The organism is Parasphingorhabdus sp., assembly GCF_039982415.1.
Classification (GTDB): Bacteria; Pseudomonadota; Alphaproteobacteria; order Sphingomonadales; family Sphingomonadaceae; genus Parasphingorhabdus.
The window spans coordinates 574,678-632,348 of record NZ_JBDWYL010000006.1; the positions used below are offsets into that span (position 1 = coordinate 574,678).

Below are 57,671 nucleotides of genomic sequence, written 5' to 3' on the forward strand. Positions count from 1 at the left end.
AGACTGAGTTCTCCTTGACAGCCCTTAGGTCGAAAATCGCGGCTACGTTAGGGATATGTGCGTGGTATCCGACAATCATGGGTAAACCGCGGAACCAACTACATAGCTATAGTTACTTGCCAGCATTTGGGGGATTGACCCCATTTCCAACCAGACCGGTCTGAGGCAATTCAGTTGCCAATTGCAGAGGAGTCGAACCGATGACAAATACAAAAAATACTGGGCGTGGGTTCTGGTTTCATTTCAGGCAGTTTCTCCTGCTCGCCATTCTGCTGGGACAAACGGCTCCTGCCATGGCCCAGGATGATCGCCCACGTGCGGACCTCGCCCAGATTGATGCACTACAGCCCGATCAACCACTCCCAATTGACGGCATTTGGCGACTCCGCGAACTGAACAAGCAGGTCGCCATAGAGGCCGGCCATGTATTCGCACTGGAAGGATGGACGCATTTGCTTGTTTGGGTGGTGGAACCAGGTATGGTCACGTCAACCAAATTGCGTCAAACCGACCGGCAAAAGCTGATTGCCTATGACGCGTTGTTGAAGCGCGAAATGGAATGGACCGTTCGGGAAGATGGCACAATTTTCGCCTCCGGTGGCGAAGGCCTGCTCGCACCGAAATTCTCCCTTGAACCCGTCGAACTCTCTTATCCAGAGGCGTTCGAAGCAGTGCGGCTGGGGCACGAGTTGCTGCTCACGCCCGATGGTTTCGCGCTGGCCGATAGACCCGATCCGCTTGAGATTGACCTCGAGATCACTGGGCCGGTTACCAGCGCAGACAGCATGTGCCTAGACCTGCATGGTCCCGACGTCGGCAAGCAAGGCGGCAGGATTCAAGTCTGGAAATGCCTTGGCAGCCAGAACCAGCGGTTTATCTTTTTGCCCGATGACGGGCTTCTGGTCGCGGCTAGTGGCATGTGTCTGGAGGCCGTCGGGCCGGACAAAGGCGCCCCTGTTCGCTCCTTTGGCTGCGATGGCAAAGAGGCGCAGATATGGGAAGCGCGAGAGACATCAGAAGGGGGCACCGCCTTTGTCCACAAAGCCACTGGACGTTGCCTTGACGCCCATGGCCCTGAATCAAAACGCGACGGCGGGAAAATTCAGATCTGGGACTGTTTCTATGGCAATAATCAGCGGTGGAGCCTGTGATGCTCAGCCGTTTTAGAACCCTTATTGCAGCCGCCACTATATGCGGGGCTATCGTGGCTGCAACACCAGTCAGTGCCGGATCGAAACACAGGCCAATAGAATTGGTGAAGTGCAAGGATGCAATGGGCACGATTGCCGTTATTGAAGGAGATTCTCGCAGTTGGGTCGACAAAAAACTGGGTAGTCCCACCGCGATAGTCGAGGCCCTAGTCAATCAATCAGGCTGCTTTACGCTCTATGACCCTAATAGCGCGCAAGCAGCAAATTATTTGCTGACTGTCGTTGCCGGGGACAAGTTTGAAGTCGCGAAAGCGACCAATTTGAACAGCGCTGGATTCGCCAATGCGGCTGCACTTGCGCAGAATAGCGGTTATCGAAGCGGGCTGGGAACCGCTGGCGATATTGCGGGGGTGGTTCCTCTCGCCGGAGCCGTCGTAAACGGTCTGGCGGGGATGGTCGGGATTGGTAAGAAGAATACCGTAGTCACGGGCCTGACATTGATTGAAACCGCGCAAAATAGCGCTATCGCTGCCGGAACCGGACTGGTTCAAAAGACCAAACTCAAATTTCACGACGATGACGATGATGCCATGGCACGGATGCCGGAAGGCTATTGGATGCTTGGTGTTGAAACAGCATCCGCAGAACTGCGATATACCAAGAAGGAAGCCGGGCGGGAAATGATTCAGAGCTTTGTCATCGCCTATAATAATATGGTGAGGCAGGCACAGGCTCTAGGGGCAGGTCAAAAGCCGGAGGAACCAGTGGAAGAGGTTTCAACAATTGAAGAAGGGCCAGCCCCCGTATTGGCGGCAGCAGATTCCTTCCTTTATCTGGAACCGTCGCGCGAGGCGGAAACTATCCGAGCAATCCGCCCTGGTGTTGCGCTAACACCAATAGGAGAATTGAACGGCATTTTTCTGCCTGTCAAAGACGCTTATGGGGTATTGGGTTGGGTCAGTGTCGAAGATCTGCAATAGGTCTTTTGTGCACTTGGATTCAGATTTTGACTTAAGAAACGCTGGGGTCCACCAGCCCCTCCCGCAGCGCATAGGCAATCAGTTCCGCTGCCGACCGGGCATTGGCTTTGTGCATCACATTCGTGCGATGCCGGTCGACGGTCTTCACGCTGATCCCAAGAGTTTCGCCAATTTCGCGGTTGGTTTGACCGGAAACAACCAGATTCAGGATTTGGCGTTCGCGGGCAGTCAACGGTTCGACATCAGCGACAGCCTCAAGCATCTGGGTAAAGCGCGAGCAAATAATGCGTGCGCCTTCCATGATCTTGGGGATAGCTTCTGCCACTTCATCCATCTCATCGGATTTGCAAAACACGCCATCCGCTCCAGCCTCAACAAGTTCCGCTATTTTTCCGCTAGCCTGAACAGCTGTAAGAACTATTACTTTGGTATCAGGCGACCATCGCCGGGCTTCAATCAAAACTTCCGTCCCACCAGCATGAGGCATGGTCACGTCCAGCATCAGAAGATCGGGTTGATACTTGCGCACGGCGCCAATCGCGCGAATTCCATCCGATACCGTATCACAAATTGTAAAAGTGTAACCGTCGAGCGAGTCCGGCCGACTCAGAAGCTGGGACAGCGCATCTCGAATTATTGCGTGATCATCTGCGATTATGGCCGTGCGATTGCGATCAAAGCTCATTCTGTCCAAGCCAGCATATCCCATACCCCCTTCTGCCGATCGGAAAGTTGTGTAAACGTAACATGATGTCAAGTCAGCATATTATATGGCGAGTGTTCGCATTATGGATCATTTTGTGCGCAGTTGATGCTGCCCAAACTCCTGTTTTAGCACAATCTGCCGGCACGGACCCTGTGATCGTGTATGAAGGACAGTCCACTGAACAGGTGGAAGGCAAGGCGCTATATTTTTCTACGACTGGCAAACAAGCCGTTGATGTCAAAGAGGCGCTTGCAGCTTATAAAAATGCCAAATTCTCGACCTCGTTTCGTCCGCAAAGGTCGGAAGTCAAAGAAATTCGCGATCTTTGGATTGCGCTCCCGATCAAGGCAGCTTCCGCCAACCAGGGGTCTATTCGTCGTAGCATTGGTCTGGGCGGAATTTTCTATGTTGTCCCTGAGATTTATATTGCGCGGCAAGCCAGTGACACAGAGAAAATTCTTGGGGGTTTGGCAAGCGCGCGCGGTGAGCTGTTGCCGCGTAAGCTGACTTACCTCCATTCGGCAAGTTTTGAGCTGGATCCTGGTCAATCGGAACTGGTATTGATCAATCTCGCCGGAGTAGATCGTCCGTCAATTGGCTTGTTTCGTGAAGGAGAACTGGGCCGAAACCAGATAATCGGAACGCTTCTGAAAGCCGGTATAATCATCACTTTTCTGGCGGTTGGCATTTGCCTTATCATTCTTGGGATATTGGCCAGAAGATGGGTGACCATATTGATTGCCGTAGGGTTTTCTCTGGTCGCGATTCAAAGTGATGTTTCATTGTTCACAACCATATTGGCCAGTGATTTTGACCAGGCCCGTTTAGTATGGCGCAGCTGTATCACATTTGTGTCATGTTCACTGACAGCTATCATTCTGATGGCTTTCTGGGAAAAAATCGCGGCGGTATCTAACCGAATTGGCCAGACTTTATTAGTTTTGCTGCCGTTCGCAGGTATAGGCTTGCTCTTTTGGCACAAACTGGACTCAGAACTGGTAGCGATATTCTATTCTCTTGTTCTCGGATTAATCGCGGTCATCGCATTCCGGCTAGAGACTACAAAGAGGCTGAGATGGATCGCGGTTGCGGCTATAATGCTCTGCTCGGTAGCGATAATATTGGTCGAACCTGCTCTGGTCGGCACGGTTGTCCCCGAGCTATTTTCAAATTTTGTCAGAGACATGATGCGGTTGGTTGTCGCGGCGACTTTGCTGGTGATTGTGATTGTCGATATCCAGCGCAATCTTAAAGAGCGAGACCGGTTAACCAATGAGCGGATTGACGCCTTGAAAGCGCAGTCCGCGTCTGATCGCCGGCTCCTCGTGACAGAGCGTCGCTACGCCCGCGCACGTGACAAGGCCCAGATGCGCAAACAGCAACTTGCCTCTGCCAGCCATGATATCCGTCAACCCCTGATGGGACTGCGTGCAGCAATCCGCGAAGAAGCAGATAAGCTGTCTCAGGGTTTGCAAGGGCGGCTTGGAGAAGCAATCGACTATCTGGAGGAGTTGACGCACGAATATAGCGACCGCGATCGGCCAGCAATGGCGTTGCACGAGATCGAGGAAGACGCCTATTCGCTCGAACTAATCGTAGAGACGGTCGATGATATGTTCAGCGGGGAAGCAGCCAAGCTGGGCATCTCGCTTGAAACACATCGCGCTCCATGTCGCACCCAGCTGCCAGCGCTAGCTTTGATCCGGGCGACAAGCAATCTGGTCGCAAATGCCCTGCGACATGCCGATGCAAAACATGTCACGTTGGCGGTGTTGCATGAGGATCATTGTATCATCGAAGTATCGGACGACGGCTGTGGTATGGACGCAGAACAATTGGAAAAGGCGCAGCAGCGCGGCGCAAAAAACGAGGACTCGCAGGGAGATGGACTGGGGTTGGCTATTGTGCACGAACTGGCGACACGCCACGGATTTGAGATTTCAATTACATCAAAAATAGGTCACGGAACGACGGCTCGGATCATCTTGACGGGCGCCTGATCTTCCCTTCCTGACAATTGGGGTATTCACCTCATTCTAGACTTATCGTGTCTCGGCTACACAAAATGACAACGGACCCCATTTGGCGGGCCGTTACCAAGGATTGAGGAGCAGGACTATGAGAATTTCAAAGATATTTTGGGGACTAGGCGCTTCCGCCGTGGCAATGTCGATGGCGTCCACGTCTGTACTTGCGCAGGCTTCTCCAAGTACGGAGCAGTCGGCCAGCATGGCAACCGATGACGAGTTGAGCGAGGAAGAAAAAGCACAAATTGGCGTGATTATTGGTGGCGGAGCCTTGGCGGCAGCCGGAACCAAGTTGCATTCAGATCCCAAGCCAAAAATGCGCAAGATTTCCAAGGCGGAGATGGAGAGATTCGGCAAGACGCTGCAACCCAATGCTGCCCAATCACGGCCAACTAGCCTTAAACAGTTGAAGCAGCGCGGTGAAGCGGCGCGCGCCACCCGCGCAAACAGAATCGCAGGATCAGCCGACGATATGGCAAAACTGGAGCGCCGCGGAAACGCCGCAAAGGGTGCACGTCAGGTAAAGGCTGCGCCCCGTGCTCGCCCGGTCAATATCACAAATTCCAATCTTGGGCGCATGATAGAGAAGGGCGAAAATGCCCAACGTGCTCGCGTCAATCGCGTTGCTGGCTCAGCTGATGATCTCACCGAATTGAATCGTCGCGGCAATGCTGCGAAAAATGCAAGGCTGAATAGAACCGCACCGACTCGCAAGGGTAGCGGCATGAAGGTCACCTTCCGAGATCAGGTTCGGGCAAAACCAGCGCAGTCGAAATTCTCGACCAGAGGGGCGGACAGCTTCGGACGAAAGCTCACAAATCCCAAAGGTGCAAATGCAGATATTGCGCGTCTGGTCTCCAAAGGTGATGCAGCGCAAGCAGCTCGCGGTAGAATGGTCAATGAAGGACAGGTGGTTCGCAATATTGCCAATAAAGGCGGCGACATCTCGAAACTGAACAAAGCAGGCCGTTCGGCGCAGGTTGCTCGCGGTGCTGGTGGTTTGAAAGCTGCATCTAAGGCGACTGATGCTGCCAAGATGGCGAAAACCGCAAAACTGGCCAAGACTGCCAAAGTTGGAGCGACGGCAGCGAAAATCGGCAAAGGCGGACGTGCTGCGTTGGCTGGCACCGGCGTTGGAGCAGTGGTTATCGCAGCGGAAATTGCCGGCAAAGAAAGTGTGAAAGCTCTTACCGGCGCCGAGGTGCAGGATCCAATCAGCACCGGCTTTCAATATGGAGCCGCAATTTTTGACAAGGACGTCTCCTTGCGCGACGTGGCTGCACAGCGGCGGGCGCATCACCGCGAGAATTTCCGCAAAATTGGCCAGACTTTCACGACCAAAGGCAAGCTGAAAGAAAATCTGAGTGCATACGGTCAGGAAAAGGGTACGCAAATCAGAAAAACGGCGGTGAAGGTCGATCGATTTGATCGCAATGTCCGCGCGGGTATCAAGGATAAAACCGGCCTGACATTGGAACGTCAAAGTGATGTCAGGAAGCGCTATGGAGCCGCCGCAACGAGTGATAAACCGGTAAAGGCTGTTGCAAAAGTCGCAACAGATCGCGCCAAGCACCATATCAATAACGCCAAAGCTGTAAGCAAAAAAACCAAATGCGGTCTAGGCAATCTGTTCCGGTCAAAAAAGAACGACAAGAAGTGCTGAATTCCAGGCGCTCTTCCGGAACAGGTCTATGAAGAACCGCTTTCTCAAAAAATGCGCCGGCCTGATCCTCTTCTTTGCAATAGCGATCTGGATCTCGCCGGTGCAAGCCCAGATATCAGCGTTTTTGCCAATGAAGGAGAGGGTCGCTGCAGGCGAGCCGAGTGCGGTTGACGGCACCTACTGGATTTCCAGCATCAACAAGCGCATCACCATTGCCAATGGCCGTGCTTATGCAGTTGACCCCTGGGTCCATGCGCTGGTTTTACAGGTAAAGCCCAATATGGTGGTTATGCGGAATTTTCGACAGGCAGCGCCTGATCGCTTCATTGCTGATGATTTGCCACTAATGGGTCAGGCGACATTTGTTCGTCAGGCTGACGGCGTGCTCGACGTCAAAGTGGCTGGCGCGCTTGGTCCGGTGCGCTACAAGTTAATTCCGGTTGATTATATTGACAACCCAGTGATCGATGACCTCCCGGCGGATGATATCCCAATAGCCCCCGAGCCGGACCGTGAGTATCATCTTTATGTAAATGTCATATCTTGCGACGGGGCTGCACTGTTGAGGAAACGATATCGCGGATTTTTTTCTCTCAGCGTGACCGATGCTGAAGGAAATGAAATTCGTTCCGGTAGTCGCAGCTTCGATGTCCGCTGCACCAGAAAGGGCCCACGAAGGCAAACCCTTAACCACGATGCAAATGGAAAAGGATCGCTTAGTATCGTCGTTCCGCCAGGGCAGGATGGATTTTCCGACTTTGTGATCAACACAACGCTCAACGATCTGCTTGGGCCATTGGATCTCAAGAATGACAAAAGCAGCCTGTTGCTCAAAGCAAAAAATTTGCGGCGCAATCTCAACCCCGGCGAATCGATAGACAATGTAGAGCGTATCGCCAGCGGCAAGGCCCGTCTGCTTTACCGCGTGCAGCTAAGACGTGTGAGATGAGCAGATTTAGCAACGGTAAGGTCGTTGGTATTGATCTGATCTAAAGCCGCCAAATGATCGACGAATTTTATGTCCGCTGTCGGGATAACGCGGCCGCCATCGGAATGTCCGAAATTGGGGCGCGAAGACGATACAAAACCGAAAGAGCCCGACGCCTTCACGGATTGGGCGCAAAAAGCCTTGGATGTGGCGCTGCGATCAAGGCATCCAAAGAAGACACGCAAGAAAAAGGCATAATTTGGACCGGCGCCGTTTCGGTATGGTTTGTATGTTAGGTTTTGGTTTGTCTTTGAAGGGGAATATTATGTTGCAACTGAAAAGCCCCGCCACATTGCTGCAGCAGGGCTTCTAAACAGGTTGATTGGCCCGCTATTAAGCGTAGCTAACTTTGACATTCGCTTTGCGCTGACGCCGCATCGCACTCCCAATGGCACCAAAACCAAAGATCATGAACGCCCATGTAGCTGGCTCGGGAACGGCACCCAGATTTGCACTGCGCGCGATCACTTCGTCAAATCGAACCGATCCGTTAAAGCCAAAGTTGGAGTTGGCCGTTAAACGAACAAATTGTGCGTTTACAGCTCCAAATGTTGCAACCAGCGCATTTTGATCGTTGACCAAAAACTCATAGCTACCCAGAAATGTGGCGCCTGAAAAATCGGCTTGGTTCGAAGCAAATAAATCAAATTCACGCAAGCTGGCGCTACCTAATTGGTTGTAAACAGCCAGCGCGTCAAAGGTTTGTGCTCCAGCAAAACCGAAGTCAAAATTAATCGGCAAAGGGGTTGCGGCACTGGAAATACCATTCGTGCCCTGAAAACCCTGTGTTGATGCAACAAAGCTGTCAAAATCAGTCACGCCATTGACGTAATTGGCGGACAGGCCAGATTGATCAATTAGTCGGTCAAATGGTCCGAAAAAGTCATTGGTAGCTGTCGATGTTACCGTATCGAATTGCAGCGTTACGCCTGCATGTGCGGGGGCGGCAAATGCTATGCCCGCTAGCAAGGCTGATTTCAGCATAATTTTTTTCATATTGGTCCTCTAAGTTACCCACATAAAATGGGATGGTCAGAAATTGTGCTTCCCTAACAAATTGTTAACATGATCTCAAAAAAGAGGCGATCGTTTTTATGGTGTTCCTACATATGTGCCAAATCAGGACGAAACCCCTAGCCACTTTTGCGCCCAAGTTGAGCGCTGAAAAAGGGTGCAAAGACAGGGTAAGGAGTTTTTATTGGTCTCGCCATGCGGTTGATCGAAACGGGATGAGCGTTGGTTGAAATTGGATTGAACTGCGCTCTAGCTCTTTCCAAAAAATGGCAAATGACCGACTTGAATTCTGACTTCAACCAAGATGATGTGAAGGATTGCGGTCTGTTGGAGACAGAAGCCGCCTTTCAGAAGACATTGTCAAAAGATAAGCGTAATCTTGCGGCGCTATTGGGAATGGGGGAACTCAAAGCGGCAAAAGGGGACGATCGCGCAGCCAATGCTTTTTACAAGGCGGCCTTCAACATGGTCAGTGCCGGTGCAGCCATTCCCGGTGAGCTCAATCCAAAATTTCTCGAAGCACAGCGATTTCTGGGCGGCGCACGGGCGCGGTTCGAAAATTATCTGCTGAGCCGGTTAGAGAATATTGGAGTGGGCGGTCCAGATACACCGCGATCGGTGCTCCATGCGCTTGACTTGCTGATGGGGCGGCGGGAGATTTTCCACCAAAAACCATCCATGTTCTACTATCCGGGCATGCCGCAGCGAGAATTTTACGAACGCGGTGAATTTGCGTGGCTCGACCAAGTAGAGGCAGCAATCCCAGCTATGCAGACAGAGCTGCAGGGCGTGATTGCGGAAACGGACGAATTTTCTCCCTATGTTGAATCGCATCCCAATCGTCCGCAGCCCAATAACCCGCTGCTTAACGATCGCAGCTGGGGCGCTTATTATTTCTGGAAGAGTGGGGTGGCGGTCACGAGTCATCTCGACAAATGTCCCAAGACAGTCGCGGCATTAGAAACCGCGCCCATTCCTCAGATTAAGGAGCGCTCTCCCATGGCGCTTTATTCGGTATTGGAACCCGGCACCCATATCACCCCGCATTATGGCTTGCTCAACACGCGGCTGATTTGCCACATCCCGCTTATTTTGCCGCCGGATTGTGCTTTGCGGGTTGGCGGTGAAACGCGCGCTTGGAAAAATGGTGAAGCCTTGATTTTCGATGATAGTTTCGAACATGAAGCCTGGAACCGTAGCGAAGAGCGACGGGTGATCCTGCTGTTTGAAATCTGGCGGCCTGAAATATCAGAAGACGAACGCACAGCGCTGACCACGCTATTTGAATCGATAAATGATTATCAAAAGCCGGTTGCGATATAGGCTGCAATTCAGAAATGGCAGGCCAGAAATCCGAACGATAGACCGAACGCCAGGCATCGCTTTGCTACCGCCAAATTTGACAAAAGCAATATATGCAATAAATTGCGCAATATATTACATATTGCATGGAGTCGCTGGTGGATCAACGGAAACGCCCCTATTATGAACGGTTGGCTATTGATGAGGCTTTTGTCGGCGCGCGCGCCGCAAGGTTGACCAATATCATTGGTGAGCAGGGCGATGAATTTTTTGAAGCAGCGGGATTGACGGTTCCTTCCCGCGCCAGTTCTACAATATTATTCATCAACAAAAATGGCCCGTCTTCTCTGGTCGAAATAGCGCGCGCGCTGGATGAACAGCATCAGTTAACGGCACAGCGCACGCAATTGCTGGAAAAGATAAGCATCGTTATACGAAAGCCCGATCCAAATGATCGGCGCCGCAAAACATTCCACCTAACCAAGCACGGTGCCGCGGAAGTTGCTTTGATTGAACGGCGATGTCGTCAAGCCATCCGTATATTTGATGCGCTAAACCAAGAGCTGGGTTTCAATCTCAGTGCAGCGCTAGACGCTGCTCATAACTGTTTGGTGAAAAAATCGATGATGGAGCGATTGCAAGAAATAGAAGCCCTTGAAGCGGGAGTAATCGATAATCATCATGGATAGACCAGAGCCAGAAGCAATGCCAATCGGGCCGATGCGCCATATCGGCGCAGCCCTGCTGCAGATAGTGAGCTATGCTGGCAGTGTCTTGATCGGCATCGCCGCTTTTTTCGCAAGTGCTTTTTTGTTCGATTCTCCTGCAATATTGGCGATAATCGGTTTGATGGTTGGCGCAATGATTGTGGCCATAGGCTCTCTTTTGGTGGGCAAATTGTGGCGTCTACGGCGGCTGAAAATATATGTCGCTGGACAGATAATATTGCTGCTCATGGTGAACGGCCTGTTGGCCTATTATATATTTCAGCCACTGGTTCCGGAGGTTGAGCAATTTGTGCCCCAAAAAGACGAGGGAACCGAATATTGGGAATTATCAACAGGATCTAACATAGCAGTCCGGCGCTATGAATCTGCGGTAGCCACATCCAAGCCGCCAATAATCATTCTCCATGGTGGACCGGGTGCCTATAGTGTTTCGTTTAAACCCATGATCAATGTCTATTCAAAACTCGCCGATGACGGTTATGATGTTTATCTTTACGATCAAATCGGCAGCGGACTGTCTGCCCGTTTACAGGATATCTCGCAATATTCCTTAGATCGGCATATTGCTGATCTTCGTTCTGTTCAGCGCAAAATTGGCGCAGATCAGGTGATTCTAATTGGATCATCCTGGGGCGCAACACTCGCATCAAACTATCTTGCTCGATATCCTACACAGGTTGCGCGGGTAATATTTTCCGGCCCGGGACCAATTTATCTCCCGGACTGGCCCCGGCAATCCGATGGGAAATTGGATGACAAAATGAATGCGCAACAGAAGCAGCGGCTTGATGCGAACCTTGAAAAACCCAGACTCTTTGCGGCAATATTTTTGGCAGAGATTAACCCGGTAGCGGCCTTGAAATTTGCGCCAGATCGCGAAATGGGTAGTTTTTTTGATCAGATTGCAAATCGGCATTATCTGCCGCTAGCCTTTTGTGACCCCATTAAAAATATTACCCGTTCAGATGGTTATGGATTTTGGTCGAGCCGAATGACCGGCAAGACATTACTGAACAGAACCGACGACCCAAAAGCAAATTTAAAAAAGAATTCTGTCCCGGTCCTTATTTTAAGAGGCACTTGCGATTATAAAACTGAAGCGGTGGCCCAGCAATATGCTTCGGTTTTTCCCAATGCCCTATTCATCACAGTGCAGGGTGCCGGGCATATGATCTATGGAGAAAAGCCTAGTGAATATTTGAAATTGGTCCGTGCTTTCCTGGAATAGCGACGGTAATTTTGTACATCGTTCAGTGCCTTTGTTTGAACCAATCAAAAAAGATCCACAAGGCCGACAAAAGGGACAAGATGAAAAAGAGATACTGGGCATAGGTCCACCAGATCAAACCGTCTAAATCACCTGAGACATACAGAGCCTGGGCGTGCAGAGCGAGACCAATATAGCTGGCGGTCAAAGCCAAAACCAGCGCGGCAAAAATCGCAAAACCTATTTTTCTGCCGGATTGCCAAAGCTTTTGCGCCATTCTTATCGCTGCGAGCGCCAATATTGCGACGAGAATTAGCGATATCCAAATCTCAGGGTGGCCGAAAAACCATAAGAGATGTTGGAGGAAAAGAGGGTCGGCCCCGGTCTCTACCGCAAAAAAACCCACATTCCATGGCCTGTCCATATCCATGCCTGGGCAATATCAAGATCATATTGGCCTGTATAGAAAGAAGCAGACGTCTCGAGGATTAAGCCGCGGACAAAGCCACCCAAATCGCTATAAAGAAAGCGGTTCCGCCTAACATCACAAAGCTATGCCAGATTGAATAGCGAAAAGCTTGGGCTTTTCGGGCATAGAAAACCGTTCCCAGTGAATAAAAAATTCCGCCCGCCAACATCGCATAAAGCGATAATCGGGGCAATATTTCCAAAAGATCTGGCACCGCCAATATGCCCATCCAACCTAGACCCAGATAGGAAATCAACGACCATCGTGAATCCAGATTTTTGCCGAAAATCTTATAGAGCATCGCCGGAATCGCAAGCGCCCATACTAGGGCAAGCATGTGGCGGCTAAATGGCGTGTCGGCAAGAATGAAAAGCGGGGAGAAGGTTCCTGCAATCGTCAAATAAATGGCAGCATGATCAATTCGGCGCAGCATGAGCCGTTGGCCGTGCAGCGGAGATAAATGATAGGCCATCGAAATCACATGGGAAAATAACACGCAAAGAACATAGGTTCCTGTGGCTGTGAGCACTGCAAGACCATGGCCGAGCACCGCTTGAGTCATCACAATCCACCCGCCAACCAAGATCGCAAATAATCCAATAGCATGTACAATGAAATCGGCGCGGCGTTCTTGCTTATCGGGTGTGGGGTACATGGACCTACAATCGCTGAAGAGGAGATTGCGTGACAGCATATTTATGCTCCGCAGTCACCCCTTAACCGTCAAGACTCACTAAAGCGGACAATATCAGGATCGCCATTTGGTTTGAAAATTGGTGCGGTCGAGAAGACTCGAACTTCCACGGGAGATTAATCCCACAGCGACCTCAACGCTGCGCGTCTACCAATTCCGCCACGACCGCACTGTCATCCGAACAAGGCCATTAGCCCTTGGTAGGCGCGTGCCTGTAGCAAAGGGAAAAGGGGCTCGCAACAGATATTGTTGCCGCTGCCGTTCAATCTTCTTACAATTAACCTCTCGCCGAAAATTGTCTCTTTCTCATACAATTGGGAGGGTTGGCGCATAGATTGGCTGCATTTGGTCATAAAATTTGCACGTTAACCTTCTATTTACCTTGTCAGGGCGCTATTTTCCAGCCTTTCTCTGGTCATGCGCTTCCTTTCTCTTTCCTTGGTCACTTTGGCCCTTTCTTTGATTATCGGCACGCCAGCCGCTGCTCAGTCGCCGCAGTCCTCCGCGATGCGCTTACAAGTGACCGTGTCCGCTGAAATTGTGAGCGGTGAAGCGGTGCGTTTCGGCCCGGTCATGGGAAAAAATATCGAGAATCGCAAAACCAACGCTACCCGGGCGATCATGTTGACGCGCGGAACGCTTACGACCGCTGCTGATGCGCCGCTCTTGCTGGCTGAATTTCAATAAATTTCTGAAGAGCGCAGTTATTCGCGGGCGGTGTCCGCCCAACCCACTTCGAGTTGGCTGGCCGCGCGCGGGACATCAAGCTTGGCTTCATTAAAGTTGATTTTTGCGCCCGGTGCCAATTTTTCCGTGGGCGGCTTCATCTTCCAGCTATAGACAATCCGGCCGCTGGCATCCCGAAGAATGACCAACATCGCGGGCACGGACTGTTCGCTGTCGCTGGGGTTGATGATCGTTCCGCTGGCGGCAAAATATTCTGTACCATCCTGCAGCGTTCGGCGATCCTGTTTCTCGCTCAACTCGATGAGCAAGGGTGTGTCATCCACACTGGCCATTTGATAATTTTGGAACCAATTGGGGGTGCCAAAGGCATAAAGGGCGCCGCCTGTCACAATGATTAAGCTGGCAAAAGCGATAGCGGCAATGGTCCATAATTTTGCGGGGTTGCGGCGCGGTTTAAACGGCGGTTCGTGGGCAAAGCTGCTCGTCTCGGATATAAATGGCGGTGTAACCTGAGCGGCTGGCGGTGCGGTTGGTGCGGCGCTATCCGTGGGAGAAGCAGGAGATGCAGTGGGTGATGGTGATACCTGTGCCGGCTCCTGTGCGGCCGGTTGATCCGGTTTTTGGGCGAGGGGAGAGGCGGCGGCTGCCATTTGGGCCGGCGGCAATGGCTTCTCTATCGGTTCTGGCGGCGCGGGTTCCTGAAACCAGTTATGACGGCATGATGCACAGCGAACCGATCGACCCGTAGGGCCAATTGCACTGTCGGGCACGAGATAGCGTGTTTTGCAAGCCGGGCAATTCAATATCATGGCGTCCTTCTAAACACGGCAATCCATGAAACTGCAAGCCTGTGCTGCATGCTTTTGAGACAAGAGCCTTTTTTTCCACGTTTTGATGGCGCACTTATGGAACGTGCAGCACGCAGCAGTTGATTTCGGAAGCCTTAACGTCCTATTGAAGAACGCGTTTATGCCCCATCCCGATCTGATCATGTGATTTGAAAACCCCAATGAATGAAATTGTCCAATTTGAGAATGTCGGCTTGCGTTACGGGGCAGGGGTCGAGACGTTGTCCGATCTCACATTCACCCTATATCCGGGGAGTTTTTATTTTCTCACCGGAGCATCAGGGGCTGGTAAAACCTCATTGCTGAAATTGCTCTATCTCGCGCAGCGGCCAAGCCGCGGCTTGATCCGATTATTCGGGGAAGACGCGGTGACCATGTCCCGCGAACGGTTGCCAGGGTTTCGGCGGCGCATTGGCGTGGTATTTCAAGATTTTCGGTTGGTTCCGCACCTGTCTGCCTTTGACAATATCGCACTGCCGCTCAGAGTCGCTGGCGTGAAAGAAAAAGATCTTGCTACCCCGGTGGCGGAAATGCTGGATTGGGTGGGTTTGGGAGACCGTGCCGAGGCCCGGCCAGCAACTTTATCGGGCGGGGAACAGCAACGTGTGGCCATTGCCCGCGCGGTTATCGGCCGTCCGGAAATATTGGTCGCAGATGAGCCAACCGGCAATGTCGATCCGGATATGGCGGTGCGTCTTTTGCAATTATTTGAAGCGCTGAATACATTGGGCACCACAATTGTTGTGGCGACCCACGATATTCATTTGCTTAGCAAAGTGCCTGGCGCACAAATGATGAAGCTTGAAAAAGGAGGATTGTCCGATCCCACTGGATCGCTGCGCAACCCGCCTTTGCCGCGAGATCGGGCTTAGGCAGAGGCTGAATGCTGAATCTGTTTGTCATACCTGGTCATGATCGCCGCCTGATCCCGGAGGGACGCTTATCCGGCCCCATGCCGTGGGTTATTGCGATCATGATTTTTCTCACGGTGCTGGCATCGGCAGCGGGCTTGGCTTTTGCCGAAGCGGGGCAAAATGTATCACAGCAATTGTCGAGCCGCGCGACGGTTCAAGTGGTTGAGGCCAATCCCGATCGCAAGGCGCAGCAGACCCAAGATGCCGCTGCGCGGCTGCGCGGTATGGATTTGGTAGACGATGTCCGGGTTTTGCCCGCACAGGAAATCGAGGACTTAATCGCCCCATGGCTGGGCCAGAATAGCGGCGCGAACGCTGGGTCCACGGGCAGCGAATTGCTAGACGATATTCCTTTGCCGGCGCTGATTGATCTGAAATTAAACCGCCCGGTCGGGGGCCGCGAGTTACAGGAATTGCGCGCTGCTGTCGCCCCTCTGGCGAACAGTGCTCGGGTAGAGCCGAGTAGCGGACTGATTGCGCCGGTCATTGCGCTGGTCCGGTCTTTGCAGTGGATTGCCTTTGGTTTGGTTCTGCTGCTGGCGATGGCCACAGCCGCTGCAGTGATTATATCCGCCCGGGCCGCGTTGAACACGCACAAGGAAACCATCGGGGTCATACATTTGCTCGGCGGCACCGACCGTCAAATTAGCCGTTTGTTCCAAAGGCGCATTGCTCTGGACGCTCTGCTTGGGGGAATTCTAGGCCTGATTTGTGGGGCGGCAATCGTTTTTTTGCTGGGCATGCAAATATCGGCGCTGGGTTCAGGATTGGTGCAGTCGCTCGGTTTGTCCTGGTATAGCTGGTTGATTATCGGGATCATTCCGATATTGGGAATGATCCTGGCGATGGTAACGGCGCGCATGACGGTCATGGGCGCGCTGAAGAAAATATTGTAGCGATAGTTTATGATCTTGCGATTCTTCTGTTTTTTGCTGCTGATTTGGATGATTGGGTTCGCATGGTTTGCTATTGATTTGCCGCGGCCTGCTTCTGACGAGGTGCAAACCGATTCTATCGTCGTGTTAACCGGAGGCCCCAAACGCATTGACCGAGCATTGCAATTGCTCGAGTCTGAAAATGCCAAATATCTTCTCATTTCCGGCGTTGACCGGGATGTGAAGCCCCACGAATTGGCGGCTGAATATGACCGGCCTGACAGCCTCTTTGAATGTTGTATTGAATTGGGCTTTCAGGCGGTTGATACCCGTTCCAATGCGCTGGAAACAGCGCGCTGGTCGGCGCGCCGCAAAGACAGTTCCTTGCGTCTGGTTACGTCCGATTGGCATATGCGGCGAGCGCAGCTTGAATTGGAACGCGCGGTGCCGGCCGAAATCGCGATCATTCCCGATGCGGTCGCCACGGCCCCGTCCTTGGGGACTTTGTTCAAAGAATATAATAAATATCTGATGCGTCGCCTTGCGGCCTTTGCGGGGGTTTAATCATGTTGGCGAAAATCCGTTCGCTGCTCTTTCTGCCGGTCTTCTACGGGGGATCGACACCAATTATCATCATGTCCTTCATTGTCGCGGTTTTTTCTATCCGCGGGACCCACTATATGGCGCAGCTGTGGAGCCGCTATCATTATTTTTGCGCCCGATTCGTCCTCGGCATTACGGCTGAGATTAAGGGAGAAATCCGCAACGAACCGCTGCTCTATGTGTTCAAGCATGAGAGCATGTTTGAAACAATCGATTTGCTGCGTATTTTTGACAAGCCAGTGGTGATCGCAAAAAAGGAATTACTGGTCATTCCGCTTTGGGGCTGGATCGCGAAAAAGCACGGATTGCTTGGGATTGATCGCAATGGCGGCGGCGCGGCAATGCGGCAAATTATCAAACAGGCCAAAAAAGCAGTTGCTGAAGGCCGCCCGATCGTGATCTTTGCCGAAGGCAGCCGCGCTCGTCATGGTGAGCGGCCGGAATTGCAAACTGGCTTTGCCGGTATCTACAAGCTGATGGGCATTCCGCTGGTCCCCGTTGCCCTGGATAGCGGGATCATCTCACCGCGGGATACATTTGTTCAGCAAAGCGGCGTCATCACCTATGCCGTCCAACCAGAAATAGAACCAGGTCTGGACCGTGCGGATATTCGCGATCGCGTGCACGCTGCAATCAATCAGCTCAATGATTGAACCGATGTCCACCAATATCGCTTGATCGGCTCGATCAATGCAATGTCCGAAAGGCCGGAAGCCGATCCGATGCTATTCGTGGCTGCGTCCAAAATCGGGGGCGGCATCGTCCTGACCTTCTTCAATGATCCGCCGGCGAATGGCGCGGGTTTTCGAAAACAGGTCAAATAGTTCGTCGCCCTTGTCCCATCGGATCGCGCGCTGCAACGCTGTCAGATCTTCAGAAAAACGCTGCAGCATTTCGAGCACCGCATCTTTGTTCGACAAGAAGACATCCCGCCACATGGTGGGATCGGAAGCCGCGATACGCGTAAAATCGCGAAACCCACCAGCGGAATATTTGATCACTTCACTGCGCGTAACATCTTCCAGATCCGATGCCGTGCCCACAATTGTATAGGCGATAAGATGCGGCAAATGGCTTGTGACGGCGAGCACCAAATCATGATGTTTAGCGTCCATAATCTCAATATTGGCGCCCAGTTTCTCCCAAAAGGCACGGACTTTTTCAACATCTCTGGCTTGCGCAGTTTCGGGGGGCGTCAATATGCACCAGCGATCATGGAAAAGCGTCGCAAAACCGGAATCTGGGCCACTATGTTCTGTCCCGGCAACGGGATGAGCCGGGATGATCCGCGCTTGCGGCAATATCGATTGCAGAGATACAATAACATTGCCTTTGGAAGATCCGACATCGCTGATGATCGCTTCTTCGGGCAGATCTTGCGCCATTTCCTCGGCAATTGCCGCCATGGCACCAACCGGTACACATAGCATGACCAAGTCCGCATCAATGACCGCGGCTCCGACGCTATCTGCGACATCGTCGCAAAACCCTAGTTCTTGGACCCGGGCCCGGACCGCCGGATCGGCATCATATCCGGTAATGCGGGCGCTGGACATATGCGCTTTGACCCCATGCGCAATGGAAGAACCGATCAAGCCCAACCCGATAATTGCGATATTGGCAAAAGGCAGCATTACGCGGCTCCATCCAAAATTTCGCGCAAGGCAGCAACAAAACCGTGATTTTCCTCTTGCGTCCCAACAGTGATACGCAGGCCATTGACGAGACCCTGACCAGGCAGCCAGCGCACCACATAGCCTTGTTTCATCAGCGCTTGATTAGCCGCTTCGGCGGTTAGCGCGCCTTCGAACAAGACCAAAAGAAAATTGGTATGCGATGGAATGACCCGCAGACCATGATTGTTGAGCGCTTCCAATTCGCCCGTCATCCATTGACGCCATTTCCGGTTATGATCCCGGCTGCTGGCCACAAAACTATCATCGGCAAGAGCGGCCAATGCGGCCTCTTGCCCGGCGGTGGTGACGTTAAAAGGTTGGCGGATTCGGTTCATCGCATCAATAATCGCAGCGGAGGCATAACCCCACCCAATGCGTTCAGCGGCCAGACCGTGAATTTTCGAAAACGTCCTGGTGATCAACACATTGGAGGCGGTCTGTGCCAAGGCCAGAGCACCGTCATCTTCATCTTCTTCAAGATATTCCGCATAGGCGCCATCGAGCACGAGCAGCACATGACCGGGCAAAGCATCGTGCAGACGCTTGACTTCTTGGGCGCCAATTAATGTGCCAGTGGGATTGTTGGGATTGGCCAGATAGATGAGCTTGGTCTTGTCGGTCAGCTTGGCTAAAATTGCATCGACATCGGTACCATAATCGCGGTCGTCAGCGACCACGGGGGTGCCGCCATAGCGTTTTGCGGCAATTTCATAAACGGCAAAACCATAGCGCACATAGATGATTTCATCGCCCGGCCCGGTAAACGCATTGGCCACCAGTTGTAGCACATCATCGGACCCGGTGCCGCAGATAATCTGGGCTGGGTTTAATCCATATTTGGCGCCTATGGCTTCGCGCAAAACCGTGGAACCACCTTCAGGATAGCGATCAACGCTGGCCGCCGCTGCAATCATCGCATCGGTTGCAGCCGGGCTGCAGCCCAGCGGATTTTCATTGGCCGACAATTTGATCAGCCTTTTGCCATCATCGCTCCCCGCCTTGCCGGGAATATAGGCAGCAATATCGAGGATCCAATCTTTTGGCTGTGGTGTTTGATTTCCCATGAGAGACTCGCGCTTAATATCCGAATATGCAGCCGGACTAGCTGCCTTAGCTTATCAGTCAACAGCAATATCAATTGACCGTCGCCTCTTCGCCCCTTAGCCCCTTGGAAATATGAGTGGAATCATAAATGAAGATGCCCGTTTTGGGCTGGACAAATCGGTCCGCTTGCTCGGCCCGCTGCCACTGGACAGCGGCGGGGCGCTTTCGCCTGTCGATATCGCTTATGAAACCTATGGTCAGTTAAATGCGCAGGCTAGCAATGCCGTGCTGATTTGCCACGCCCTGACGATGGATCAATATGTCGCCTCTACCCATCCGCTAACCGGCAAGGGCGGCTGGTGGACAGATATGGTGGGTCCCGGAAAACCCATTGATACGGATCGGCATTTTATCATCTGCGCCAATGTTATTGGCAGCTGCATGGGTTCATCCGGCCCAGCGACCTTGAATCCGGCTACGGAAAAGCCCTGGGGCATGGACTTTCCGGTCCTCACCATCGCCGATATGGTGCGGGCGCAAGCCTTGCTGCTTGACCATTTCGGAATTGAGCGGCTTCATGCCGTCATCGGCGGATCGATGGGCGGAATGCAAGCTCTAAACTGGACCACGCTCTATCCTGAACGCGTTGGATCTGCCGTGATCATCGCTTCTGCCGCGCGCCACTCTGCGCAGAACATCGCTTTTCACGAAGTGGGGCGCCAGGCCATCATGGCCGATCCGCGCTGGCGTGGCGGTTCTTATTATGCGGATGAAGATCCGCCGAGCAGCGGCCTCGCTGTGGCGCGTATGGCCGCCCATATCACCTATTTGTCCGAGGCTGGTCTGACCGAAAAATTTGGTCGCCGGTTACAAGATCGCGACAGCAAAACATTTGGTTTTGATGCCGACTTTCAAGTGGAAAGCTATTTGCGGCATCAAGGGATAAGCTTTGTCGACCGGTTTGATGCCAATAGCTATTTATATATCACGCGGGCAATGGACTATTTTGATCTCGCCGAAGCCCATGGCGGCACTTTGGCACATGCTTTTCAAGGCAGTAAAACGCGATTTTGCCTAATCAGTTTTGATACAGACTGGCTCTATCCAACCAGCGAATCGCGGACCATTGTCCATGCGTTAAACGCCGCCGGCGCCGCGGCCAGTTTTGTCGAACTGTCTAGCGCCTTTGGCCATGATAGCTTTTTGCTCGAAAATCCCGAGATGAACCGCATTGTCGATGGCTTTTTAAAGGCCGGAGAAAATATATGACCAAGCTCCGGCCTGATCTTCAGATAATCGCTGACAATATTCGTCCCAATGCGCGGATTCTCGATATTGGTTGCGGCGATGGCGCGTTGATGGCGGCTTTACGCGACCAAAAACAGGTCGATGCGCGTGGCCTTGAGATTGAACCAGCCAATGTCGCGAGCGCGGTGAGCAAAGGCTTGTCGGTCGTACAAGGTGACGCTGATACGGATCTATCGGCTTATCCCGATGGAAGCTTTGATTATGCGATTCTCAGTCAGACATTGCAAACCACACATCGACCCGATGTCATACTCGATCAGCTGCTGCGGATCGGCAAACAGGCTTTTGTCAGCTTCCCCAATTTCGCGCATTGGCGTGTGCGCATGTCCTTATTGTTTGGCGGCCGGATGCCGGTGACCCGCTTGCTGCCACAAACCTGGTATGACACGCCCAATATTCACCATGTCACAATTGATGATTTCCGCGCATTGGTGCGGGATGGACAATGGCAACAAGAAGGGCAGTGGTTTTTGAGCGGGGACAAGCAAACGACCCGCGGCATGGCTAATCTGCTTGCGGAACATGCGGTGTTTTTGCTGCGGCGGTAATTATCTGGTGCCATAATCGGCCAGTGAAGGGGGATGTCCATGGCTTATGATTATAAACTTCTGACGGTTACCAAGACCGACCGATTGGCTGAAATTGTGATTGCCAATCCGCCAATTAATTTGATCACCCAAGAGCTTTTTCAAGAATGGATGGCTTTGACAGAAGAGCTGGAAGCGGATCCTGATCTGACGGTGATTGTGTTTAAAAGCGCCGATCCGGATTTTTTTATGGCGCATTTTGATGTCGACCTCATCTTATCCTTTCCTTTTGATGGGCCCGCCAAACGGGACGAGAATCCCAATATGTTTCACGTGATGTGCCAGCGGCTGCGGACGATGGATAAAGTGACCATTGCGCAAGTGGAAGGCCGCGTCGGCGGCGGCGGAAATGAGATTATTTCCAACATGGACATGCGCTTTGCGGTTTCGGGAAAAACCATCTTCAACCAGATGGAAGTGCCTTTGGGCATTCTGCCTGGCGGGACGGGCACCCAAAATTTGTCGCGCATTTTGGGTCATGGCCGCGCGATGGAAATGATTATTGGCGCGGAGGATCTTGATGCCGATACCGCACTGCGGTGGGGCTATGTCAATCGGACCTACGCGGCGGCTGAAATTGATCGCGCAGTGGGCCGTCTAGCGGCACGCATTGCCGGATTTCCGGTTGAAGCGGTGCGACTGGCGAAACAATCTATTGTCCATGCGGCGCGTTCATCAGAGGCGGGTTTGCAAGAAGAATCATTTTTATTTCAAAAGCTTATCAGAGAACCGATTGCGCGAAAAAATATGCAAATCTTTCTCGAAACCGGTGGCCAAACCCGTGAAGGGGAATTGAATCTTGATCGCCTTGTTGATCGATTGACAGAGATATGATGCAATGACGCCGCGCAAAGCCTTCACAGGCATGGATAGAAAATAGCAGGAGCAAAAGTTGGATTGGGTTGCGATTTGGGAATTGGTTAAACCATATTTCGGGCTGGCGATATTATTTGCTTTGTTTACGGCCTTCGTTGGAGAGCGTCGTCCGCCGGCCGTGACGGCTGTGGTCGCAGCGGCTTTGATGCTCGCTATGGGCTTGCTTAGTAGCCAAGATATGTTGGCCGTTTTCTCCAATCCGGCACCGCTTACGATTGGCGCCATGTTCATTCTCTCCGGCGCTTTGGTGCGAACCGGCGTCATTGAGGCATTGGCGGGCTTTGCCGCGCGCAAAGCCGAAAATCGGCCGTTTCTGGCTATTGGCGGGTTTTTGGGTGGAACATTTGCATCTTCGGCCTTCGTCAATAACACACCCGTGGTGATCATCTTGATTCCGATCATGCGGAAAATTGCCAAAGTCTCGGGCATCGCGGCGAGCAAGTTGCTCATTCCGTTATCCTATATATCGATTTTGGGCGGCAGCCTGACCTTGCTGGGGACATCGACCAATTTATTGGTTGATGGCGTGGCGCAAGAAAATGGACAAGCCGCATTTGGCTTGTTTGAAATCACCCAAGTTGGTTTGATTGCTGCGGCTACGGGAATCGTGATGATCAGTATTTTGGGGCCCATTTTCTTACCCAAGCGCAACAGTCAAAGCCTGTCCGACCAAATGCCTGAATCCTATTATCTCACGGATATTTGGATAGGTGATGACAGTGATTTTGTCGGTCGGCAGATTTCCAGCATCAGTGCGTTCGCCCATTCTGGTGTTGATATAATCGGCCGACGGGTAGGCGATAGCGTCGACCGTTTTCAATTTTCTGATCATGTGCTGGAAGGCGGGGAAACCGTGGTGGCGGCGGTGACTCAAGCCGAGCTGCTTTCTTTGGCTGAAATTGACCATATTTCATTGGGCTATGCCGGCGTCAAGAAGCCGGATACCGAACTGCAAGACAGCCATAGCCGACTGGTTGAACTGGTCATTGGTCCCTCCCATCGGTCGGTCGGCAATTCCTTGCCTAGCTTGCCCTTTTTATCCCGTATTCCAGCCCGTGTTTTGGGTTTGTCGCGGCCGCGCCATATTGCTGGCCCAACCTTGTCGGATGCGCGCATTCGCCATGGAGACAGTTTGCTGGTGCAGACGGATGATATTTCAATCGGCACATTACAGGAAAATGCCGATCTGGTGCATTTGCAAGAACCAGAGGCCCGTTCCTATCGCCGTCGCCGCGCCCCAATTGCGATTCTAACGCTCGCGATCATCATTATCGTCGCGGCTTTGGGTGTCATGCCGATTGCGGCGCTGGCGATGCTTGGCGTGGCCATTGTTCTGCTCAGCAAATGTATCGATAGCGACGAAGCATGGGGAGCGATTGATGGCAATGTCCTGGTCTTGATCTTCGCTATGTTAGCGGTTGGCAAAGGACTGGAAAATGCCGGAACGGTGCAACTCATCGTTGATAGTCTATTACCGTTACTCAATATGATCTCTCCCCTCTGGTTGATTATTGCGGTCTATTCCCTCACGTCCTTGCTTACGGAAACTGCGACCAACAATGCTGTGGCGGTAATCATGACACCGTTGGTCATCGGCATAGCCGAGCAAACCGGTGTTGATGTGCGCAGCCTGCTCGTAGCGGTTATGTTTGGCGCTTCGGCTAGTTTTGCCACACCCGTCGGCTATCAAACCAATACATTGGTCTACACAGCAGGAAACTACCGCTTTTCGGACTTTGTCCGTATCGGTTTACCGCTGAATATCGGCGTTGGTCTAGCGGCCTGTCTGGCAATATATTATATTTTCTAAAATGCCAGAATCAGAGAAGAGCCGTGGCGGATTATGATCCGTCGGTATAGCCGGCCAAGTTACCGTTGATGACATAATCCAATATCTCTACAATTTGTACCGGAGTTTCTGCTACAGCCAGCGCGGCGGCATCAATTTCTTTCAGTGGGTGCACAATGTCTGGCCCATGATTGACAATAAGCGGTTTGCCCAAAGCCGCCGCATAGCCTGCGTCAAATGCCGCGTTCCACTGCTTATATTTGTCGCCAAAACGCACCACGACAATATCTGCCTTTTTCAAAAGGCTGGACGTGCGAATAGCATTGATCTGCGCGCCTTTGCGATCATGCCAGATCTTTTCCTTTTCGGGCCCCAATATGGCCACGCCACAATCATCAGAGGCTGGGTGATCGGTAACTGGACCGAAAAAGCGCACCGGGAGCTTTTTTTCCGCTGCGCCATTGGCAATTTTGTCGCGCCAATCTGTGTGAATTTCTCCAGACAGGTAAACCGACCATATATCAGACATTATTTTGCTCCTCAGCGTTCCCGGGTGGCACTAAATTTAATATCGGGATTGCGTTCCTCTTGATAGCCGACATCCCATGTAGATTTGGCTAGGAAAACCAGATTATCATCGCGATCTTTGGCGAGGCTGGTCTGGTTGATATTGGCAAAGGCGCTGAGCACATCATCCTCACCACTAATCCAACGGGCGGTTTCAAACGGCGCCGGCTCCAGGCCGGCTTCGACTTTATATTCGGCCGACAAACGGCTGATGAGAACTTCCAGCTGCAATTGACCGACCACACCAATAACCCAATTGGCGCCAATTTCCGGATAGAAAACCTGGACCACGCCTTCTTCGCTGAGATCGTCGAGCGCTTTGCGCAATTTTTTGGTTTGAGTGGGGTCTTTCAGGATGACGCGGCGCAAGATTTCCGGAGCAAAATTGGGTAAGCCGGTAATCCGCACCTGATTTTTTTCAGACAAAGTATCCCCGACACGCAAGGTCCCGTGATTGGGAATGCCGATAATATCACCGGGTTCGGCTGTGTCTGCAATCTCCCGATCTTGCGCAAAAAACAGGATGGGCGAGTGAATGGCTATCGGTTTGCCAAGCGCCGATGGGGTTAGTTTCATGCCGCGTTTAAACTGACCGGAACATAGCCGCATAAAGGCGATGCGGTCGCGATGTTGCGGATCCATATTGGCTTGAATCTTAAAGACAAAGCCGGTGACGTCTTGGCTGCCGGGCTCGATCGGTGCCGGTTCAGCTGGCTGTGGGCGGGGCGGCGGGGCATGATCGGCAATGGCATCAATCAACTCTTCCACGCCAAATTGTTTCAAAGCGGAACCAAAATAAACCGGTGTTAAATCACCGTTGCGATAAGCTTCCAAATCAAAACTATTATAGCCGCCTTGCGCCAATTCCCCTTCGCTGGTCAGCCTTTCCAGAGCTTCATCGCTCAACACATCTGCAAGTTTCGGATCATCAAGACCCGCAAATTGTTGAGCCCGGCCATCATAGTTTTTACTGTCGCCGTCCGGCTGGTGCAGCTGGTTGCGAACAAGATCGTAAATGCCTTCAAATTGACCGCCCATACCTGTGGGCCAGCTCATCGGGCATACATCGAGAGCCAGTTTATCAGCCACCTCATCTAGCAATTCAAACGGATCACGCCCTTCGCGGTCCACTTTATTGACGAAAGTGATGATCGGAACGCTCCGCAGGCGGCACACTTCGAATAGCTTCAAGGTCTGTGCCTCGATCCCGCTTGCCGCATCAATCACCATGATCGCGCTGTCGACGGCGGTCAGCGTGCGATAGGTGTCCTCGGAAAAATCTTCATGACCCGGGGTGTCGAGCAGGTTGAAGGTGATGCCGTTGCGCTCAAAAGTCATCACCGAACTGGTCACGGAGATCCCCCGCTGCTGCTCGATTTTCATCCAGTCCGATCGCGCGCGCCGGTTATCGCCCCGCGCCTTGACCTCGCCAGCCAAGTGGATAGCGCCGCCTTTCAGCAAAAGCTTTTCAGTCAATGTGGTCTTACCCGCATCAGGGTGAGAGATAATGGCAAAGGTGCGGCGTGGGTTGGTCATATTTTTACTCGTCATGCTGATCTTATGTAGCATCTTTCCATATTGAACTGCTTTCTTGAGGACCGGGCCATTTATCCGGGACGACGAACAGCTATCCTCTTAGCGCTGCACCCAATTTCGCGGCACCCGCCACCACCTTGTCCGATACGGCTTTCAGATCCTCTTCGATCAGGGTCGCATCAATCGGCTGCAATGTGATTTCCACAGCCAGTGATTTCTTTCCTTCGCCAACGCTTGCGCCTTCAAACAGGTCAAACAGACGCGCGCCAACAATCAGCTTCTTGTCTGCGCCTTTGACTGCCCGCACCAGATCGCCAGCGGGCAGATCCGCATCGACGATGAAGGCGAAGTCGCGCGAAACCGCTTGTAAGGCCGGCGGGGCAAAGGCTTCCCGCATATGGCCTTTGGCTTTCTTTACCGGGATGGCATCGAGGAAAATCTCGGCAGCCACGGCAGTGCCTTTCAGACCCATGGCCTTGGCGACCGATGGATGCAGCACGCCATAGGCGGCCAAAATCTTCTTGGGTCCCAGACGCAGCGTGCCGGATTGCCCGGGATGGTAATGATCGCCGGCTTCGGAGAAATCCATAAGCTTGCCCGTAGGGGCGCCAGCAGCTTCCAATATCGCAAGCACCTCGGCCTTAGCATCGAACGCATCATATTTTGTTGCCGATCCGGCGTGCCAGCTGCGCGCGCGATTTTCGCCAGCCAGTATCAGGCCGATGGTTTGATGCTCGGTGGATTCAAGATAGCGGCGACCGACTTCGAACAAGCGAATGGACGATGCGCCGCGATCAGAATTGCGCTGTGCTGCGGCAAGCAGACCCGGCAAGAGCGACGGACGCATGACTTTCAAATCTTCGCTGATCGGATTGGCCAGCGACCATGTGCCGCCGCCAAACGGCGCGGCTTCTTTTTCGGAGATAAAGCTCCAGGTCACGGTTTCATTTAAGCCCCGCGCGGCCGCGGCCCGGCGGGCTTTGCGTTCGGCGAGCTGTTCGGGTGATGCGGTTGGTTTTGCAACCCCAGCCTGACGCGGCAAGGGCGTTGAAGGAATAGCATCCAGTCCTTCGATACGGATAATTTCTTCCACCAGATCCTGCCAGCCTGCGACGTCACGACGCCAGGTCGGAACCGTCACCTGCCAATTGCCATCGACGGTGAAACCGAGGGCCTCCAATAGGGATTTTTGTTTGTCCGCCGCGACATTGATACCGCCCAGTGTCAGGCATTGGGCCGGATCATAGCTGATTGTCCGGGTGTCGGTAGGCGGCGTACCGGCACGCGTTACAGCGCTGGCTGTGCCGCCGCAAATGTCGAGCACCAAGGCCGTTGCAATATCAATGCCTTGGTCGAGAAAAGCGGGATCCACACCCCGTTCAAACCGTTGCCGCGCATCGCTGGTCAGCATCAGCTTCTGCCCAGTTTTGGCAATCGAAGCAGGATCAAAAAAGGCGCATTCGATCAAAACTTCGGTGGTTGATTCTTCTGACCCGGTATCCGCTCCGCCCATAATGCCACCGATATCATGCGCGCCATTGTCATCGGCAATCACGGTCATGGTTTCGTCGAGCACATATTCCTTGTCATTCAACGCGGTAAGCTTCTCGCCGGCTCTCGCCTTGCGCGCCACCAGACCGCCGTTGAGCTTGGCAACATCATAAACATGCAACGGGCGGCCATGGTCAAGCATTACATAATTGGTGATATCAACCAGAGCGTTGATCGGTTTTTGGCCTGCTGATTTCAATCGCGCTTGCATCCAGTCCGGGGCACTGCCGTTGGTCAGGCCGCTCACGGTACAGCCATAGAAAGCCGGACAGCCCTCATCATTTTCGGTGCGAACATCAGGGCCGTCACCGCTGCGCTTCACGGTGTCCACGGCCAGTGGTTTTAGCTTACCAATTCCAGTGGCCGCCAAATCGCGAGCAATGCCGCGCACGCCCATACAATCTTGCCGGTTCGGGGTGATCGCCACATCGATGACCGGATCATCAAGTTGCGCATAATCGGCATAGCTGCTGCCCACCGCAGATTCTGCATCTGCGGGCAGCTCGATAATACCATCATGATCATCACCCAGCTCCAGTTCACGGGCGCTGCACATCATACCGAAACTCTCAACATCTCGGATTTTGGCAGGCTTTAGCGTAAAGTCACTGCCCGGAATATAGGTGCCGGGAGGGCCGAAAACGCCAATCATATCTTTGCGTGCATTGGGCGCGCCGCAGACCACTTGCCACGGTTCACTGGAGCCATCATCAACTTTGAGCAGCTGCAGCTTATCAGCATTGGGATGCGGCCCGGCTTCAATCACTTTGGCGACGCGAAACGGATTGAGCGCATCGGCCGGATTTTCCAGACCTTCCAGCTCGAGACCAATATCGGTCAGCTTGTCGGTAATTTCGGTGAGGCTTGCCTCGGTTTCGAGATGGGCTTTGAGCCAGCTTAGCGAAAATTTCATGCGCCTACTCCCCCGCTTAACGTGGGAACGTCGAGCGCGTCAAAGCCATAATGTTCTGTCCAGCGCAGGTCGCCGTCAAAAAACGCCCTGAGATCATCCATGCCATATTTGAGCATCGCTAGCCGATCGATTCCGCAGCCAAAGGCAAAGCCTTGCCAGACTTCAGGGTCCAAGCCGCAATTTTTGATAACATTGGGGTGCACCATGCCCGAACCAAGAATTTCCATCCAGCCACCTGTATCACCGCGCGGGTCGCCGCCAATGATCCGCCGTCCTTTTTCAACGGAAAAGCCCACATCCACTTCGGCGCTGGGTTCGGTAAAGGGAAAATAGCTAGGACGCAGGCGCAGTTCGATATCATCGCGTTCAAAAAAGGCGCGCACAAAGGTTTCGAGCGTCCATTTCAAATGGCCCATATGAATGCCTTTGTCGATGACCAGACCTTCCACTTGGTGGAACATAGGCGTGTGGGTGGCATCGCTATCGGAGCGATAGGTCCGTCCCGGTGCAATAATATAAATGGGCGCGCCTGATCCATCGGTCTGTTTGGCGATATCCATCATCGTCCGGATTTGCACTGGCGACGTGTGGGTGCGCAGCAATTTGGGCATGCCCGTTTCGTCCGTTTGCGGGAAATAAAAGGTATCGTGCATCGCGCGCGCAGGATGGGTTTCGGGAATATTAAGCGCGGTAAAATTATGCCAATCATCTTCAATTTCCGGCCCGGTCGCGACCGAAAATCCGAGATCTGCGAATATTTCAGCCAGCTCATCCATCACTTGAGACACCGGATGGATGGAGCCTTTGGGCGCGTTGGGAGGCGGCAAGGTCATGTCGAGTTTCTCGGTGGCCAACTGCGCATTGAGCGCAGCGCTTTCGATCGCTTGCTTGCGGGCGGCAATAGCATCGGCCACAGCCTGGCGTGCGCCATTAATTTTTGGCCCCTCGCTCTGTCGTTCTTCGGGAGTCATTTTGCCCAAGGTTTTGAGCAAAAGCGAAATTTCCCCTTTTTTGCCCAAAGCGGCTACGCGAATGGCTTCCAGCGCATCACCATCGCTGGCGGAATCGATCTGTTCGAGATATTTCGCTTTAATTGTCTCACTGTCGCTCATGACTCTACCCTATTTTCCTTGCTGATCGTCTAAAGCAGGCTGCGATGAAAAACCCAATAAAAAAGCGCCGCGAGATTGCTCCCCGGCGCTTCTTTGAAACTATTTAAACGCTTAAGCTTTCGCTAGAGCATCCTGCGCCTGTTTGATCAAGCCACTAAACACCGCCGGTTCATTCATTGCCAAATCGGCCATGACTTTGCGATCCAATTCGATGCCGGCCAGCTTTGTGCCGTGAATGAAGGTGCCATAAGTCATGCCTTCTGCACGCACCGCAGCGTTAATCCGCTGGATCCAGATAGCGCGGAAGGCGCGCTTTTTCACTTTGCGATCGCGATAAGCATATTGGCCGGCTTTTTCGACAGCCTGCCGCGCGACGCGGATGGTATTTTTGCGACGGCCATAATAGCCCTTCGCTTGATCCAATAATCTTTTATGTTTTGTACGAGTGGTCGTACCCCGTTTTACACGTGCCATTTTCTATATCCTTGAAATTTGAGAAGCGATGGAACCCCGGTGCTTAAAGCCCGTAAGGTGCCCATTTCTTGATTGTTTTTGCATCAGCATCAGCACAGTTTTTGGTGCCGCGATTTTGCCGGATATATTTGCTATTATGGCTCATCAAACGGTGGCGTTTTCCTGCTACGCCGTGCTTAACTTTGCCGTTGGCGGTGATTTTAAAGCGTTTTTTCACACCACTTTTGGTCTTCAACTTGGGCATTTTGGTCTCCTTTGAAAGCAACCGTTACGGACACATGTGGCAGCCCAACACTGGCCAGTGCGTCACATCGGAAGGGCGGCAATAGCTAGATTCGTCTGAATTGCAAGAAATAATGCATGAAAAGCTGCGCTTTTTGTGCGCTTTGCCTAGGCGGCGTTGCAATTATCATCGGATTCCGGATCCACCGGCCGATCCATGGCTTGCAAAGGGCGCCCCAATGCTTTTGTCCGCTCCGAAGCGCCAATTCCGAATATCGGATGGGGTTGCGCCATATATTGCCGCGGGGTTAGGCCCATGAACCGCTTAAAGTCGCGATTAAAATGCGCTTGATCATAATAGTTCAGATCGACACATTCACTCCAACTCTGAGAGGGGTTCATCAGTGCTTGACCTAATGTGCGCACGAATCGTTGACGGCGCAGCAATAGTTTCGGCAGAAAGCCAAAAACCCGGTTCGAAAAGCGACTGAGCTGTTTGGTGTCCATCTCAAGTCGCTCACTGAGCGCGCTTACGCTGTCAATATTCGGATCCGTCAGCGCCAAATGGGCCGCTTCAATACGATCATCTTCCGCATCAGCTGGTGGCAAGGCCTGGAGCAACAAGTGATTGCATTTGTCGACCATGTCCGCTTCGCTTTCCGCTGTCTCAATGGCTTTCCAGATCTGCGCAAAAAGTTCAAATTTATGAGCGGATTCCACATCGACCACTTTATTGGCCCAGCGCGCAGCAGGTTGCCCGACAAATTTATGCCAACCCAGCGGCAACAGTCCAAAAGCGGCGATACGGGATGATTTGCTAGCGATCGGTGCAGCCAGGCTTGTCGGGCCTGTCATCGCGGCCCGTGGCGAGGGCTGCGGCTTGTGGTCGGGGATAGTCATGTCGACGCTACCCCGATAAATATAGCGGATGCTTGCCCATTGCGGCAACAGCATGTCCGAGACCTCGGTTCCATCCGCACTTTCAATTTCTGTGAAATAATAGGTCGTCAAATAGCGCTGAAGCGGCGGCGGCGGTAAAACGAACCGCGTTTTGCTGACAGGCTCTAGTGCTGACATGCAATCGCCTCTAACACGTCATCAACCCGTGCGTGATCGCCAATGGCAAGGACGTGACCGTCCGATTCCGCATGCAGCGGTTCACCGGACCAATCGCACATCAAACCGCCAGCACCATCAATAATCGGGGCGAGAGCGGCGAAATCATGCAGCATCAAGCCCGCTTCACACACGACATCAACATGCCCGCTGGCAAGCAATCCGTAATTATAGCAATCGCCGCCGTAGATAATCTTGCGCGGCGCAACTTTTCCGGCGAGGCTCATAAAATATTTGGCGTCATGATCGTCAAATTGATGGGGTGTTGTGGTTGCCAGTACGCCATCTTTTAATTCTCGGCACCGCGCCGTTTTGGCCGGTTTGCCATTAAATGTCGTTGGCCGACCAACCACACCGACCCAGCGTTCCCGGGCGATCGGCTGATCGATAATACCGATTACCGGCCAGCCATCTTGCATAAGCGCGATGAGCGTCCCGAATATCGGACGGCCGGCGATGAAGCTGGTTGTGCCATCAATGGGATCGAGTACCCATTGGCGCGCGGCGCTCTCGTTAATTGTGCCATATTCTTCGCCAATTATGCCGTCATCGGGTCGCTCGGTTTCAATAATTTTGCGCATCGCTGCTTCGGCGGCGCGATCCGCTTCGGTCACAGGCGTCGAGTCACTTTTTGATTCTTGGTCAAATTTGGCGCGGAACAGCGGCCGAATAGCAGCACCTGCGGCGTCGGCCAATTGTTCTGCGAGGGCAATATCTTTGGGGGTCATTTTCCGTTCCATCGTGCAATTGGGGTGCACTTATGAGTGGCCTTTATGCCCCCGCTTTAGAATATTGCCTTGCCCATGTCATCAGCCATTAGTCTCTCTGGGTGCGCAAGACGCCTCAGATGATGGAAAATAGAGCACCGCCTGCGCGAATCTGTCCCAATGGTGGTTAGTCGAAAAGGCTCGATACGCTGGTTTCGTCGGCAATGCGTTTAATTGCTTCGCCCAAAAGCGGTGCAATGGTGAGATGCCGAATTTTGTCCGATTCCTTCACCGCATCGGTGGCGCCGATGGAATCGGTGATGACCAATTCTTTCAAGCCGCTGTCATTAATCCGGGCGACGGCGCCGCCAGACAGGACGCCATGGGTAATATAAGCAACCACCTCGGTAGCGCCTTTGGCTTTAAGCGCATCGGCAGCATTGCATAAGGTGCCGCCGCTATCGACAATATCATCGATCAGGATGCAAAAGCGTCCGGAGACATCGCCGATAATATTCATCACTTCAGATTCACCGGCGCGTTCGCGGCGCTTATCGACAATTGCCAGGGGCGCGTTGTCCAATCGCTTGGCAAGCGCCCGGGCGCGGACCACACCGCCCACATCGGGTGAAATAACCATCAGTTCATGGCTGGCAAAACGCGCCTGAATATCCGCAGACATAACTGGCGCGCCGTAGAGATTGTCGGTCGGAATATCGAAAAAGCCTTGAATTTGACCGGCGTGCAAATCAACCGACAAAACGCGGTCTGCGCCGGCTTCGGTGATTAAATTGGCCACCAGTTTTGCTGATATCGGCGTCCGCGGGCCGGGTTTGCGATCCTGTCTTGCATAGCCGAAATAGGGAATGACCGCTGTGATGCGCTTGGCTGAAGCGCGCCGCAAAGCATCGATGCCGATTAGCAATTCCATCAGATTGTCATTGGCCGGAAAGCTGGTCGATTGCATGATGAAAACGTCTTCACCGCGGACATTTTCATGAATCTCTATGAAAATCTCGTCATCCGCAAATCGTTTAACGCTGGCATCCGTGAGCGAGATATCGAGATAATCGGCGACAGATTGGGCGAGCGACAAATTGCTATTGCCGGACATGAGTTTCATTGTTTGGCTTCCCCCCGAGAGCAGGCCTGCCATCCTCTTGAAAGCGCCGACCCTATGTGATTGATTCGCACCCCTGTTAGACAGATGAAACGCAAATCAAAAGTGCCTTTTGATCAAATCCAGCCCAATTGTTTCAACTTTGTGACATAAGCGCGCGAAACGGGAACTTCGAGACCGCTGTTGAGCACCAATCGAAGATTTCGGCCTTCGCGTTTTGTCTTTTCGATAGCGTTGCGCGCGACCCACCAACTGCGGTGCACTTGCATGCCTTCTAACGGTTCGATCTCACGTATGGCATCGCTGAGGCGCAGCAACAGCATCTCGCTATGAGAGGACGAATAGACCCGCACATAATGATCTTCCACGCCAAGCGCGATTACGGGATCAGCAAATCCTGATGGCAACCGGTCTCGCAAAGGAAATTTTACCGCCGCAGGCGGTGGTGGCGGCGCTGAAGGCTGGGTCTCGGATGGTTGAACCGGCTCGGTTTCATTCGAATCGAACAACAAACGCATGAACAGAAAAATGCCAAAGCCGATAAGCGCGCATTGGATATATAAGCCAAGAAATCGATCGCCGAAAAAATCCGCATCAAAGCGCATGCCCGAAATGGCAAAACCAATGAGAAAGGTGAGTGGGAGCGCGGCCACCGCTGTGGCCAATGCTTCGGCGCCCCAGGCCGGAAGGGCGACCGCTTCGCGCAACCAGTTGGCACTAATGGATACCGGGCGAAATATCGCATAGCCAATGAGGATGAATCCAACCCAATAGGCGAGGCGCAAGGCCAGCGGCATCGCATAGGTGCCAAAGGGACCCAGAAAACCAAAGACCAGACCAATTAGCGCCATGACCAACAATTCTACGGCGATCCATTTTAAAGACCATCTTGTTCTTATGTCGCTCATCGCTGCCCAATATCGCAGTTGGGAAGGTCCACTCACGCTTCGTGAATGGGCAAAACCCTGTTTTTTCGCTCTTTCTACGAATAAGCCAGGCCAATGGCGTAGGCAAGCTGGATTTCATTTTTCCAACGGTCACTCTGTCTCTCAAAGCACAATCATGGAAGGGCAGCAAAATGAACAAAGCAGAAAATACCGGCAAATCGGTCGCGCAGAAGAAAAATGGCTCTAGTCCGCAGAATATTATTCTAGGCCTTGGGGCCACAATATTGGCGACACTTATTCTGATGGCCTTGTCCAGTCTTTCGGGCGGCTTTGCATCCGGATCCGCCAGCGAGGCCGTGCGCCGGCCGGCGCTAAGTGTTCCGGTCATCATTCATCTGGCCACTGTGATTCCAGCCATTCCTTTGGGAGCCTATATATTATGGCGACAAAAGGGGGATTGGCTGCACAAACAATTAGGTCGCACATGGGGCCTATTGATGATGGTCACCGCGTTGGCCAGCTTTTGGATCGGCCGACCGGGCCATGGTATTGCCGGGTCCGGCTTAAGTTTCATCCATATTTTTTCGATCGTGACCTTAATATCCATCCCATATGGAATTTGGCAAATTCGGCGCGGTGATGTGGAAGCGCATTATCGCGCCATGCAAGGGCCGTATATTGGCTTGCTGGTCGCTGGTCTATTTGCTTTCATTCCGGGCCGAGTGATGGGGGCGTTGGTTTTCGGGTGAAGAATTGACACAATTTATTTGCCCGATGCTGCCGGGGTTTCTATCAGGGGCAAATGACAGCAAAGCTCACCATCACCTTGGCCCAATTGACGCAATCTGTTGGCGATTTGCGTGGCAATGCCGATGCCATGATTGGCATATATCAGACCAAGCCAGAGAGCGATCTGGTGGTGTTTCCCGAATTGCAGCTGATTGGCTATCCGCCGGAAGATTTGGTACTAAAACCGGCGGTTGTCGCTCGCGCAGAGGCAGAATTACAGCGATTGGCTGACGAAACTGCAGGCCGTAAAACGGCCATGCTCGTCGGGTCGATTTTTCGCGAAAAAGATAAATTATATAACGGCGTCGCTTTGCTTGAAGACGGGGTGATCACGCAAGTGCGCTATAAAGTTGAATTGCCTAATTATGGCACATTTGATGAAAAGCGCTTATTTGCCTCCGGACCAATGCCGGATCCGGTTGAATTTCGCGGCGCGCGAATTGGATTGCCGATTTGTGAGGATGTCTGGTTCCCCACGGTGTGCGAACATCTGCGCGTGCAAGGTGCAGAAATATTAATCTCTGTGCACGGCAGCCCTTATGAAATTGAAAAAGATGATCGCCGGCTCGGTCAGGTGGCGACGCAACGGGTACGCGAAACCGGATTGCCGCTTTTATTCCTCAACCGAATAGGCGGCCAGGATGAAGTCGTGTTTGATGGTGCGAGTTTCATTCTCAACGGCAATGCGGACATTGTTCATCAACTGCCTGATTGGGAAGAAGCCATTGTCGACAGCGTCTGGACCAAGACGGATGCATCAGGTTGGTCCTGTGCACCGGGCGTGATCCATAAATTGGATGATCACCCGGCGGATATATACAATGCCATGATAGTTGGCTTACGCGACTATGTGAATGCAAACCATTTTCCTGGCGTCATTTTGGGTCTGTCCGGCGGCATTGATAGCGCATTATCCGCCGCGGTTGCAGTGGATGCATTGGGAGCGGATCGCGTCTGGTGCGTTATGATGCCATCGCGCTTCACCAGTCAGGAAAGCCTTGATGATGCAGCCGGTTGTGCAAAATTGCTCGGGACCCGGTTAGATAATATCTCTATCGTGCCAGCGGTTGAGGGCTTTGATGCCATGCTGGAAGGCAGTTTTGCGGATGAGGACGTGGATATTACAGAAGAAAATATCCAGTCGCGCATTCGCGGCGTAACCTTGATGGCGATGAGCAACAAATTTGGGCATATGTTGCTGACCACCGGCAATAAAAGCGAAATGAGCGTCGGTTATGCGACTATTTATGGCGATATGGCTGGAGGATATTCTGTTCTCAAAGATGCCTATAAGCTAACTTGCTTCAAGCTTTCGGAATGGCGCAATCGCAACAAGCCTTCTCTTGGGCTTGGACCCGATGGCCCCGTCATGCCGGATAATGTTATATCCAAACCGCCCAGTGCAGAATTGCGCGAAGATCAGAAAGACAGTGATAGTCTTCCCGATTATGAAATACTCGATCCACTGCTCCATGGCTTGGTCGAAGAGGAATTATCCGTATCGGATCTTGTCGCGCGGGGCTTTGACCGTGAAACCGTGATACGGATTGAAAAATTGCTGTATATTGCAGAATATAAACGGCGCCAGGCACCGCCGGGTGTCAAACTCGGGACACGCAATTTTGGCCGCGACCGGCGTTATCCCATTACCAATGCATTTAGGACAATATGACCATAAAAACTCGCTTTGCACCATCGCCCACTGGCCATCTTCATGTGGGCAATATTCGGACAGCACTTCACAATTGGATGTTCGCCAAGAAACAGGGCGGCGCCTTTGTGTTGCGGCTGGACGATACGGACAAAGAGCGGTCCAAAGAGGAATATGTCACCGCAATTCGCGCTGATCTGGCCTGGCTGGGCATTCACCCCGATAGTGAAGAGCGCCAATCGAGCCGGTTTGATCGCTATGAAGAGCGCTTCGAGGAGCTAAGAAAATCAGGGCGGGTTTATCCCGCTTATGAAACCGCACAGGAATTGGATCTGAAGCGTAAGGTTCAGCTCGGCCGGGGTAAACCGCCTACTTATGATCGGGGCGCTTTGGATCTCACCGATTCAGAAATAGCGGATTTTGAAGCGGAGGGCCGCAAAGCCCATTGGCGGTTTAAATTGGATCACGAGCAAGCGATTGAATGGACGGATCTCATCCGTGGCGATCAGCATTTTGATCCTGCATTATTGTCCGATCCGGTGATCCGTCGGGAAGATGGCAGTTGGCTATATATGCTCCCGTCGACGATCGATGATATGGACATGAATATTACCCATGTCGTGCGCGGCGAGGATCATGTCGCCAATACGGCGGTGCAGATTCAAATGTTTCAAGCCTTTGGCGCAGCCACTCCGGAATTTGCTCATGAAGCCTTGTTGGTGGGTACAGAGGGAAAGCTTTCCAAGCGTCTCGGTTCGCTCGGCGTCGGCGGTTTTCGGGAACGGCATATTGAGCCCCAATCGATTGTGGCTTTACTGGCGCGGATCGGCACCAGCGATCCGGTTGAACCAATTGCTGACGTTATGACGTTAGTGGAAAGTTTTGATTTTAATCGTTTTGGACGGGCGCCTGCGCGATTTGACGATGAAGAACTGGCGCAGCTAAACCAGAAAATTGTCCATCTCTTGGACTATGATGATGTCCGCCAGGTTTTGCCGGAAGCGATGACCGCGGAAGCATGGGCCGTGGTGCGTCCCAATTTGCACGATATGAGCGAAGTAGACCGTTGGTGGCAGGTGGTCACGGGGCCGATTGGAACAGCGCAATTGGAAGATGAGGACCGTGAATTTGTTGCACAGGCATGCGCCATACTCGAAGCGCTGCCATGGTCCGAGACAATCTGGAAAGAATGGACCAGCGCATTGAAGCAAAGCACGGGACGCAAAGGCCGATCCTTATTCATGCCGTTGCGCTTGGCCTTGACTGGATTGGATCATGGTCCTGATATGGGGGCATTGCTCCCGCTTATGGGACGAGATTCCGCTCTTAACCGGCTGAAAAACGACTTTTCCTAAGCGCTGCACCCGCGCGGATACTGGTTCGGGGCTACGGGCTCGTGTACAGGGCCAATTTGCAATTTTTGCGATATAGTATATCATCTCACAAGACGGTGCGGTTATAAAGCGCCAAAAAATGGAGCAGCTGCACTGTCATCCGAGGAGACGGATGAAAGGACAGGCTATGAGTTTCACATCAAGCTATGCGCACAAACCCCCCAATTATAAAGGTATTGGAATGGCCATTGGCCTCCATGCATTGTTTTTGGCCGGGGCTATGTCGTTACCGGCGATAACGGCTGAAATCCCTTTTGAAGGCGTCATCACCGCTTATCCGATTGAAGAGGACAAGAAACCAGAGCCACCAACCCAGACGATTGAAGACCCCGCTGTAAAGGTGAAGCCTGTGGAACAAAAGGCCCGGCCCCAAATGCCGATTGTCAAACCGATCACATTGCCAAAGGCGCCGGTTGTCAACTATGGTGATGGCGATCATGCAATCGAGTTGAGCGGCGGCGGAGAAGGCCTCGATTTCCCGGTGGTACCGTTGGACCCAATTGCTGAACCTATCATGGTGCCGACCAAATTGAGCACCCGCTACCGCAGCCAATTTCAGCCGCCTTATCCATCGGGAATGTTGCGCCAGGGCATAGAAGCGGTGATTACAGTGAAAGTGCTTGTCGGCGTCAATGGTAAGGTGAAAAATATCCAGCTGGTCGACAGTCCTCATCCCAGTTTCTGGACAGCCACACAGCGCCATGGGCTGCGCAAATGGCGATTTGAACCCGCCACTAAAGACGGGGTTCCCATTGAAAGCTGGACTATGTTGAAGATCAAATTTGAAATTCACGACTAAGCCTAACGCTGTGACTTGGCCCGTTACGCCAGAAAAAATGGTGCAACTGGGCTGGTCATAGCGGGTTTAAACGCCTATTTGGTCTGTATGAAAATGCTGAAAGATGTTTCCGTCGGCGGCGGATTGAAAGACTTGATCACCCTGCTGCGCCGTCATCCTAAAGAACAAGCCATGCCCGCTCTATTGGCGCTGGGCTGTTCGGGATTCATCTTCTTTCTGTTCATCATTGACCCCAAAGTGAACACAGATGTCTACGTCCCGCAAGAAGTCGTCTATGTGGAAAACTGGTCGATGGAGCGGTCGGACGAAGACATTATGAAAGACCGATGGGACGTGCAATGTTTGAAGGATAAGCGCGATGCCAAGCGGCGCGAAGCGATGAAATCATTAGGCCGGATTTCGGGCATGGATGTTGATGAAATTGAGCGGGAAGCCGAAGCCGAACGCCGCGCACGCGGTGAAGTGGAAGTTGAGCGGCCCGCGGGACTCACATGCTAAACTACCAACAAGATTCTCGGTTCATGGCTGTCGCCTTGGCCTTGTCCGAACGGGGTCGCGGCCGCACCGGCAATAATCCCAATGTCGGTTGCATCATTGTCAAAAATGGCATCATCATCGGACGGGGCTGGACCCAGCCGGGCGGCCGCCCACACGCAGAAGCCATGGCTTTGGAACAGGCTGGCCCAGCGGCGGCCGGTGCGGATATTTATTGTACTATGGAACCCTGTGCCCATAAAAGTGAGCGCGGCCCAACCTGTACAGATTTGGTCATCGCGGCCGCTCCCGCGCGGGTCATCCTTGCCACTTTAGATATTGATGCGCGGACAAGACGCCATGGTATCGACCGTCTTGGCGAAGCCGGTATCGCCGTCTCTGTCGGCATATTGGAGCATCAAGCGCAGCGGGTCATGGCCGGCTTTTTTACGCGGATGGAGAAAAAACGGCCGCATGTGACATTGAAACTCGCCCTTTCGCTTGATGGCTGTATCGCGATGGCCGATGGATCGAGCCAATGGATTACCGGCGCGCGCGCGCGGGCCCATGCACATCTCGAAAGGGCGCGCTGCGACGCGATACTGGTCGGATCGGGGACGTTTGAAGCCGATCAGCCGCGCCTCACGGTCCGGTTGCCGGGATTGGCGGACCGATCGCCTCAGCCGCTGGTCCTAGGCAAGACGGATGTTCCAGACCACTGGATTTCCATAGCTGAACCGACGGCCATTTCTGAACTCGATGCAACCAATTGGCTATTGGTGGAGGGCGGAGCGGCTACGGCGGCATCTTTCCTTCAGGCGGGACTGGTTGATAGATTGCTCTTATATCGCGCACCACTTGTGATAGGCGGTGGTTTGCAGGCGATTGGTGATATTGGACTGGTCAATCTTGATCATGGTCATGATCAATGGAATCGTGTGGATCGCCGCGACCTTGGCAAGGATGTGCTTGAGATATATGAGCACGCCGCCTAGGCTCCCGCGCAATCGTTAATGACCCTATTTCATAAAGGCATTTCATGTTTACAGGTATAGTTTCGGATATCGGCACCATTCAATCGGTTGAAGAACGCGGTGATCTGCGATTGGTGGTTGCCTGTGATTACGATATGGATGGCGTTGATATTGGGGCTTCCATTGCCTGTTCAGGCGCTTGCATGACCGTAGTTGAAAAAGGTGCTAATTGGTTTGCGGTCGATGTGTCGGCGGAAAGCATCTCCAAAACGGCAGATACGATGTGGACCGAAGGCGCGCGTCTCAATCTCGAACGCGCCTTGAAAGTGGGTGACGAACTGGGCGGCCATATTGTTACCGGCCATGTCGATGCTGTCGGCGCTGTTGTGGCCATGGAAGCGGTTGGTGATTCCCATCCCATTCGGATAAAGGCTCCGCGCGACATTGCCCCTTATTTGGCGCCCAAAGGATCGATCACGGTCGATGGGATTTCACTCACCGTGAATGCGGTTGAGGATCTTGCCGATGGCGATGTGATATTCGATCTGAATATCATCCCGCACACCGCCAGCGTAACCACATTTGCCGACTTAAAAATCGGCGATGAAGTCAATCTGGAAATTGATATATTGGCGCGCTATCTTTTGCGCATGGAAAAGCTGCGCGCCGCCACCGGTTGATCGCCGTCTAGAAAGGCAGCCATTTTTGCTTTTTGCTAAATTTCATATAGCCGACATTGGCCCCTAATCGGAGGCCTGCGCCCAGCCGTACCGGGATCAAGACTTTGTCGCCGCTGCGCAAATAGCTGACATGAAAACCGCCGATAAAATAGGCTGCGCCCTCGCCTGCCGGGAAGCGTTGATAAAGCTCTTCGGTATCGTAGAGATTATAGACGAGGACAAAACTATTGGCAGCATTGCCACCGACGTCAAAACCGATTGACGGGCCAGTCCAATAAACCGGGCGTTCGCCTTCAATTTTGTGGTGCAATTTGCCGGAACCATAGCGCAGTCCAACGACAAAGGCGCCAGAAGCTTCGCGGCCGGCAATATAGGCATTGGGGCGACCCTGTTTTTTCAATATATCTTCGATGACGCCGGCCAGTCCTTTAGCGCCTTTGCCAAACACACCTTCTGCGGCGCCGATGAGATCATCATCCTGATAGGTGGTGGCATCATCGACATTGGCGATCACTTGGCCGTTATCTTCGCCAACCGATTGATCATAGCCATTACCAGCCAGTCCTTCATCACTGGTCACCGCATTATCGGTAACATCCGGTACAGCCAAATCGTTATCAATCGCGTTCTCAACCGTGGTATTTTCTTCGATCGCCGGAGTTTCAAAATTCCCATCATAATCGGGCGTATCCAAATCCGCATCGATAGCATCATTCGGATCGATGGTTTGCACCTGCGCCATGACCGGCGAAAGCGAAGGCGTTATCGCCAAAGAGGCGACAGCAAACAAGCCGAGCAGTTTCCGGCCGAGAGACTCGCGGATAGTTTTTTTCACAGACATTTCCTTTGGGCACGACTTAGTCATGGGTAAACTCCTTCCCATACCAGCCGCGAATGACCATGGCGTTTCGCGATGACTAGGCAATGAACGGACGACGACCCGAGTCGAATTTGCGACCTGTTGAGGCTTTTTGCCGATTTTTGCGCCAGCCGGCAGGCCATAAGGTAGAATTTGCGCCAATATTCAAAGAAACCGGGAGGGCTGGGATCGATCCGGTCAATTCAGGCTACTTTACCCATTGCAGCAGCGCCATTGCCCCGTTATAGCGCTGGATCTTGGCCAAGCCAGTCATGCGGACACGTGGGTGAGCGGCTGAAACCACCTCCCTGCTAAGGAGGCAAGGGCCTCACGGTCCTTCGAGGGTTCGAATCCCTCCGTGTCCGCCATTTTTATCCACTTTTATAAATTTAAACACAGTGCAAAAGGGTACCGTGCGTTATACTGAATTGATTGCTCCGGCGAACAAGGCAAGGTATGGTAATGCCTTGTCGATTTTACAGAATTCGCCGTGTGACGGCGATTTTTCAATGGAGTTAACGAAAATCGGTTTCCTCAAAAAAGCTCTTAATCGCCGGCGGTTCTTGGCAAATGGTCCACTCATCACTGGAGCTTTGGGGACTTCATCGGCCGCTGCTGATGCGAAAGTATCTGAAAAAATATTCCAGAACCGCGCTGATTTAAAACTAGCGGCAAGTCAGGCCAGAGACGCGGAGGTTTTCCAGTTACACGAGACAAATCGTGCAGGTGTATTTCAATTTCAGCAGGGAGATTTTTCACAACAATTATCCGTCGACACAGTCGAAGCAATTTATTTGGCTGTGGATGGTATCTCGCCGTCTAAAGCAGCACTAGTGCGCCAATATGGCGGCTTACCATTGCCCGAATGGGGGGACACCGACCTTTCGATCATTTTGCCGATTTATGAGGCTCTGGGTTTAAAGGCGGTTCAATTACACGGTGAATATCTTGTTTCAAACCAGATCAAGCAAGGAAACTTGCATTTACAAGGGCCTGCAAAGCTCACTCAGGCGGGCAATTTCCGATCTTTGCTCCATGCACAAGGTGCGCTGGAAAAATTGCCTCGACTCAAATCTACACTGTCAGAAGGCATAGTTAGGATAGAATTTGCAAGGCCTCATGGCCTTTCTGTCAACGATCTATTGGGGATTTACGATCCAAATAATGGTAGTTGGCATGGCGGACGGCGTTACTATCGTGCCGGAGAGATTTGCGAAATCGTTCGGGTTGATGAAAATACGGTAACAGTAAAGCGTCCACTCGTTGATACTTATTCATCACAGGGTGTTGTTTGCTTTTTGATAAAGGCCAAATCACCATCATTGTCGGATATAGAATTTGAAACAACAACTGCAGTGCCAGTTGAATATGATATTTGCCGCGACATTATTATCGATAGGCCCAAGGGTATAACTCTTGCCTCACGCCAGATGAGAATATCTCGAAGTTATAATTTTGTTGTTGATTCGCCTTTTATGAACGGTTTGGGCACCGGGGCTGTAACAGACTATTGTATAGTTGTGGCCAACAGCCAGCACGGGCGGATAAATGGAGGAAATCTATACGGGAGAAGGCATCCCATCAGCCTCGGGGGAGGCGATTACGACATGTCGGTCCCATGTGACGATATCAAAATCATCGGATCAACCTTGTCAAATGGTCAGATGGTTGATTGTGCTGATTTTCACGGAAATGTCCGCAATTCTCAATATATAAATTGCGAGATCCATGGCTCCATCAAATTTGGCGGCAAGAATAATGGTTATCGGTCTTGCACAGTGGGCGCCAATGGCAATGGCGTGTGTCTTAATGCCAGCGAAATTTTAGGCGGCCGCCATTTTGCCATTGATTGCGATTTTGCAACCTTCAGAGACCCAAGAGAGGCGGTCCGAGGAATTTTTGATGTGGGTGGAAATGCAAACGGGGTTGTAGACTTTAATTCAAAGGAAGATTGTAGTTTTATCATCCGAGGTGGCAGCCTGAAAGCACGAAACCTAAGCAAATCAACCAGTCTTCTGCGATTTTATAACCGTGGCTCTCGCAAAAAGGTAAACTTTAATATCAGTGGCATTATTTTTGATGTGGATAATCCGATGACAGTGCTTGCGACGAACAACATAAGCGGCAATGCGATGAGCGACTATATCGTGGTTGACGGATTGATAAATCTTCCCGCCGGTTCAAGCTTAGCAGTTCATGCAGGCAACTCGGACTACATAAATATGCCGCACCGCTTGCAATCTCAGCGCGGTTCTGATTCGTTAACAGCAGAACAAGGCGAGCATATCAAATCAGGGGATCCCATTCGCTTCGCTTATCGATATCCCCGCGCGCCAATCATAAATGTTGATTTTCGCTTAAACAATGGCTCTTTGGTGTCTGATCACTCAGTATTGGGACAAGCCGACAATATAAGCGCTGGCGATACCCGTTTCCTAATCTACTGTCCGAAAGGGGAAAAATGGAAAAGAAAATTGGATGTGACGGCAAATTGGGTGGTAGGAATTGATGAAGTCTGATTTTTTGAGACGTTTCTAAGTGTTACCTTATTCTGTTTGCGCAAAATCGTTAACAATATATGGGCTCACCCGAATGATTAATTGCAATTTTGGAATCCCGAACTATGTCCCCAAAGTCCAAAAAATCAAAGCGCAAACTTCCGCAGTTTTTACCGTTACTACGAGAACCCATTAGTCATTTTTATGTGTTTATAGCCTTTGTCGGTCTTGTTTTTTTAACCGGCGGTAGTGCTCGTGATGACGTTCAATCTTTGATCGTGTTGCGCCCATTTACGCTGCTCTTTGGTGCATACGCATTGGTTTACCGCACATCTGAACATTGGAAAGGCCGACAATTCCCCTTGTATATTGGGGGTTTATTGCTGCTGTTGATGATTGCTCAATTGATACCATTGCCGCCTTCAATTTGGGAAGGGCTTTCTGGCCGGAAGATTTTCTCGGATATTGGCATATTGGCAGGAATTGATTCGCCGTGGCGACCATTGTCATTGTCGCCTTCGCGCACCCTGAACAGTTTGTTCTCTTTAACTGTCCCGTTGACGGCAATGATGCTATATCTAAATTTGCACAAGGCTGATCAGAAAAAGACTCTCATTATATTCACATTTTTTGCCGCCTTGAGTGCGCTCCTTGCAGCTCTTCAAATTGCTGGGCCGACAAGAGGCCCACTCTATTTTTATAATATTACCAACTATGGTGTCGGTGTAGGGCTCTTTGCCAACCGAAATCATCAGTCGGTATTTCTCGCTGCTACTATCATAACATTGGGTTGGTATGCCGCGTCTCAAATTCCATCTCTACGCTTGGCGCTATTGAAATTTTATGCCGCGATTGCGGGTATTATTGTCTTGGTACCGTTGATTTTTATAACCGGTTCAAGGGCCGGGTTGATATTAATGGTCCCAGCAATTTTCGTAGCATTGGCGCTCATCTATTTTGGCCGCTATGCAAATACTGAATATGCCCCGGCAAAAAAAAGGAAAAACAAAAAATTGCCTCGTTTGTCGATGCGGCAAACCATCGTGACTGGAAGTTTAGTGGCCTTGGCAACGGTCATCTTTTTTGCAGTGTATTTGTCGCGATCGCTGGCGCTTGATCGCTTGTTTGATGGCAATGATCTTGGGGAGTTGAGAACCCAACTTCTCCCTACCTTGTTTCAGATGTTGAATGATTATTTTCCATGGGGAAGTGGCTTTGGTTCATTTGAACATGTTTACCGAATTTATGAGCCTCAAGAACTGTTGCGTGCGACTTACTTGAATCAAGCCCATAACGATTGGCTACAATTTCCTATTGAAGGCGGTTTGCCGGCGATACTCATTGCTGGCTTGGCCATGATTTGGTTCGTTAAGCGGCTGATCAGCCTTGTAAAAAATTGGTCTAAATCGCGTGATACTAAATATGTAGCTTTGACTGCCATCGCAATAATCACTTGTTTCTTGACAAGCAGCATTGGAGATTATCCATTGCGCGTTCCATCGCTCATCATGGTATTTGCCGTTTTGGCTTGTCTCTTTGGCGATGCCGTTAACTCTGTTCAGCATTCAGACAGAAAACGGGTTGGATAGCGCCGGGCAAGTTCTTTTTTAGCGGCTCATGGGCGGTTTACGTTGTCAACGTGATAGTCTAAGCGAATGCCAGTTTATTCGGATGTCTTTAATATGATGAAATGGTTACCTATCCTCGCCTCACTGATTTTGTTGTCTGCATGCGGGCAAACTGTGTTGACAGGGAGCTCTGATGTTACGGTTGTGTCGGACAAAGGATTACCCGAACCGACGCGGGTTGATTTACTCAGTTCAAATCGCCCCTATCTTATTGGACCGTTTGATAAACTTCGTATCGATGTCTTCGGAATTGAAGATCTCAACAAAGAAGTGCAAATTGACGCCAGCGGCCGCTTGTCTTTTCCATTAATAGGCGTTGTTGAAGCTTCCGGATTGACACCAGGAGAGCTCGCCGATGCTATAGAGAAACGCCTGCAAGGACGATATGTGCGTAATCCCCAGGTTACGGTAAACTTGGAAGAGACCGTCAGTCAGGTGATTACCGTCGATGGTCAAGTCGATAGACCGGGCCTTTACCCCGTAATTGGAAGAATGACCTTGATGCGCGCTGTAGCTACCGCGGGTGGCACTGCTGAATTTGCGAAGCTCAATGATGTAGTGATTTTTCGGAGTGTAAATGGCGAGCAGCTTGCCGGATTGTATAATTTGAAAGCGATCCGACGCGGGAATTATTCTGATCCTGAAGTATTTGCCAATGACGTCATAGTTGTTGGTGATTCGCAAGCCCGTCGACTATTCCGTGATTTGATACAGGCATCGCCTTTGATCACGACACCTCTGATCATATTGTTTAGAAATTAATGAGCGAAACAAGTACAAATCCTATGAACAATTCGAGTCCTTCGATTAAAAGAATCGATCCCGATCCTTATGATGATACCGCCCACGAAATGCCGATTATATTGCAATATTGGCAGGCCGTGTTGCGACATAAAATCCCGATTGCCATAATTTTGGCTTTGTGTGTGGCTCTGGGCGTAATCATAACTTTGCTGACCACACCATTTTTTACATCAACATCCACGGTCGAAATTGATCGCGAGCAAGATAATGTAACGAATGTTGAAGGTGTAGCAGGGTCCGATGGCGGCAGCCAAAATCTTGAATTTTACCAGACTCAATATTCTCTGCTTGAGTCACGTTCCATAGCGGAGCGCGTCGTGAGAGCGCAGAATCTAACTGGAGGGGATGGATTTTTCCAGACCTTTAACATTGACCCTAATGATTCCGGCCTGTTGGTCGGTTCAGCGGAATCGCAAACAGCTGCTGAGCGGAACCAGCGGCTCAAATTGGCTATCGAACTTTTGCAGGATAATATTCAAATATCACCTATCAGGGGTTCAAGCTTGGTGGACGTTAGTTTCCAAAGCCCCAGCCCCACGTTGTCCGCTCGCATTGCAAACGCATGGGTCGAACAATTTATTCAATCAAATTTGGACCGTCGTTTCAACTCAACCGCTGACGCCAGAAAATTTCTGGAAGAGCAACTTGCTGATCTCAAACAAAAACTCGAGGATTCAGAACGCAATCTTTCCGCCTATGCTGATAATAAAGAGATTATAACGCTGTCCTCTGCCCAGACTGCCGAAGGGAAAACTGTGTCCCAGAGAACACTAGCATCGGCCAACTTGGAGGCGTTAAATGCGGCCCTAGCGCAGGCCGTAGCGGACCGGATTGCAGCTGAAAATGAAGCTGGTCAAAGAGCTGGAGATCAAAATGCTCTGACGAATAGCGCGCTCAACAACCTGCGCGAAGAGCGAGCAAAGGTCCAAGCCGAATATGCCAAAATATTGGTTCAGTTTGAACCAGAATACCCCGCTGCCAAAGCGCTGGCCTCTCAAATTGCGGCTTTAGACAAAAGCATTGTCGCCGAAAATGTGCGGTCCAGAAAGGGAACCTCTGCGCGATATCGCGAGGCTCTGGGAAGAGAAAAACAGCTGCGCGCCGAAGTTAACAGATTGAAGGGGCAGTTTAGCGGAGAGCGGCGAGATTCTATTCAATTCAACATATTCCAACGCGAAGTCGATACTAACCGCCAACTTTATGATGGCTTGCTGCAACGATATAAAGAAATTGGTGTAGCGGGCGTTGGCAGCAATAATATTTCAGTGGTTGACCGTGCGCAACCATCTGAACGGCCATCAAGTCCTAAGCTATTTGCAAATGTTGCGCTCGCACTATTGGCGGGCCTCGGCTTGGCAGCCGTATATACGTTTGTTATGGAGCAAATTGATCAAACAATAAAAGACCCTGCAGATCTAAAGTCAAAATTGGGCATCGCATCATTGGGGTCGATTCCAGATCTTGAAAAAGAAGATATTCTTGAAAGCCTTCAAGATAAAAAATCTATCATCTGGGAGGCGTACCTCTCTATACGAACGAGCTTAACCTTTCTAACGGATCATGGAGTTCCTCGCTCCTTCCTCCTTACCAGTACCCGGCCAAATGAGGGCAAAAGTACATCCGCCTTTGCATTGGCGGCCGTGCTGGCAAGCACAAAAAAACGCATATTGCTGATTGATGGAGATATGAGAAACCCATCTCTCCACAAAATGCTAGGCAATGCCAATATATGTGGCTTGAGCAACTATCTTGCTGGTGAGGATGATCTCGACAAGGTCATCGAACGCACGTCGAGCTTTGGTTTTGACACGATTTCGGCAGGCCCGATTCCTCCCAATGCTGCAGAGCTACTCAGCAGCAGCAGAATGCGAGATTTGATCGAGAAACTAGCTGATTCCTATGATACTGTAATCATTGATGCCCCGCCTGTTTTGGGATTGGCCGATATCCCATTATTGGCCGATTCCGTCGAAGGCGTCATTTACACAATTGAAGCCGGCGGTGTTAAACTGCGGGGCATTCAGTCTGCGATCCAACGGGTTCGAAGCTCGCACGCCCATATTTTTGGCGGCTTCGTAACCAAAGTGCCTTCGGAAAGTTCTGGCTATGGCTATGGATACGCGTATCAATATAGCTACGGAAACAAAGCGGAAGCTTGACCGGAGAACTGGTCTAGAGCAGGTTATCGATGATCCTCAAAATAACCATTTGGTTTTTTGCCCTTATTTTGTCTTTGCTTTCCGGTGCTGTGACGATGGGAGCAATATCCAAAAGTCGTGCCCCGCAAATCGCGATGCAATTGCCTCCGGTAAACGGCTACGCTCTAGAAAAAACGGCTATGAATCAGGTGCGTGCGCTGATTATTGAACGGCAGGGGCAGTTTCCAGATAGGTTAGGCGGCGATATTTTAGGCCTTGCCCAGAAGGCATATAAATCAGAGCCTGTCACACCGGGTGCAATTGCTCTTTTGGCCATGGGCAAGCCGATAAGCCAAGAGCGGGCTTTGATGAAAGAAGCATATAAATTGTCGCGTCGAGAACAGCTTATAAATGGCTGGATGATTACCGACAGTGGTGCACGAGAAGATGTTGCGGCACTTTTGAAGCACTATGACACAACAATCCGAACCAATGCTTCTACACATATGGTTCTAACGCCCATTATGGCTGATGCTCTAGAAAATGAAAACGCGATTGATCCTTTTGCTGATCTTCTGTTGACCAATCCACCTTGGCGAGAGCTTTTTTGGAAACAAGTCGTTCAAAAGCCTGGTTCGTTGCAGAACGCAGTTTCCTTGCGTGGGAAGATGCTAGATCTTACGGACCATAAAGAGGCCGGATATGATGCCGAACTGATTGTAGCATTAATCAAGAATAAGCAATTTGGCGAATCCCAGAAATTTTATCGGAAGCTGTCTAAAAATGCCGAATTGGGGATTGTAAAAAATAGTTCTTTCGAACAAGTATCGCAATACCAACCGATTGATTGGCAGTTATTTTCCACAGGCGAATATGGCGCAACAATAGATGATGGGGATTTGAATCTGAATGCCATTCGAAATTCGGGCGGTATTTTTGCGCGTCAGCTGGTCGAAATTCCCAAACAAACCGTGCGGGCGGAAGTTCTACTCAACGATGATCCGGTGGCAAGCGCAAATCTGTTTCTTAATTTTTCTTGCGCTGAAGACATAGCCAACAAACCTCGGCGGATTAGGATCAGTCTGAAAGAGAAGTCCGTGCAGCGAGAAATAGACAATAGCAATTCATCCTGTGACTTTTACTGGCTCGATGTTACCGGCCGGGCCTCAGAAAATAGCGATGGCTTTGACGCAACTGTAAAATCTGTGAAATTGATACCGATGTAAGTTGATCCTTTTTCACCGAGTGGAATAAGTCGCAATTCCTAGAATATGGTTTTTTGAGATTAAAACTTGCATTACAGAATAGGAAATCCGGGATGATTATTGCCTTTTTTGATGGATCGCAATCGGCGATCGTGAACGTTATCAACCATCCTGCAATATTTGGACTCGAGTTTAGTTTATGAAAGTTAGTGTCGTTATTCCAACCTACAACGAGGAACGGTATATTGAGGGTTGTCTGCGGTCACTCTTGGCTAGCGACACCGAGGATTTTAGTACTGAGTTTCTCGTGATCGATGGAATGAGCAATGATGGTACGCGAACCATTGTGAAGCAACTTAGCGAAGAATTTCCAACCATTAGACTGATTGACAATGAAGCGCGGAACAAACCGGCGGCATTGAATTTGGGTATAGAACATGCGCTGGGAGACATATTGATCCGTGTAGATGCGCATGCAATTTATGATCGCGCTTATGTTAGCCGTACAGTATACCATATTCAGAATAATGATGCTGATAATGTGGGCGGTATTCGCAGGACACTTCCTAGCGGAAACAGCAAGCTTGCCAAAGGGCTAGCCTATGCAGTTTCCAACCCTTTTGCGGCTGGAAACGCCGTCTATCGTACTTTGCCAGCTGAAGACGGAGCCGAAACAATCGTCCGAGAAGTGGACACTGTCTTTGGCGGAGGCTTTCCCAAAGACCTGTTTTCTCGGATTGGGGGATTTAACTTGCAATTGCTGCGTGGACAGGACCGCGAATTTAATCATCGAATTCGAGCCAATGGCGGTAAGATTTTGCTGTGTACCGACATTATTTGCGACTATTATGCGCGGTCCGAGCTTTCCGCCTATGTCCGTTGGATATATGATGGCGGCGCGACCCCTTTTTACATTAGCCGCTTAACAGGGGATCAAATTTATTCTGTTCGCAATCTTGTTCCGTTGGCTTTTTTGGGAAGTTTGGTGGCTAGCACCGCCATTGGGTTTTTCTCTTCAATAGGCTGGTTGCTTCTCGGACTTATAACGGTATTTTATTTGATTGGCGCCTTTGTGTTTAGTTGGAGAGTTGTCAAAGCAGAGAGAAATTTTGCCTATTTTTTTATAATGCCGGTTATTTTTCTGCTCACCCATATTCCCTATGCTCTAGGAAGTTTGAGTGGATTGCTCCGACCGGTTCGAAAGGATGCAAAATGGGTCCGTTCTTAGATGCGCAGGAACAAATTGAGCAACTCACATTTGCGCGGGGTCGGGTGGCTTTGGCCGCGATTCTAAAGGCAATGGATGTAGGCCGCGGTGATGAAGTGGTCACGCAAGCATTTACATGTGTTGCAGTGCCAGAAGCGATTATGGCGATCGGAGCCATTCCGGTATACGTCGATATTGAAGCCGAGGGCTTTAATATTGATCCTGAAGAATTGGCGGCAAAAATAACGTCAAAAACACGGGCAATAATCGTGCAGCACACATTTGGCTGTGTGGCCGATATGAAGGCTATATCTGATATTGCGAAAAAATATGATGTCCCCGTCATAGAAGATTGCTGCCATAGTTTTCTCTCAACATTTGAAGACCAGATGGTCGGTACAATTGGTGAAGCGGCTTTCTACTCCTATGAATGGGGAAAGCCGATTGTGTGTGGTGTCGGTGGCAGCGCGTACAGTAAAAACCCAAAGCTCGCTGAAAAAATTGGAGAAATTCGAACTGACTACGCAAGCGGTTCATTTCTCCAAGACTTGCGATTGTCACTACAATACAGAGTCTTTGAAATATTATACCGGCCTCAATTTTTTTGGCAGTTGAGAAATTTGTTTCGCTTTCTTTCAAAACTTGGTTTGGCGAAAGGCAATTATGATCCGATCGAAACTGATCATTTCTCCGCAGATTTCTCACGGAAGATGGCAAACTCTTCTCAAAAACTTTTGCAGAAAAAAATCCAAGCTATCGCTGGCGTTGCAGATAATTCTCGGCGGATATGTGACGCATATCGCGAAAATATAATCAATGGGAATGTTAGGCATCCTGTACCACTTGCGGGTACCAACCCAGTATATGCGCGTTATCCGCTTCGGGTTTCAGGAAAAACCAAATTTCTCTCTGTCGCCCAAAAAGCCAATTTGGAATTAGCGGAATGGTATGTCTCGCCAATCCACCCATTAGAGCGCGTGGATTGGGAAAAAGTACATTACTCTCCCGGGGCCTGTCCGAATGCCGAGCAAAGATGTGCAGAGATAATTTCTTTACCGACCAATAACCGGGTCTCGGAAAAATATGTGCAAGCGATTTCAGGCCTGCTGAATGGCAATGCGGGTTTGCAGCAAGCGAATGATAAAATGGATGTTCAAAATGCAAATTGACTGGAAACTGAAGAGCTTTCTATATTCCGTGCTTGGGCACTTGCCATCAGGAACTCTGTACGCTGTTCAAAGGTATGTAACCGGCCGTTCCAAGGTGCGGGCCACTGCGATAAGCCCAAACTGGCTGTTCCATGAAGAAAATCTGATTAACTCAGGTTCGAAAAGGCTGATTGAATTTGGCGCAGGCAAATCTCTCATTCAGAATATCTATCTCAGCAAATTGTCAATTGAGCAAACCTTGGTTGATTTGTTTCGAATGGTCGACATTGACCAAGTCAATGACGCCATTGCTGCTTTGATCGCCCTTGATGTTGATATTGATGGCCGCCCAGTTAATTCACTGGAAGATCTCAAAAATTTTTATGGCATCGACTACAGAGCCCCTGTAGATATGAGGAATACTAAGTTTGAATCCGACCGTTTTGACATTTGCATTTCGACCAATACCTTAGAGCATATATCTGAACCTGATATCCGGGCTATACTCGCGGAATTGTTCCGCATCCTAAAGCCAGGCGGCAGGATATCGGCCAAGATCGACTATTCCGATCACTATGCGCATACGGACAAGAAAATTGGCGGAATGAACTTTCTGCAATATTCAGCTGAACAATGGCAGCGACATAATCACGATAACCATTATCAAAATCGGTTGCGGCATGGACATTTCAAAAAATTGTTTGATGAAAGCGGCTATCTTCCAAACAAAGCCAAGGCTGCTGACTACGAAGAAAACATCCCCGCCCATCTGAATGAGAATATATTGTGCCACGATGGAGATGACGCGGCTCTATCAGGTTATTTTGATCTTCAGGTACCGAATTGAACGACCATGGGAACGAAAAATAAGCTGATTGTCGATCCGGTTCAGAAGGATCTTTTGACTGCCTGCGCAGAGCTGCACGTTTCTGGCCTGAATCAAGGATTTCTAAGTTCGTTAGGTCCCGGCATTATGCAGTTGATTTTCCTGCATGGTGCACAGTCAAAATTCGGTAGCTTCATTGTTTGCAAACGCAACGACACAGTGATTGGGTTTTTGTTGGGTACATTAGATACAGGACAGTTTTACAAAAACTTTGTGCTTAAAAAGGGCATTAAGGCAGGATGGATTTTACTGCCCAAAATTTTCAATTTTAGCCGTTTGAAAAAGATCTTCGAGACACTTTTCTATCCATCGAAAAATGAGCTGAGAGATTTGCCGCGATCTGAGCTGATGGATATAGTAATTTCCGATCAAGCGCAGGGGAAAGGCATCGGTACAGCGTTGTTGAATAAGTTCTCGGATATTTTGCATGATGCAAATATAGCGGAGTTTAAAGTCACAACCGGTGAGCAGCTCACTGAGGCTGCTAAATTTTATAAGAAACATGGTGGTGATTTTCGGGGTACCATAGAGCTTCATGAAGGAGCCAAAATTCACGTCTATGTTTGTAAAACCCAAAAATTAGATACATTTTAACAAGGATTGTTCAAGACATGCCCAATATCCCATTTTTTAATTATCCTGCGGTATTCACGAGTTATCAAAAAGAATTTTTGGATGCGTTTGAGAATGTCGGTAGTCGAGGTGCATTCATCATGCAATCCGATCTCAAGGATTTCGAAGCAGAATTGGCGGAAACTGCCGGCGTGAGTCATGCGGTTGGTGTTGCAAACGCCACGGATGCATTAGAACTGATTATTCGTTTTTTGAACAAACCAAATGGTGAAGTCCTGGTATCCGATCACACAATGTCGGCCACTGCTTCTGCGGCTGTTGAAAATGGGCTGACCCCAGTAGCTGTGGATTTCGATGCGTCCTTGACCATGTGCCCAAAGTCCCTCGAAAAATCAGTTGGCCCCAACACGGTTGGTGTCATGCCCACTCAACTTAACGGACGGATTGCTGACATGGAGCCAATTCAATCAATTTGTGAGAAACATAATCTGTTTCTTGTTGAAGACTCGGCTCAAGCTCTGTCGGCCAAATATAAAGGACAGTCGGCAGGTTCATTTGGTGTTGGCGGTTGCATTAGTTTTTATCCTGCTAAAGTAGTCGGTTGTTTGGGTGATGCCGGAGCGATTGTCACTAATAACTCTGAATTGGCCGAATGGGCTTTGTCAGCAAGAGATCATGGCAGAGATCCTGAATCCGGTAAAACGGTGATGTGGGGGCGCAATACCAGAATGGACAATATGCAAGCTGCCTTTTTGTCGATTGTCCTCAAGGACTATCCTGAGATCATGGATCGTCGGAGAGAGATGGCGGACCTTTATCATGGCCATTTAAAAGATGTTGACCAACTCAAGCTGCCTAAGCCGCCTGCGCAAGAATCTGCAGATGAATATTGCATTTTCCAAAATTACGAAATTAATGCGCTTGAGCGGGATGGATTGAAACAACATTTGAGTGACCAAGGCATTGGATCCATCATACAATGGGGCGGACAGAGAATTTCAGAAATATGTGACACTGAGCTGCGCCATGCGCCCTATGCGGATGAAAATTTCAAAAACCTATTGTTGGTACCCTTCCATCTTGCTTTGACGGATGATGACATTAAAGAAGTTTCCGAAGCGATAAAATCATTCTACGCGAGCAGATAATATGCAGCATAACAACACTTATTCGCTTGCTAAATTTGTCCGCCAGTCCGTGGTTAAAATGACGTCTTTTGGTAATAGCTCACACGTCGGCTCTTGTCTTTCCATCGCGGATATTATGGCGGTCCTTTATGGCGAGATATTAAACGTTGATCCGCAGAACCCGGATATGCCTGATCGTGATCGCTTTTTGCTTTCCAAAGGACATGCCGGGGCTGCTGTCTATGCAAGTTTGGCGGGGACGGGGTTTATTGAGCCCGCAATGCTTGAAAAGCACTATATTAATGGTTCAATTATGTCCGGCCATGTGTCGCATAAAGGCATAGCTGGGGTAGAAGCTTCGACTGGATCCTTGGGGCAAGGTTTGGCTATCGCAACGGGAATGGCAATGGCTTCTAAGCTTGATGGACATAACCGCCGCATTGTGACGGTTATGAGCGACGGTGAATGCGATGAAGGTTCGGTTTGGGAGGCGGCAATGTTTGCTGCGCACTTTAGACTTCGTAACCTGATGGCGGTTATTGACTATAACAAATTACAATCGATCCACTCAACAGAGCAAACGATGGCTTTGGAACCGTTTGAAGACAAATGGCGTGCTTTTGGGTGGAATGTTAGACGCGTGGACGGCCATGATCATGAAGCGCTGATTGAAGCTATGCAACCTGATCAAGAGAATGATCGGCCGATGGTTTTAATCTGTGATACTGTTAAAGGAAAGGGCGTGTCATTTATGGAAAATGTGGTCTTGTGGCACTATCGATCGCCAGATGATGCGGAGCGCGAAGCGGCATTACAGGAGCTTGCAAACTCATGAGAGATAGTTTCGTAGAAACAATGCACGAATTGTTGGCTCAAGACAAAGATGTGATACTTTTGACCGGAGATTTAGGCTTCGGCATTTTTGACCAAATTGCGGTGGATTTTCCGGACCGGTTTATCAATGTCGGAGTCGCGGAGCAAAATATGCTCGGTTTGGCTGCCGGATTGTCACTAATGGGCAAAAAGGTGTTTTGCTACTCAATCGCAAATTTTAGTTTCATGCGAGGGTTAGAGCAGTTTCGAAATGGGGCAATTTATCACAATACAAATGTGACGGTTGTGTGTTCCGGTGGAGGTTTCACTTATGGTCAATTGGGCTTCACCCATTTTGCCATCGAAGATTACGGAATTCTCTCAACATTTTCGACCATTGAGATTCATCACCCGTCAACCAGCACACAAGTCGTCGATGCTACTCGCGCTTGTGCCGCCCACAACGGACCTAGCTATATTCGTTTGGAAAAGGCGGAACTGAATTTTCCGGACTCATTCGCCATTGCCGAAAATTTGGGTCTGCATTGTCATGCAGTTGGCGAACGGCAAGCTATCGTTGCAATTGGCAGTTTATTGGATGTCGCGATGTCAGCGATTGCTGATGGGGCTGCGGATAATCAACCAGCTGTATACAGCTTAACGCGGCACGACCACATTTCTGATCCACGATTGTTAGAAGAGCTCCGGAGCTATGACCATATAGTTGTCGTTGAGGAGCATGTCGTACCAAATAGCGTGGGCCAAAAATTAAAAGCAGCGTTGCAACATGTGAACGTGGTCCAACTCGCCATTTCCGATAGCGGCCCCAATATTGTTGGGGATCAAAACTATCTCCGGAATGAATATGGCATTACAGTATCCGGTATTCGCAACGCGCTGACCTGACGGCATTGATTGGAAGCTCTCAATATTATGAAACGTATATTCGATTTTGTTACCGCTTTGATCGGTTTGTTGGTTCTGTCTCCGCTGTTGCTTTTGATGATGCTCCTTGTGTTCCTCCAAGATATGCATTCGCCATTTTATATCGCCAAAAGGATCGGTAAAGACGGCCAGCCGTTTCAGATGGTCAAGTTGCGATCAATGGTCATTAATGCAGACAAAACTGGTGTGGATTCAACAGCGGCTGATGATAAGCGGATAACCGCGGTAGGACATTTTATCCGTAGGTTTAAATTGGATGAACTTATGCAGCTTTGGAATGTGCTGCTTGGTGATATGAGTTTGGTCGGCCCTCGACCCAATGTAGATGCCGATACGAACCGGTATACCAATCAAGAAAAGCGTATTCTGTTGATGAAACCTGGTATAACGGACATGGCTTCAATCGTTTTTTCGGACGAGGGAGATATATTGGAAGGGGCCGAAGATCCGGACCTTTTATACAATCAGATTATCCGACCCTATAAAAGCCGGCTTGCGATTATCTATGTAGAAAAAAGCTCCATTTTTCTGGATATATTCTTAATCGTACAAACTGTTGTTGCCATTATCGACAAGGAAACTGCGCTTACCAATCTTTCCAAGAAATTGAGTCAATTAACAGAGGACAAGAATTTGCTCGAGGTTAGCCTCCGCAAAGGACCTTTGCTTCCTGCCCCCCCCCCTGGCAGCAATGAAATTGTCAAAACCCTAGACTAGTTTGCTGGATATCTGTTTCTG

55 protein-coding genes and 2 tRNA genes are annotated in these 57,671 nt (G+C 50.8%); 38 read left to right on the top strand and 19 right to left on the bottom strand.

Annotated elements, in window-relative coordinates:
- Positions 1-200: 200 nt before the first annotated feature.
- Both ABJU74_RS08460 and ABJU74_RS08465 read left to right on the top strand, forming a co-directional pair.
- A complete protein-coding gene (locus ABJU74_RS08460; protein WP_348383490.1) occupies positions 201-1,151 on the top strand; it encodes an RICIN domain-containing protein in 951 nt (316 codons plus the stop codon).
- Entirely contained in the window at positions 1,151-2,131 is a 981-nt protein-coding gene (locus tag ABJU74_RS08465; RefSeq protein ID WP_348383489.1) for an SH3 domain-containing protein, read from the top strand. The genes ABJU74_RS08460 and ABJU74_RS08465 overlap by 1 nt, the downstream gene beginning before the upstream one ends.
- A 31-nt stretch (positions 2,132-2,162) precedes the next feature.
- Here the strand turns inward: ABJU74_RS08465 and ABJU74_RS08470 are convergent, their stop codons facing one another.
- Positions 2,163-2,816: a response regulator transcription factor gene (locus tag ABJU74_RS08470; RefSeq protein WP_348383488.1), complete on the bottom strand. Its 654-nt coding sequence runs from the start codon at positions 2,814-2,816 to the stop codon at positions 2,163-2,165.
- A 173-nt stretch (positions 2,817-2,989) separates the two neighbouring features.
- Here ABJU74_RS08470 and ABJU74_RS08475 point away from each other — a divergent pair, with 173 nt between their 5' ends.
- From ABJU74_RS08475 to ABJU74_RS08485, 3 genes are all read left to right on the top strand, one after another.
- Positions 2,990-4,837, top strand: a complete 1,848-nt coding sequence (locus tag ABJU74_RS08475) for a HAMP domain-containing sensor histidine kinase (protein WP_348383487.1) — start codon at positions 2,990-2,992, stop codon at positions 4,835-4,837.
- A 118-nt stretch (positions 4,838-4,955) separates the two neighbouring features.
- Positions 4,956-6,527 carry a hypothetical protein gene (locus ABJU74_RS08480; RefSeq protein ID WP_348383486.1) on the top strand — a complete coding sequence of 524 codons (1,572 nt, stop codon included), beginning with the start codon at positions 4,956-4,958 and terminating at the stop codon, positions 6,525-6,527.
- 28 nt (positions 6,528-6,555) lie between these two features.
- Positions 6,556-7,476, top strand: a complete 921-nt coding sequence (locus ABJU74_RS08485) for a hypothetical protein (RefSeq protein WP_348383485.1) — start codon at positions 6,556-6,558, stop codon at positions 7,474-7,476.
- Between the two features lie 372 nt (positions 7,477-7,848).
- Here the strand turns inward: ABJU74_RS08485 and ABJU74_RS08490 are convergent, their stop codons facing one another.
- Positions 7,849-8,511 (bottom strand): PEPxxWA-CTERM sorting domain-containing protein, encoded by a 663-nt coding sequence (locus ABJU74_RS08490; RefSeq protein WP_348383484.1) that lies wholly within the window; start codon positions 8,509-8,511, stop codon positions 7,849-7,851.
- Positions 8,512-8,802: 291 nt separating this feature from the next.
- Here ABJU74_RS08490 and ABJU74_RS08495 point away from each other — a divergent pair, with 291 nt between their 5' ends.
- The 3 genes from ABJU74_RS08495 to ABJU74_RS08505 all read left to right on the top strand — a co-directional run bounded on the left by ABJU74_RS08495 (position 8,803) and on the right by ABJU74_RS08505 (position 11,787).
- Positions 8,803-9,852 (top strand): aspartyl/asparaginyl beta-hydroxylase domain-containing protein, encoded by a 1,050-nt coding sequence (locus ABJU74_RS08495; RefSeq protein ID WP_348383483.1) that lies wholly within the window; start codon positions 8,803-8,805, stop codon positions 9,850-9,852.
- 137 nt (positions 9,853-9,989) lie between these two features.
- Positions 9,990-10,520, top strand: a complete 531-nt coding sequence (locus tag ABJU74_RS08500) for a hypothetical protein (protein ID WP_348383482.1) — start codon at positions 9,990-9,992, stop codon at positions 10,518-10,520.
- Complete coding sequence (locus tag ABJU74_RS08505; RefSeq protein ID WP_348383481.1) at positions 10,513-11,787, top strand: alpha/beta hydrolase; 1,275 nt, start codon at positions 10,513-10,515, stop codon at positions 11,785-11,787. Before ABJU74_RS08500 ends, ABJU74_RS08505 begins: the two co-directional genes overlap by 8 nt.
- A 22-nt stretch (positions 11,788-11,809) precedes the next feature.
- On the opposite strand, the gene ABJU74_RS08510 is transcribed toward ABJU74_RS08505, so the two are convergent.
- The 3 genes from ABJU74_RS08510 to ABJU74_RS08520 all read right to left on the bottom strand — a co-directional run bounded on the left by ABJU74_RS08510 (position 11,810) and on the right by ABJU74_RS08520 (position 13,098).
- Positions 11,810-12,190 (bottom strand): hypothetical protein, encoded by a 381-nt coding sequence (locus ABJU74_RS08510; RefSeq protein ID WP_348422673.1) that lies wholly within the window; start codon positions 12,188-12,190, stop codon positions 11,810-11,812.
- A gap of 64 nt (positions 12,191-12,254) precedes the next feature.
- Positions 12,255-12,890: a hemolysin III family protein gene (locus ABJU74_RS08515; RefSeq protein WP_348383479.1), complete on the bottom strand. Its 636-nt coding sequence runs from the start codon at positions 12,888-12,890 to the stop codon at positions 12,255-12,257.
- 119 nt (positions 12,891-13,009) lie between these two features.
- Positions 13,010-13,098, bottom strand: a tRNA-Leu gene (locus ABJU74_RS08520).
- 248 nt (positions 13,099-13,346) lie between these two features.
- Here ABJU74_RS08520 and ABJU74_RS08525 point away from each other — a divergent pair.
- Complete coding sequence (locus ABJU74_RS08525; protein ID WP_348383478.1) at positions 13,347-13,616, top strand: hypothetical protein; 270 nt, start codon at positions 13,347-13,349, stop codon at positions 13,614-13,616.
- A 17-nt stretch (positions 13,617-13,633) separates the two neighbouring features.
- Here ABJU74_RS08525 and ABJU74_RS08530 read toward each other — a convergent pair whose 3' ends face one another.
- Positions 13,634-14,425 carry an MJ0042-type zinc finger domain-containing protein gene (locus tag ABJU74_RS08530; protein ID WP_348383477.1) on the bottom strand — a complete coding sequence of 264 codons (792 nt, stop codon included), beginning with the start codon at positions 14,423-14,425 and terminating at the stop codon, positions 13,634-13,636.
- A 200-nt stretch (positions 14,426-14,625) separates the two neighbouring features.
- Here ABJU74_RS08530 and ftsE point away from each other — a divergent pair, with 200 nt between their 5' ends.
- Genes ftsE through ABJU74_RS08550 form a run of 4 tightly spaced genes read left to right on the top strand, consistent with a single transcriptional unit; the run spans position 14,626 to position 17,509 of the window.
- Positions 14,626-15,336, top strand: a complete 711-nt coding sequence (gene ftsE, locus ABJU74_RS08535) for a cell division ATP-binding protein FtsE (protein ID WP_348383476.1) — start codon at positions 14,626-14,628, stop codon at positions 15,334-15,336.
- A gap of 11 nt (positions 15,337-15,347) precedes the next feature.
- On the top strand, positions 15,348-16,274 hold the full coding sequence (locus ABJU74_RS08540; RefSeq protein WP_348383475.1) for an FtsX-like permease family protein: 927 nt from the start codon (positions 15,348-15,350) through the stop codon (positions 16,272-16,274).
- Between the two features lie 9 nt (positions 16,275-16,283).
- Entirely contained in the window at positions 16,284-16,817 is a 534-nt protein-coding gene (locus tag ABJU74_RS08545) for a YdcF family protein (protein WP_348383474.1), read from the top strand.
- 2 nt (positions 16,818-16,819) lie between these two features.
- Positions 16,820-17,509 (top strand): lysophospholipid acyltransferase family protein, encoded by a 690-nt coding sequence (locus tag ABJU74_RS08550; protein WP_348383473.1) that lies wholly within the window; start codon positions 16,820-16,822, stop codon positions 17,507-17,509.
- A 72-nt stretch (positions 17,510-17,581) separates the two neighbouring features.
- On the opposite strand, the gene ABJU74_RS08555 is transcribed toward ABJU74_RS08550, so the two are convergent.
- Positions 17,582-18,490, bottom strand: a complete 909-nt coding sequence (locus tag ABJU74_RS08555; protein WP_348383472.1) for a prephenate/arogenate dehydrogenase family protein — start codon at positions 18,488-18,490, stop codon at positions 17,582-17,584.
- Complete coding sequence (gene hisC, locus ABJU74_RS08560; protein ID WP_348383471.1) at positions 18,490-19,596, bottom strand: histidinol-phosphate transaminase; 1,107 nt, start codon at positions 19,594-19,596, stop codon at positions 18,490-18,492. Before hisC ends, ABJU74_RS08555 begins: the two co-directional genes overlap by 1 nt.
- A 112-nt stretch (positions 19,597-19,708) precedes the next feature.
- On the opposite strand from hisC, the gene ABJU74_RS08565 reads away from it, so the two are divergent.
- The 4 genes from ABJU74_RS08565 to ABJU74_RS08580 are packed head-to-tail and all read left to right on the top strand — an operon-like array spanning position 19,709 to position 24,157.
- On the top strand, positions 19,709-20,845 hold the full coding sequence (locus ABJU74_RS08565) for a homoserine O-acetyltransferase (RefSeq protein WP_348383470.1): 1,137 nt from the start codon (positions 19,709-19,711) through the stop codon (positions 20,843-20,845).
- A complete protein-coding gene (gene metW / locus ABJU74_RS08570) occupies positions 20,842-21,432 on the top strand; it encodes a methionine biosynthesis protein MetW (protein WP_348383469.1) in 591 nt (196 codons plus the stop codon). Before ABJU74_RS08565 ends, metW begins: the two co-directional genes overlap by 4 nt.
- Before the next feature lie 39 nt (positions 21,433-21,471).
- Complete coding sequence (locus ABJU74_RS08575; protein WP_348383468.1) at positions 21,472-22,305, top strand: enoyl-CoA hydratase/isomerase family protein; 834 nt, start codon at positions 21,472-21,474, stop codon at positions 22,303-22,305.
- A gap of 58 nt (positions 22,306-22,363) precedes the next feature.
- Entirely contained in the window at positions 22,364-24,157 is a 1,794-nt protein-coding gene (locus tag ABJU74_RS08580; RefSeq protein WP_348383467.1) for an SLC13 family permease, read from the top strand.
- A 31-nt stretch (positions 24,158-24,188) separates the two neighbouring features.
- Here ABJU74_RS08580 and ABJU74_RS08585 read toward each other — a convergent pair whose 3' ends face one another.
- From ABJU74_RS08585 to ABJU74_RS08630, 10 genes are all read right to left on the bottom strand, one after another.
- Positions 24,189-24,665 (bottom strand): YtoQ family protein, encoded by a 477-nt coding sequence (locus ABJU74_RS08585; protein WP_348383466.1) that lies wholly within the window; start codon positions 24,663-24,665, stop codon positions 24,189-24,191.
- A gap of 11 nt (positions 24,666-24,676) precedes the next feature.
- Complete coding sequence (locus ABJU74_RS08590; RefSeq protein ID WP_348384011.1) at positions 24,677-26,239, bottom strand: peptide chain release factor 3; 1,563 nt, start codon at positions 26,237-26,239, stop codon at positions 24,677-24,679.
- Positions 26,240-26,330: 91 nt separating this feature from the next.
- On the bottom strand, positions 26,331-28,703 hold the full coding sequence (gene pheT / locus ABJU74_RS08595) for a phenylalanine--tRNA ligase subunit beta (protein ID WP_348383465.1): 2,373 nt from the start codon (positions 28,701-28,703) through the stop codon (positions 26,331-26,333).
- Complete coding sequence (gene pheS, locus ABJU74_RS08600; RefSeq protein ID WP_348383464.1) at positions 28,700-29,815, bottom strand: phenylalanine--tRNA ligase subunit alpha; 1,116 nt, start codon at positions 29,813-29,815, stop codon at positions 28,700-28,702. Before pheS ends, pheT begins: the two co-directional genes overlap by 4 nt.
- A 111-nt stretch (positions 29,816-29,926) precedes the next feature.
- Positions 29,927-30,289 (bottom strand): 50S ribosomal protein L20, encoded by a 363-nt coding sequence (gene rplT / locus ABJU74_RS08605; protein ID WP_108811565.1) that lies wholly within the window; start codon positions 30,287-30,289, stop codon positions 29,927-29,929.
- A gap of 43 nt (positions 30,290-30,332) precedes the next feature.
- Positions 30,333-30,533: a 50S ribosomal protein L35 gene (gene rpmI / locus ABJU74_RS08610; protein WP_348383463.1), complete on the bottom strand. Its 201-nt coding sequence runs from the start codon at positions 30,531-30,533 to the stop codon at positions 30,333-30,335.
- Positions 30,534-30,679: 146 nt separating this feature from the next.
- Positions 30,680-31,588, bottom strand: a complete 909-nt coding sequence (locus ABJU74_RS08615; RefSeq protein WP_348383462.1) for a helix-turn-helix domain-containing protein — start codon at positions 31,586-31,588, stop codon at positions 30,680-30,682.
- Positions 31,576-32,355, bottom strand: a complete 780-nt coding sequence (gene hisN, locus ABJU74_RS08620) for a histidinol-phosphatase (protein ID WP_348383461.1) — start codon at positions 32,353-32,355, stop codon at positions 31,576-31,578. Before hisN ends, ABJU74_RS08615 begins: the two co-directional genes overlap by 13 nt.
- A gap of 166 nt (positions 32,356-32,521) precedes the next feature.
- Complete coding sequence (locus ABJU74_RS08625) at positions 32,522-33,457, bottom strand: ribose-phosphate pyrophosphokinase (RefSeq protein WP_348383460.1); 936 nt, start codon at positions 33,455-33,457, stop codon at positions 32,522-32,524.
- A gap of 113 nt (positions 33,458-33,570) precedes the next feature.
- Positions 33,571-34,362 carry a LytTR family DNA-binding domain-containing protein gene (locus ABJU74_RS08630; protein ID WP_348383459.1) on the bottom strand — a complete coding sequence of 264 codons (792 nt, stop codon included), beginning with the start codon at positions 34,360-34,362 and terminating at the stop codon, positions 33,571-33,573.
- A 170-nt stretch (positions 34,363-34,532) separates the two neighbouring features.
- Between ABJU74_RS08630 and ABJU74_RS08635 the strand changes: the two genes are divergently transcribed.
- The 7 genes from ABJU74_RS08635 (at position 34,533) to ABJU74_RS08665 (ending at position 41,102) form a co-directional block, all read left to right on the top strand.
- Complete coding sequence (locus ABJU74_RS08635; RefSeq protein ID WP_348383458.1) at positions 34,533-35,090, top strand: DUF2306 domain-containing protein; 558 nt, start codon at positions 34,533-34,535, stop codon at positions 35,088-35,090.
- A gap of 53 nt (positions 35,091-35,143) precedes the next feature.
- The gene (locus ABJU74_RS08640; RefSeq protein WP_348383457.1) at positions 35,144-36,802 is read left to right on the top strand and encodes an NAD+ synthase; all 1,659 of its coding nucleotides are present in this window, start codon (positions 35,144-35,146) and stop codon (positions 36,800-36,802) included.
- Positions 36,799-38,136, top strand: a complete 1,338-nt coding sequence (gltX, locus tag ABJU74_RS08645) for a glutamate--tRNA ligase (protein WP_348383456.1) — start codon at positions 36,799-36,801, stop codon at positions 38,134-38,136. The genes ABJU74_RS08640 and gltX overlap by 4 nt, the downstream gene beginning before the upstream one ends.
- Positions 38,137-38,302: 166 nt before the next feature.
- The gene (locus tag ABJU74_RS08650) at positions 38,303-38,974 is read left to right on the top strand and encodes a TonB family protein (RefSeq protein WP_348383455.1); all 672 of its coding nucleotides are present in this window, start codon (positions 38,303-38,305) and stop codon (positions 38,972-38,974) included.
- 15 nt (positions 38,975-38,989) lie between these two features.
- Positions 38,990-39,472, top strand: a complete 483-nt coding sequence (locus ABJU74_RS08655) for a hypothetical protein (RefSeq protein WP_348383454.1) — start codon at positions 38,990-38,992, stop codon at positions 39,470-39,472.
- Positions 39,466-40,443, top strand: coding sequence for a bifunctional diaminohydroxyphosphoribosylaminopyrimidine deaminase/5-amino-6-(5-phosphoribosylamino)uracil reductase RibD (ribD, locus tag ABJU74_RS08660; RefSeq protein ID WP_348383453.1), 978 nt, complete (start codon positions 39,466-39,468; stop codon positions 40,441-40,443). Before ABJU74_RS08655 ends, ribD begins: the two co-directional genes overlap by 7 nt.
- Positions 40,444-40,487: 44 nt before the next feature.
- A complete protein-coding gene (locus tag ABJU74_RS08665; protein WP_348383452.1) occupies positions 40,488-41,102 on the top strand; it encodes a riboflavin synthase in 615 nt (204 codons plus the stop codon).
- Positions 41,103-41,109: 7 nt separating this feature from the next.
- On the opposite strand, the gene ABJU74_RS08670 is transcribed toward ABJU74_RS08665, so the two are convergent.
- A complete protein-coding gene (locus ABJU74_RS08670) occupies positions 41,110-41,901 on the bottom strand; it encodes a DUF1134 domain-containing protein (protein ID WP_348384010.1) in 792 nt (263 codons plus the stop codon).
- A gap of 336 nt (positions 41,902-42,237) precedes the next feature.
- Here ABJU74_RS08670 and ABJU74_RS08675 point away from each other — a divergent pair.
- The 14 genes from ABJU74_RS08675 to ABJU74_RS08740 all read left to right on the top strand — a co-directional run bounded on the left by ABJU74_RS08675 (position 42,238) and on the right by ABJU74_RS08740 (position 57,650).
- Positions 42,238-42,329 (top strand) — tRNA-Ser (locus tag ABJU74_RS08675).
- 45 nt (positions 42,330-42,374) lie between these two features.
- A complete protein-coding gene (locus ABJU74_RS08680; RefSeq protein ID WP_348383451.1) occupies positions 42,375-44,480 on the top strand; it encodes a hypothetical protein in 2,106 nt (701 codons plus the stop codon).
- A 104-nt stretch (positions 44,481-44,584) separates the two neighbouring features.
- Complete coding sequence (locus ABJU74_RS08685; RefSeq protein ID WP_348383450.1) at positions 44,585-46,048, top strand: O-antigen ligase family protein; 1,464 nt, start codon at positions 44,585-44,587, stop codon at positions 46,046-46,048.
- A 153-nt stretch (positions 46,049-46,201) separates the two neighbouring features.
- Positions 46,202-46,849: a polysaccharide biosynthesis/export family protein gene (locus ABJU74_RS08690; RefSeq protein ID WP_348383449.1), complete on the top strand. Its 648-nt coding sequence runs from the start codon at positions 46,202-46,204 to the stop codon at positions 46,847-46,849.
- Between the two features lie 23 nt (positions 46,850-46,872).
- A complete protein-coding gene (locus ABJU74_RS08695) occupies positions 46,873-49,050 on the top strand; it encodes a polysaccharide biosynthesis tyrosine autokinase (RefSeq protein WP_348383448.1) in 2,178 nt (725 codons plus the stop codon).
- 29 nt (positions 49,051-49,079) lie between these two features.
- Entirely contained in the window at positions 49,080-50,255 is a 1,176-nt protein-coding gene (locus ABJU74_RS08700; protein WP_348383447.1) for a hypothetical protein, read from the top strand.
- Between the two features lie 178 nt (positions 50,256-50,433).
- Positions 50,434-51,462, top strand: a complete 1,029-nt coding sequence (locus tag ABJU74_RS08705; RefSeq protein ID WP_348383446.1) for a glycosyltransferase family 2 protein — start codon at positions 50,434-50,436, stop codon at positions 51,460-51,462.
- Complete coding sequence (locus tag ABJU74_RS08710; protein WP_348384009.1) at positions 51,447-52,610, top strand: DegT/DnrJ/EryC1/StrS family aminotransferase; 1,164 nt, start codon at positions 51,447-51,449, stop codon at positions 52,608-52,610. The genes ABJU74_RS08705 and ABJU74_RS08710 overlap by 16 nt, the downstream gene beginning before the upstream one ends.
- The gene (locus ABJU74_RS08715) at positions 52,600-53,436 is read left to right on the top strand and encodes a class I SAM-dependent methyltransferase (RefSeq protein ID WP_348422672.1); all 837 of its coding nucleotides are present in this window, start codon (positions 52,600-52,602) and stop codon (positions 53,434-53,436) included. The genes ABJU74_RS08710 and ABJU74_RS08715 overlap by 11 nt, the downstream gene beginning before the upstream one ends.
- Before the next feature lie 6 nt (positions 53,437-53,442).
- On the top strand, positions 53,443-54,069 hold the full coding sequence (locus ABJU74_RS08720; RefSeq protein WP_348383444.1) for a GNAT family N-acetyltransferase: 627 nt from the start codon (positions 53,443-53,445) through the stop codon (positions 54,067-54,069).
- A 17-nt stretch (positions 54,070-54,086) separates the two neighbouring features.
- The gene (locus tag ABJU74_RS08725) at positions 54,087-55,196 is read left to right on the top strand and encodes a DegT/DnrJ/EryC1/StrS family aminotransferase (protein ID WP_348383443.1); all 1,110 of its coding nucleotides are present in this window, start codon (positions 54,087-54,089) and stop codon (positions 55,194-55,196) included.
- 1 nt (position 55,197) lies between these two features.
- Positions 55,198-56,010: a transketolase gene (locus tag ABJU74_RS08730; protein WP_348383442.1), complete on the top strand. Its 813-nt coding sequence runs from the start codon at positions 55,198-55,200 to the stop codon at positions 56,008-56,010.
- Positions 56,007-56,894 (top strand): hypothetical protein, encoded by an 888-nt coding sequence (locus ABJU74_RS08735; RefSeq protein WP_348383440.1) that lies wholly within the window; start codon positions 56,007-56,009, stop codon positions 56,892-56,894. Before ABJU74_RS08730 ends, ABJU74_RS08735 begins: the two co-directional genes overlap by 4 nt.
- A gap of 27 nt (positions 56,895-56,921) precedes the next feature.
- Entirely contained in the window at positions 56,922-57,650 is a 729-nt protein-coding gene (locus ABJU74_RS08740) for a sugar transferase (RefSeq protein WP_348383438.1), read from the top strand.
- Positions 57,651-57,671 lie beyond the last annotated feature (21 nt).

Coding starts and splice junctions, on each gene's coding strand:
- pheT (WP_348383465.1), bottom strand. CDS start 28,703: ATGAAATTTTCGCTAAGCTGGCTCAAAGCCCATCTCGAAACCGAGGCA.
- ABJU74_RS08485 (WP_348383485.1), top strand. CDS start 6,556: ATGAAGAACCGCTTTCTCAAAAAATGCGCCGGCCTGATCCTCTTCTTT.
- ABJU74_RS08705 (WP_348383446.1), top strand. CDS start 50,434: ATGAAAGTTAGTGTCGTTATTCCAACCTACAACGAGGAACGGTATATT.
- ABJU74_RS08635 (WP_348383458.1), top strand. CDS start 34,533: ATGAACAAAGCAGAAAATACCGGCAAATCGGTCGCGCAGAAGAAAAAT.
- ABJU74_RS08710 (WP_348384009.1), top strand. CDS start 51,447: ATGGGTCCGTTCTTAGATGCGCAGGAACAAATTGAGCAACTCACATTT.
- ABJU74_RS08685 (WP_348383450.1), top strand. CDS start 44,585: ATGTCCCCAAAGTCCAAAAAATCAAAGCGCAAACTTCCGCAGTTTTTA.
- ABJU74_RS08505 (WP_348383481.1), top strand. CDS start 10,513: ATGGATAGACCAGAGCCAGAAGCAATGCCAATCGGGCCGATGCGCCAT.
- ABJU74_RS08735 (WP_348383440.1), top strand. CDS start 56,007: ATGAGAGATAGTTTCGTAGAAACAATGCACGAATTGTTGGCTCAAGAC.
- ABJU74_RS08575 (WP_348383468.1), top strand. CDS start 21,472: ATGGCTTATGATTATAAACTTCTGACGGTTACCAAGACCGACCGATTG.
- ABJU74_RS08550 (WP_348383473.1), top strand. CDS start 16,820: ATGTTGGCGAAAATCCGTTCGCTGCTCTTTCTGCCGGTCTTCTACGGG.
- ABJU74_RS08470 (WP_348383488.1), bottom strand. CDS start 2,816: ATGAGCTTTGATCGCAATCGCACGGCCATAATCGCAGATGATCACGCA.
- ABJU74_RS08725 (WP_348383443.1), top strand. CDS start 54,087: ATGCCCAATATCCCATTTTTTAATTATCCTGCGGTATTCACGAGTTAT.
- ABJU74_RS08510 (WP_348422673.1), bottom strand. CDS start 12,190: ATGGACAGGCCATGGAATGTGGGTTTTTTTGCGGTAGAGACCGGGGCC.
- pheS (WP_348383464.1), bottom strand. CDS start 29,815: ATGAGCGACAGTGAGACAATTAAAGCGAAATATCTCGAACAGATCGAT.
- hisN (WP_348383461.1), bottom strand. CDS start 32,355: ATGACCCCCAAAGATATTGCCCTCGCAGAACAATTGGCCGACGCCGCA.
- metW (WP_348383469.1), top strand. CDS start 20,842: ATGACCAAGCTCCGGCCTGATCTTCAGATAATCGCTGACAATATTCGT.
- ABJU74_RS08695 (WP_348383448.1), top strand. CDS start 46,873: ATGAACAATTCGAGTCCTTCGATTAAAAGAATCGATCCCGATCCTTAT.
- ABJU74_RS08740 (WP_348383438.1), top strand. CDS start 56,922: ATGAAACGTATATTCGATTTTGTTACCGCTTTGATCGGTTTGTTGGTT.
- ABJU74_RS08730 (WP_348383442.1), top strand. CDS start 55,198: ATGCAGCATAACAACACTTATTCGCTTGCTAAATTTGTCCGCCAGTCC.
- ABJU74_RS08720 (WP_348383444.1), top strand. CDS start 53,443: ATGGGAACGAAAAATAAGCTGATTGTCGATCCGGTTCAGAAGGATCTT.
- ABJU74_RS08590 (WP_348384011.1), bottom strand. CDS start 26,239: ATGACCAACCCACGCCGCACCTTTGCCATTATCTCTCACCCTGATGCG.
- ABJU74_RS08515 (WP_348383479.1), bottom strand. CDS start 12,890: ATGTACCCCACACCCGATAAGCAAGAACGCCGCGCCGATTTCATTGTA.
- ABJU74_RS08565 (WP_348383470.1), top strand. CDS start 19,709: ATGAGTGGAATCATAAATGAAGATGCCCGTTTTGGGCTGGACAAATCG.
- ABJU74_RS08490 (WP_348383484.1), bottom strand. CDS start 8,511: ATGAAAAAAATTATGCTGAAATCAGCCTTGCTAGCGGGCATAGCATTT.
- ABJU74_RS08460 (WP_348383490.1), top strand. CDS start 201: ATGACAAATACAAAAAATACTGGGCGTGGGTTCTGGTTTCATTTCAGG.
- ABJU74_RS08540 (WP_348383475.1), top strand. CDS start 15,348: ATGCTGAATCTGTTTGTCATACCTGGTCATGATCGCCGCCTGATCCCG.
- ABJU74_RS08700 (WP_348383447.1), top strand. CDS start 49,080: ATGATCCTCAAAATAACCATTTGGTTTTTTGCCCTTATTTTGTCTTTG.
- ABJU74_RS08495 (WP_348383483.1), top strand. CDS start 8,803: ATGACCGACTTGAATTCTGACTTCAACCAAGATGATGTGAAGGATTGC.
- ABJU74_RS08585 (WP_348383466.1), bottom strand. CDS start 24,665: ATGTCTGATATATGGTCGGTTTACCTGTCTGGAGAAATTCACACAGAT.
- ABJU74_RS08630 (WP_348383459.1), bottom strand. CDS start 34,362: ATGAGCGACATAAGAACAAGATGGTCTTTAAAATGGATCGCCGTAGAA.
- ABJU74_RS08545 (WP_348383474.1), top strand. CDS start 16,284: ATGATCTTGCGATTCTTCTGTTTTTTGCTGCTGATTTGGATGATTGGG.
- ABJU74_RS08665 (WP_348383452.1), top strand. CDS start 40,488: ATGTTTACAGGTATAGTTTCGGATATCGGCACCATTCAATCGGTTGAA.
- ftsE (WP_348383476.1), top strand. CDS start 14,626: ATGAATGAAATTGTCCAATTTGAGAATGTCGGCTTGCGTTACGGGGCA.
- ABJU74_RS08640 (WP_348383457.1), top strand. CDS start 35,144: ATGACAGCAAAGCTCACCATCACCTTGGCCCAATTGACGCAATCTGTT.
- ABJU74_RS08465 (WP_348383489.1), top strand. CDS start 1,151: ATGCTCAGCCGTTTTAGAACCCTTATTGCAGCCGCCACTATATGCGGG.
- ABJU74_RS08650 (WP_348383455.1), top strand. CDS start 38,303: ATGAGTTTCACATCAAGCTATGCGCACAAACCCCCCAATTATAAAGGT.
- ribD (WP_348383453.1), top strand. CDS start 39,466: ATGCTAAACTACCAACAAGATTCTCGGTTCATGGCTGTCGCCTTGGCC.
- rplT (WP_108811565.1), bottom strand. CDS start 30,289: ATGGCACGTGTAAAACGGGGTACGACCACTCGTACAAAACATAAAAGA.
- ABJU74_RS08625 (WP_348383460.1), bottom strand. CDS start 33,457: ATGAAACTCATGTCCGGCAATAGCAATTTGTCGCTCGCCCAATCTGTC.
- ABJU74_RS08530 (WP_348383477.1), bottom strand. CDS start 14,425: ATGATATTGAATTGCCCGGCTTGCAAAACACGCTATCTCGTGCCCGAC.
- rpmI (WP_348383463.1), bottom strand. CDS start 30,533: ATGCCCAAGTTGAAGACCAAAAGTGGTGTGAAAAAACGCTTTAAAATC.
- ABJU74_RS08525 (WP_348383478.1), top strand. CDS start 13,347: ATGCGCTTCCTTTCTCTTTCCTTGGTCACTTTGGCCCTTTCTTTGATT.
- ABJU74_RS08555 (WP_348383472.1), bottom strand. CDS start 18,490: ATGCTGCCTTTTGCCAATATCGCAATTATCGGGTTGGGCTTGATCGGT.
- ABJU74_RS08715 (WP_348422672.1), top strand. CDS start 52,600: ATGCAAATTGACTGGAAACTGAAGAGCTTTCTATATTCCGTGCTTGGG.
- ABJU74_RS08615 (WP_348383462.1), bottom strand. CDS start 31,588: ATGTCAGCACTAGAGCCTGTCAGCAAAACGCGGTTCGTTTTACCGCCG.
- gltX (WP_348383456.1), top strand. CDS start 36,799: ATGACCATAAAAACTCGCTTTGCACCATCGCCCACTGGCCATCTTCAT.
- hisC (WP_348383471.1), bottom strand. CDS start 19,596: ATGGGAAATCAAACACCACAGCCAAAAGATTGGATCCTCGATATTGCT.
- ABJU74_RS08480 (WP_348383486.1), top strand. CDS start 4,956: ATGAGAATTTCAAAGATATTTTGGGGACTAGGCGCTTCCGCCGTGGCA.